Here is a 56,868-nt window from a genome sequence, read left to right as displayed (position 1 = left end):
TGTCGACCGGGGGGTGAACCACGCCCCATCCCTTGGGGGTACGGGGGCGGTGCGGTGTACCGCGGGCGTGGTACGGCGGCTGGAAGTTCGGGGGGTTCTGATGTCGGCCGGGTGCGGGTGCGTGGGGGCTTGCCGCGCAGTTCCCCGCGCCCCTGGAGGGCCGCACAGCGGCCGAGAACAGGGGCCGCCCGTAAGACGGACGGCCCCTGACGGTCGGTGTCAGTGGTTGCGCGGGAACCCGAGGTCCACGCCCGCCGGGGCGTCGGCCGGGTCGGGCCAGCGGGTGGTGACGACCTTGCCGCGGGTGTAGAAGTGCGTGCCGTCGTTGCCGTAGATGTGGTGGTCGCCGAAGAGCGAGTCCTTCCAGCCACCGAAGGAGTGGTAGCCGACAGGGACCGGGATCGGGACGTTCACGCCGACCATGCCCGCCTCGATCTCCATCTGGAAGCGGCGGGCGGCGCCGCCGTCCCGGGTGAAGATCGCGGTGCCGTTGCCGAACGGCGAGCTGTTGATGAGGGCGACGCCCTCGTCGTACGTGTCGACGCGCAGCACGCACAGCACCGGGCCGAAGATCTCGTCCTGGTAGGCCTTCGCCGACGTGGGCACCTTGTCGAGCAGCGAGATGCCGATCCAGTGACCGTCCTCGAAGCCGGCTCCTTCATAGGTGTACGCCGAACCGTCGAGCACCACTTCCGCGCCCTCGGCAGCGGCGCCCGTCACGTACGACGCCACCTTGTCGCGGTGCACGGCAGTGATCAGCGGGCCCATCTCGGAGGTCGGGTCGTTGCCGGGGCCGATCTTGATCTTCTCGGCGCGCTCGCGGATCTTGTCCACCAGCTCGTCGCCGATCGCGCCCACCGCGACCACGGCGGAGATCGCCATGCAGCGCTCGCCCGCGGAGCCGTAGGCCGCGCTCACCGCGGCGTCCGCGGCCGCGTCGAGGTCGGCGTCCGGGAGGACCAGCATGTGGTTCTTGGCCCCGCCCAGGGCCTGGACGCGCTTGTGGTTCGCCGAGGCCGTGGTGTGGATGTGGCGGGCGATCGGGGTCGAGCCGACGAACGAGACGGCCTTGACGTCCGGGTGCTCCAGGAGGCGGTCGACGGCCACCTTGTCGCCGTGGACGACGTTGAAGACGCCGTCCGGGAGACCGGCCTCGGCGAGCAGCTCGGCGATCTTCAGGGACGCCGACGGGTCCTTCTCGGACGGCTTCAGCACGAAGGTGTTGCCGCACGCGATGGCCATCGGGAACATCCACATCGGGACCATGGCCGGGAAGTTGAACGGCGTGATGCCGGCGACGACACCGAGCGGCTGGCGGATCGACGACACGTCCACGCGGCTCGCGACCTGCGTCGACAGCTCGCCCTTCAGCTGCACGTTGATGCCGCACGCCAGGTCCACGATCTCCAGGCCGCGCGCGACCTCGCCCAGCGCGTCGCTGTGCACCTTGCCGTGCTCGGCGGTGATCAGCTCGGCGATGGCGTCGCGGTTGGCGTCGAGCAGGGCGCGGAAGCGGAAGAGGATCTCCGTCCGCTTGGCAAGGGAGGACTGACCCCAAGTGACATAGGCGTCCTTGGCGGCGGCGACCGCCGCGTCCACCTCCTCGACGGAGGCGAACGCGACCTTCGTGGTGACCGCGCCGGTGGCAGGGTCGGTGACCGGCCCGTACGTACCCGACGCGCCTTCGACGGTCTTGCCGCCGATCCAGTGGTTGACGATCTTCGTCATGACCGAGTACTCCTTCACAGATGGCGGCGTCGGGTAGAGACGTGCCGTTCGTACAGCTCACGGGCCTTCACCGCGGACGGTCGGGTCGCGGTCTCGGCCACAGGTACATCCCACCAGGCCTGCGCCGGCGGCGGGCCCGACACTGTGTCTGCCGTTTCCGTCTCGACGTAGACACATGTGGGAGTGTCGGCCGCCCGGGCCTCCGCGAGCGCCGCCCGCAGATCCCGAACGGTCTTCGCGCGCAGCACGCGCATGCCAAGGCTCGCCGCGTTCGCGGCGAGGTCGACGGGGAGCGGCGCCCCCGTGTACGTACCGTCCTCGGACTGGTAGCGGTACGCGGTGCCGAAGCGCTCGCCGCCCACCGACTCGGACAGTCCGCCGATGGACGCGTAGCCGTGGTTCTGGACGAGGAGCATCTTGATCGCGATCCCCTCCTGTACGGCCGTCACGATCTCCGTCGGCATCATCAGATAGGTGCCGTCTCCGACCAGCGCCCACACGGGCCGGTCGGGTGCCGCCATCTTGACGCCGATCGCGGCCGGGATCTCGTAGCCCATGCAGGAGTAGCCGTACTCCAGGTGGTACTGGTCCCGGGAGCGCGCCCGCCACAGCTTGTGCAGGTCGCCGGGGAGCGAGCCGGCCGCGTTGATGATCACGTCCGTGTCGTCGACCAGGGCGTCCAGCGCGCCCAGCACCTGGGACTGCGTGGGCCGTACGTCCGGCTCGTCGGCCTCGTAGCAGGCGTCGACGCGCTGCTCCCAGCGCTCCTTGTCCTCGGTGTACTCGCGGACGTACCCGTCCGGGACCCGGTGCCCGTGCATCTGGAGGGCCTCGGTCAGCTCCGTCAGGCCGCTGCGGGCGTCCGCGACGAGCGGCATCCCGGCGAGTTTGTGGCCGTCGTACGGGGCGATGTTGAGGTTGAGGAAGCGGACGCCGGGCTGTTCGAAGAGCGTGCCCGAGGCGGTGGTGAAGTCGGTGTAGCGGGTGCCGACGCCGATCACCAGGTCGGCCAGGCGGGCGAGTTCGTCCGCGGTGGCCGTGCCGGTGTGGCCGACGCCGCCGACGTCCTGGGCGTGGTCGTAGCGCAGGGAGCCCTTGCCGGCCTGCGTGGAGGCGACCGGGATGCCGGTGACCTCGGCGAACTCGGCGAGGGCCTCCTCGGCGCGGCTGTGGTGGACGCCGCCGCCGGCGATCAGCAGGGGGCGCCTGGCCGCCCGGATCACGTTGACCGCCTCGGCGAGTTCGGTCGGGTCGGCGCCCGGACGTCGTACGACCCAGGTGCGCTCGGCGAAGAACTCGTCCGGCCAGTCGTAGGCCTCGGCCTGGACGTCCTGCGGGAGGGCGAGGGTGACCGCGCCCGTCTCCACCGGGTCGGTGAGCACCCGCATGGCCCCCAGGGCGGCCGGGATCAGGGCTTCCGGGCGGGTGACGCGGTCGAAGTACCTCGACACCGGGCGCAGGCAGTCGTTGACCGACACATCGCCGGCGTACGGGACTTCCAGCTGCTGGAGGACCGGGTCGGCCACCCGGGTGGCGAAGGTGTCACCGGGGAGCAACAGGACCGGGATGTGGTTGATGGTCGCGAGGGCGGCGCCGGTGACCAGGTTCGTCGCGCCCGGACCGATGGAGGTCGTGACCGCGTGCGTGGACAGTCGGTTGGACTGCCTCGCATAGCCAACGGCCGCGTGCACCATGGACTGCTCGTTGCGGCCCTGGTGGTACGGCATCTCGGCGCCGTACTCGATGAGCGCCTGGCCGAGTCCCGCCACGTTCCCGTGGCCGAAGATGCCCCAGGTGGCGCCGATCAGCCGCTGCCGTACGCCGTCGCGCTCCGTGTACTGGGCGGACAGGAAGCGGACGAGCGCCTGCGCGACCGTGAGCCTCGTCGTTGAGGTCATCGGTAACCCCCTGTGCTTTCTACGTGGGCCGGGTGGAAGCAGATCCGCCATTCCCGGGTCTCGCCCGGACCCGCCATGACGTTCAGGTAGTACATGTCGTGGCCGGGCTGGGCGATCGACGGGCCGTGCCATCCGTCGGGGACGAGGACGGCGTCGCCGGAGCGGACCTCCGCGAGGACGTCCGAACCGCCCTCACGGGAAGGGGATACGCGCTGATAGCCGAAACCGTTCGGGCCGTCGATCTCGAAGTAGTAGATCTCCTCCAGCTCCGCCTCCTCGCCCGGCCGGTGCTCGTCGTGCTTGTGCGGCGGGTACGAGGACCAGTTGCCGCCGGGCGTGATCACCTCGACGGCGATCAGCTTGTCGCAGTCGAAGGCGTCGGCCGAGGCGAAGTTGCGGACGTGGCGCAGGCAGTTGCCGCTGCCGCGCTGTTCCTGCGGGACCTCCGGCGCGGGGCCGTAGCGGGCGGGGAGTCGTCGCTCGCACTTCGCTCCTGCCAAAGCAAAGCGGCCGCCCGCGCCGGAGGCGATCTGTGCCCGGGCGTCACGGGGCACGTACGCGAAGTCGCTGACTCCGCTGAACACGCTTTCCCGGCCCAGGAGTTGAAACTCACTGCCCTCTGTTTGTACGGTACATCCGCCTTGCAGCGGGAGGACGATCCACTCGCTGTCCCCGGCCTCGAAGGTGTGCGTGCCGCCGGGCGCCAGCTCGACGATCCGCAGACTGCTGTGGGTCCAGCCGGCCCGCTTGGGGTCGATGTCGACGGCGTACCGGGCGTCCGTGGTGGCGCCCTTCGCGAGGTAGAGGTCGTTGTTCGTCATGCGGCCCTCACAACAGTCCTACGGCGGTGTCCACGGCGGCGGCCACATCGCCGTCCGCCGGGTACAGCAGCGAACGGCCGACCACCAGGCCGCGCACGGTGGGAAGTTGCAGCGCCCCGCGCCACTTCTCGTACGCCCCGTCCTGGTCGTCGCCGACCTCGCCGCCGAGGAGCACGGCGGGCAGTGTGGAGGTCGCCATGACCTCGGCCATGTCGTCGGGGTTCTCGGTGACCGGCACCTTCAGCCAGGTGTAGGCCGAACTGCCGCCGAGGCCCGAGGCGATGGCGATCGACCTGGTGACGGCCTCGGCCGACAGGTCGTTGCTCAGCCTGCCCTCCGGGGAGCGGCGGCTGATGAACGGCTCGACGAAGACGGGAAGTCGGCGTGCGGCCATGTCGTCGATGGCGCGGGCCGTGGACTCCAGGGTGGTGAGGGAGCCCGGGTCGTCGTAGTCGATCCGCAGGAGCAGCTTGCCCGCGTCGAAGCCGAAGCGCTCGATGTCCTCGGGGCGGTGGCCGGTGAAGCGGTCGTCGAGTTCGAAGCTGGCGCCCTGGAGGCCGCCGCGGTTCATCGAGCCCATGACGACCTTGCCGTCGAGGGCGCCGAGCAGCAGCAGGTCGTCCAGGATGTCGGCGGTGGCGAGGACGCCGTCCACGCCGGGGCGGCTCAGCGCCAGGCACAGGCGTTCGAGCAGGTCGACGCGGTTGGCCATGGCGAACTTGCGGTCGCCGACACCGAGCGCGCCGCGGGCCGGGTGGTCGGCGGCGACGATCATCAGGCGGCCGTCGTCGTTGAGCAGCGACCGGCGGGGCCGGCGGGCGGCTGCCTCGGCCACGGCCTCGGGGCGGAGGGTGCGGATGCGGACGAGTTCCGCGATGTCGACGCTCACAGGACGGCTCCCGCCGCGAGGGCCGCTGTCACTTCGTCCGGTGTGGGCATCGCGGACGAGCACTCCAGGCGGGAGGCGACGATGGCACCGGCCGCGTTGGCGTGCCGCATGATCTTCTCCAGGTCCCAGCCCTCCAGCAGGCCGTGGCAGAGGGAGCCGCCGAAGGCGTCACCGGCGCCGAGGCCGTTGAGGACGTTCACCGGGAGGGGCGGGACCTGAGCGGACTCGCCCTTGCTGTTGACGGCGAGGACGCCCTTGGGGCCCTGCTTGACGACGGCGAGTTCGACACCGGCGTCAAGGAGCGCGCGGGCCGCCGCATGGGGTTCGCGCACTCCGGTCGCCACCTCCACCTCGTCGAGGTTGCCGACGGCGACGGTCGTGTGGCGGAGGGCCTCTTCGTAGAAGGGGCGGGCCGCTGCCGGGTCGGACCAGAACATGGGGCGCCAGTCGAGGTCGAAGACCGTGGTGCCGGCCTTGGCGCGGTGGGCGAGGGCCGCCAGCGTCGCCGTACGGCTGGGCTCCTCGCTCAGGCCGGTGCCGGTGACCCAGAAGATGCGGGCCTCGCGGACGGCGTCGAGGTCCAGCTCGTGGGCGTCGATCTCCAGGTCGGGCGCCTTGGGCCGGCGGTAGAAGTACAGCGGGAAGTCGTCCGGCGGGAAGACCTCGCAGAAGGTGACCGGGGTCTGCAGGCCGGGCACCGGGGTGACCCAGCGGTCGTCGACGCCGAAGCCCCGCAGCTCCTCGTGCAGGTAGGTGCCGAACGGGTCGTCGCCGGTACGTGTGATCACCGCCGTGTCCCGTCCCAGGCGGGCGGCGGCGACCGCGACGTTCGTGGCCGAGCCGCCGAGGAACTTGCCGAAGGACGACACCTGCGGCAGCGGGACGCCCGTCTGCAGCGGATAGAGGTCCACTCCGATCCGCCCCATGGTGATCAGGTCGTACGCCATCGACTTCCCTTCGTGTCGGCTCTCCACGGCTTTCTAGCCCCGTATGGCGAGCCCTGTCAATGTTTTGTCCAGACATTCGGACCAGGGCTTGACACCCCCGCTCGGGATCCGCACTCTGGCGGCCATGACGTCGTTGTCACCTCAGACCTCACTGTCCCGTATCCGGATCGGATCGGCCCCCGACTCCTGGGGCGTCTGGTTCCCGGACGATCCCCGGCAGGTGCCCTGGCAGCGCTTCCTCGACGAGGTCGCGCAGTCCGGCTACGAGTGGATCGAGCTGGGCCCGTACGGATATCTGCCGACCGACCCGGCCGTCCTCACCGAGGAGACCGCCAGGCGTGGCCTGAAGGTGTCGGCCGGCACGGTCTTCACCGGCCTGCACCACGGCGAGGCCGTGTGGGAGAAGACATGGGCCCACGTCGCCGACAACGCAGTCCTCGCGCAGGCGATGGGGGCGTCCCACCTGGTGGTCATCCCGTCCTTCTGGCGGGACGACAAGACCGGTGAGGTGCTGGAGCCGGACACGCTCACGCCCGAGCAGTGGCGCAATCTCACCTCCCTGACCGAGCGCCTCGGCAAGGAGGTGCGGGAGCGGTACGGCCTGCAGATCGTCGTCCACCCGCACGCCGACACCCACATCGACAGCGAGGAGAACGTCGTCCGCTTCCTGGACGGCACCGACTCCTCGCTGGTGTCGCTGTGCCTGGACACCGGGCACTACGCGTACTGCGGCGGCGACAGTGTCAAGCTGATCGAGACCTACGGCGAGCGGATCGGGTACCTGCACCTCAAGCAGGTGGACGCGGAGATCCTGGCGGACGTGCGGGCGAACGAGGTGCCGTTCGGGCCGGCGGTCGCGCGCGGCGTGATGTGCGAGCCGCCTGCCGGGGTGCCCGCGCTGGGGCCCGTCCTGGAGGCCGCCCAGAAGCTGGACGTCGACCTGTTCGCGATCGTCGAGCAGGACATGTACCCGTGCGAGCCGGACACGCCGCTGCCGATCGCACAGCGGACGCGGGCGTTCTTGAGGTCGTGCGGGGCGTAGCCCTCCGGGGGGTGGGGCTCGGGCGCCTACGGGGGTGCCAAGTGCTGTGATTTTGCGGGTTCGGGTTCGGGTGCGGGTTCGGGTTCAGGTTCGGGTTACGGGTGCGGGTTACGGGGGGCTTGTCGAGTAGTTCCCCGCGCCCCGGGCGGCACCTCCGGGCCGTAGCACCACTAGCCCGCTGTCCGTGACTGACGGGCACCTGCAGTTGCCCGCGCGGACTCCGGCGTGGGACCTCCGGCTCCCCCAAGTCAACGCGCCCCGCCCATGAGCCCGCGTATGCCTTTGCGTCACCTCTGTCACAAAGATCCCATTCGTGTCACACATGTCGCGTGTCCGTGGGGCTTGCGTCACACCCGGCACACAGGCCCTGTCCAGCTTTCACCCGAGGTCGTTCACGGAGCACAGGCTTTGTGATCGCCAGCGCAGTGCCCGGCTCCCCCGGACGGCCGCCCCCGGCCGCCCCCGCGGTACGCGCAGGGAGGTGCACCTCATGACCGACCGAAGGCTCTGGTCCTACAAGGAGATCGCGGCGCACATCAAGGTGCAGCCGGACACCGTGCGGTCGTACCGCAAGCACGGGTTGCTGCCGGCGCCCGACCACGTCGAGGGCGGCAAGCCCTTCTGGTACGCGGACACGGTCCGGGCATGGGTGGCCTCCCGCCCGGGGAACCGGGGCAGAAGAGACCTCTGACCACCGCGGGCACCCCGAGGCCGTCAGCTCCACGGCTCGATGACGGTCACCCCCGATCCCGGCGCCGTGCCCATCGCGGCCAGTGCCGCCGGCACCGCGTCCAGCGTGATCGTGGACGTGACCAGCAGGTCGGGCCTCAGCACTCCCGCCCGGACCAGTTCCAGCATGGGCGGGTAGGTGTGCGCGGCCATGCCGTGACTGCCGAGGAGTTCCAGTTCCAGGCCGATCGCGCGAGCCATCGGCACCGGTGTCGTGCCGGTCGCTGAGGGCAGCAGGCCGACCTGGACGTGACGGCCTCGGCGGCGCAGGCCGTTCACGGAGGCCGCGCAGGTGGCGGGCGAGCCTAGGGCGTCGAGGGAGAGGTGGGCGCCGCCGCCGGTGAGTTCGCGGACCACCGCCGCCGTGTCCTCGGTGCGGGACGCGTCCACGCACTCCGCCGCGCCGAACTTCCGTGCCAGGTCCAGGGCTTGGGGCGACACGTCGACCGCCACGACCCGCGCCCCCGACGCCGCCGCGATCATCACAGCGGACAGGCCGACGCCTCCGCAGCCGTGCACGGCGACCCACTCCCCCGCCGCCACCCGGCCCTGCTGCACCACCGCCCGGAACGCCGTGGCGAACCGGCAGCCGAGAGAGGCGGCCGTCGCGAAGGACATCTCCTGCGGTACGGCGACGAGGTTCACGTCGGCGTGGTCCAGCGCCACGTACTGGGCGAAGGAGCCCCAGTGTGTGAAGCCCGGCTGCGTCTGCCGCTCGCACACCTGCTGGTCGCCCGCCGCGCAGGACGGGCAGGTGCCGCAGGCGCATACGAAGGGGACGGTCACGCGATCACCGGGGCGCCAGGCGGTGACCCGGGTGCCCACCGCCTCGACGACACCGGCGAGTTCATGCCCCGGCACGTGCGGCAGTGTGATGTCCGGGTCGTGGCCCTGCCAGCCGTGCCAGTCGCTGCGGCACAGGCCCGTGGCCTCGACCCGCACCACGACCCCGTGCTCCGCGGGCTCCGGGTCGGCCACCTCCCGCACCTGAGCCGGCTCCCCGTACTCCTCGAACACCACAGCCCGCATCGCGTCCGCCTCGCCTTTCCGCCGATCACCTCTGACGGCGGAACGCTAGCCGTGCGCCGCCACCCTGTCCCGGTCCTGCTCCACGGCCGGCTCGGATCCGCCGCCGCCCTCGCTCAGCCCGAACCGCTCGTGGAATCGCCTGAGCGGCCCCGGGGCCCACCAGGTCGCCCTGCCTGTGAGGCGCATGACCGCCGGGACCAGAAGGCTGCGGACGATCATCGCGTCCATCAGGACCGCCAGGGCGATACCCAGGCCGAGCATCTTGGTGTTGGTCACCCTGGAGGTACCGATCGCGACCATCACCACGGCGAGGATGACCGCGGCCGCCGTGATCAGCCCGCCCGTGCGCTGCAGCCCGTGCCGGACCGCCTGGTCGTGGTCGCCCGTCTCGTCGTACTCCTCCTTGATGCGGGAGAGCAGGAAGACTCCGTAGTCCATCGACAGCCCGAAGGCCACGCAGAACATCAGCACCGGAAGGGTCGTCTCTATGGAGCCGGGGCTGGTGAAGCCGAGCAGGCCGGACAGATGGCCGTCCTGGAAGACCCAGACCACCGCGCCGAACATCGCCGTCAGACTGAGCGCGTTGAGCACGACCGCCTGGATCGGTATCAGCACGCTGCCTGTCAGCAAGAACACCAGGAGCAGGGTGACGATCACGATGAAGACGCCCGCCAGGGGCAGCTGCTCGGCTATCGCGCCCTTGGAGTCGACCAGGACGGCGGCCGTGCCGGTCACCTTGGTGTCGAAGGGGGCGTCCATGGCACGCAGTTCACCCACCAGACGCTGAGCCGGGTCGTCGACCGCCTCGCCCTTCGGCAGCACCGTGAAGTACGCCGAGTCACCCTTGACCAGCGGGCCGTCGACCCGCTGCACCTCGGACAGGTCCGCGATCCGCTCCTTGTACGCGGCGTACTGGGCCTGGGTCGCCGACCCCTCGGCGAGCACTTCGAGGCCGCCGCCGGGGCTGCCTGGGAAGCCGTCCCTGATGTGTTGCTGCACGACGTGGGACTCGGCGGTGGAGGGCAGCTGGCGGTCGTCGGCAGTGCCGAACTTCACGCCCAGGAAGGGCAGTCCGAGGAGGACGAGCACGGCCGTGGTGGCCAGGGCGAAGAAGGGGGCACGGCGCATGACGAGGGTCGCGGTGCGCGCCCAGGCGGTGCCTTGCGAGGGCTTCGGGCTGCGCCGGAACAGGCGCCGCAGGTCCAGCGAGTTGACCCGATGGCCCAGCAGCACCAACGCCGCCGGGAGCAGGATCAGCGCGGCCGCCGCGGCCAGCAGGACGACCGCTATGCCGGCGTATGCGAAGGAGCGCAGGAAGTACTGCGGGAAGAGCAGCATCGCCGCCAGGGAGACCGCGACCGTGAGCGCGGAGAAGAGCACGGTGCGGCCGGCCGTGCGCAGGGTCGTGCCCACCGCCGTCGACGGCTCGGCGCCGGTGGACAGTTCCTCGCGGAAGCGGCGGACGATGAAGAGGGCGTAGTCGATGGCGAGGCCGAGGCCCAGGGCCGTGGTGAGGTTCAGTGCGAAGACGGAGACCTCGGTGACCTCGGTGAGGCCGCGCAGCACCGCGTTCGTGCCGAGGATCGCGACGATGCCGATGCCGAGCGGCAGCAGGGCGGCGACCGCACTGCCGAAGACCATCACCAGCAGCACCAGCGTCACCGGCAGGGCGATCATCTCCGCGCGGGTCAGGTCTTCCTGGATGATCGTCTGCATCTCGTGCCGCACGGCGACCGGGCCGCCGACCGTCACGTCCACCGGGCCGTGCGCGCCTCGGTACGAGGGGGCGATGCGGTCCAGGGTCTCACCCATCTCCTTCTCGTCGCCCGTGATCCGGGCGGCGATCAGCGCCTCGTGGCCGTCCTTCGCGCGCAGGGTGGCGGCCCCGGTCCGCCAGTAGGAACTGACGCCCACGACGCCTCGCTCTCCGGCCAGTTGCCCGGCGAGGCGCTCGGCCTCCGCGGCGACGGCCCGGTCGTCGACCGAGGATTCACCCGAGTCCACCAGAAGCAGGAGGTTGGGCTGGGAGTCCAGGAACTCGCGCTCCAGCGCCTTGGTCGCATACGTCGACTCGGCGTGTGGATCCTCCCAGCCGCCGGCACCCAGACGGTCGGCGACCCCGCTGCCGGCCAGGACGGCGAGCACGGTGAGCACCAGGGCCGCGAGCAGCGACAACCGAGGGCGGGCGGTCACGAATCGGGTCCAGCCGCCGACGCGGGGCGGGCCGTTGACTTCGGTCATCGTGCGGTGTCCCCTTCACCGTGGAACGCATAAAATGGCAAACACGAGAGATCGCTCGCGTTCCACCAGAATGCGAGCGACCGCTCGCGTTTGTCAACCGTGTGCGGAGAGTTGGGGAAAACGCGTGCCCGACAGCCAGGAGCAGCAGGAGAAGGAGCAGCCGCCGCGCCGCCGCCAGGCCCGCGGCGAGCGCCGCATCGCCCAACTCCTCGAGGCCGCCGCCAACGTCTTCTGCACCACCGGCTACACGGCCGCCAGCACCAACGCCATCGCCCGCGAGGCAGGCGTCTCGCCGGGCACGCTCTACCAGTTCTTCCCGAACAAGGAAGCGATCGCGATCGAGCTGGGCGACCGGCTCATGCACGAGATGCGGGAGACCTACGGCGAGGCGCTCGCGCCGGTCGACCCCGTGACCCCGCTGGAGGAGGCCGTCGGTGCCGCCGTCGAGCGGTTCATCGACTTCAACTGCGAGCACCCGGTGTTCTTCGCGCTGATGCACGGCCCCGACATCCCCGGCCGGATCACCGAGGCGCACGACGCGCTGCACGCCACCCTGCTCTCCCGCATCGAGGGCCTGCTCTCCGCCTTCCTGCCCGACGTCTCCCCGGCCGACCTCACCCGTGTCGCACACATGTGCCTGGGTCTGTACAAGGCCGGCCTGGAACTGGTCCTCGCCCACGAGGGCGCCGAGCGCGAGGCCTACGTCCGGGAACTGAAGAACGTCCTGGTCCGCTATCTCGACCCGCTCGTCGGGGAAAGACCCGGCCGGCCCGACATCGCCATGACCACGAACCCCTGACCGGCCTCCCCACGACTCCGCTTCCCTGACGGGACCTGCCGGAGACAGAAATCCCGCGCGGGGCACTCACCCCCTTTCGGCCACCCTCCGGGACGCACCGGCACGCCATGACCTCTCTTGGATAAATACCCCCTAGGGGTATAGTGTGGGTGTGGAGAGTAGAGTTCCACCCGTCCCGACGAGGAGAACGAGATGACCGCTCAGACCGACACCCCGGGTTCCGTCACCGCCGTCTACAAGGTGAGCGGCATGAGCTGCGGGCACTGCGAGGGCTCCGTCTCCGGCGAGATCTCCGAGATCCCCGGCGTCAGCTCGGTGAAGGCCGTCGCCTCGACCGGCGAGGTCACCGTCGTGTCCGCGGCCCCGCTCGACGAGGAGGCCGTACGCGCCGCCGTCGACGAGGCCGGCTTCGAGCTCGTCGGCACGGCCTGAGCACTGATCTCCCGCCCCGGACCGTACCGACCGGCCGATACCGGTTCCGTACGGTCCGGTCCGCTCCCTGGAGTACGGACATGTCCAGCACCACCGCCCGGACCCCGATAGCGCACGCCTCGGAAGTCGAGCTGCTCATCGGCGGGATGACCTGCGCCTCCTGCGCGGCCCGCGTCGAGAAGAAGCTCAACCGCATGGACGGCGTGACCGCCACGGTGAACTACGCGACGGAGAAGGCGAAGGTCACCTACCCCGCGGGGATCGAGGTCGCCGACCTGATCGCGACCGTGGTGAAGACCGGGTACACGGCCGAGGAGCCGGAGCCGCCTCGCGAGGAGGCGCCCACCGAGGAGGACCCGGAGGCGGCCTCTCTCCGGCAGCGCCTCATCGGCTCCGTCGCCCTCGCCGTCCCCGTCGTCCTGCTGTCCATGGTCCCGGCCCTGCAGTTCGACAACTGGCAGTGGCTGGCGCTCCCCCTCGCCGCACCGGTCGTGGTCTGGGGCGGATGGCCCTTCCACCGGGCCGCCTGGACGAACGTGAGGCACGGCGCGGCCACCATGGACACCCTGGTCTCGCTCGGCACACTGGCCGCGTTCGGCTGGTCCCTGTGGGCGCTGTTCTTCGGCGACGCGGGCATGCCGGGCATGCGCGACCGCTTCGAGCTCACCGTCTCCCGCATGGACGGCACCTCGACGATCTATCTCGAAGTCGCCGCCGGAGTCACCGCCTTCATCCTGCTCGGCCGCTATCTGGAGGCCCGCGCCAAGCGCCGGGCCGGGGCGGCACTGAGGGCGCTGATGGAGCTGGGCGTCAAGGACGTGGCCGTGGTGCGGGACAGCCGGGAGGTGCGGATACCGGCGGCGCGGCTGGTGGTCGGCGACCGGTTCGTCGTACGGCCCGGAGAGAAGATCGCCACCGACGGCACCGTCGTCGAGGGCGTCTCCGCCGTGGACGCCTCCATGCTCACCGGCGAGTCCGTCCCGGTGGACGTCACGGTCGGCGACACGGTCACCGGTGCCACCGTCAACGCCGGCGGACGCCTGGTCGTCGAGGCCACCCGGGTCGGCGCCGACACCCAGCTCGCGCGGATGGCGAAGCTGGTGGAGGACGCGCAGAACGGCAAGGCCGAGGTGCAGCGGCTCGCCGACCGCGTCTCCGGGATCTTCGTGCCGGTGGTCATCGCCCTCGCGGTCGCCACGTTCGCGGGCTGGCTCGGCGCGACCGGGGAGACCGTCGCCGCGTTCACCGCGGCCGTCGCCGTACTGATCATCGCCTGCCCGTGCGCGCTGGGCCTGGCCACACCGACCGCCCTGATGGTCGGCACCGGACGCGGCGCCCAGCTGGGCATCCTCATCAAGGGCCCCGAGGTCCTGGAGTCCACGCGCCGCGTCGACACCGTCGTCCTGGACAAGACCGGCACGGTCACCACCGGCCGCATGACCCTCCAGAAGGTGTACGTCGCCCAGGACGCCGACGAGAAGCAGATACTGCGGCTCGCGGGCGCCCTGGAGCACGCCTCCGAGCACCCCGTCGCCCGGGCGGTCGCCGCGGGCGCCGAGGAGCGGGTCGGCCCGCTGCCGGAGGTCGAGCGGTTCGAGAACGTGCCCGGGCGGGGTGTACGCGGGCGCGTGGAGGGCCATGAGGTCGCCGTGGGGCGGCTCTTCGACGACCTGCCGCAGGAGTTGGCCCGCGCCAAGGACGAGGCGGAGCGGGACGGCCGTACGGCTGTCGTGGTCGGCTGGGACGGAGCCGCACGCGGCGTGCTGGCCGTCGCGGACGCGGTCAAGGAGACCAGCGCCGAGGCCGTGCGCGAACTGCGGGCCCTGGGACTCACACCGGTGCTGCTCACCGGGGACAACCGGGCGGTCGCGGAGGCGGTCGCGCGGGCCGTCGGGATCGACTCCGAGCATGTCGTCGCCGAGGTGCTGCCCGAGGACAAGGTCGACGTCGTACGGCGGCTGCAGACCGAGGGGCGGACCGTCGCCATGGTCGGCGACGGCGTCAACGACGCGGCCGCGCTGGCCACCGCCGATCTCGGGCTGGCGATGGGCACCGGGACCGACGCGGCGATCGAGGCGGGCGACCTGACACTGGTGCGCGGGGACCTGCGGGTGGCCGCGGACGCGATCCGGCTGTCACGCAGGACCCTGTCCACGATCAAGGGCAACCTCGTGTGGGCCTTCGGCTACAACGTGGCCGCGCTGCCGCTGGCCGCCGCGGGGCTGCTGAACCCGATGATCGCGGGGGCGGCGATGGCCTTCTCGTCGGTGTTCGTGGTGACCAACAGCCTCCGGCTGCGGACATTCCGATGACGGACCCCTCTGGAGTCCGGCGCCCGCCTCACATAAGCTCTTCACAAGGCTCGCGCATCATCCTTACGCTTGGGTCCCGTTCGCCGTATCCGGGCTCTTGCGTACCTAACGGACATATGCAAGAGACGCAGATCACAGTGATGTGAACGTAACCATCGAAGGGGTTCGAAGGTCTAAGTTGACGATGTCAGCAAGCGTCTTGGGGGGCGCGAACTGGCATCTGAGGATGTCTTGGGGGACTTCCTCAGAGATGCGTTGCCGGGGCACGCACACCGGGGAGCTTTGAGCGGCCCTCCCGTCCGTGCGCTGTCCCGGCAGATCGCACACAGCAGTAGTACGACGAGTTCTGCTCGTTTTGCTCAACAGCGAATTCAGGCGCTGGTTTCTCACAGACGCCCGGCCGGATCCCGTGGGGGGAATCCGCACCGGGACATGGGAAGGCGCCCTGTACGCCGGCCCGTGGGGGGACCGGCGGCAGGGCGCCTTCCGTCTTTTCAGCCGTGTCGCTGTGACGTCGTGACGTCGTTTCGCCGTGACGCCGTGACGTCGTGACGTCGTTTCGCCGTGACGCCGTCAACAAGACGAAGGCCCCGCACCCGGACGACGGGTACGAGGCCTCGGGGGAACGACTCAGCGCTCCTCGACCGGGATGAAGTCTCGCTCGACGACACCCGTGTAGATCTGGCGCGGGCGGCCGATGCGGGAGCCCGGCTCCTTGATCATCTCGTGCCACTGGGCGATCCAGCCCGGGAGGCGGCCGAGGGCGAACAGGACCGTGAACATCTCGGTCGGGAAGCCCATGGCGCGGTAGATCAGGCCGGTGTAGAAGTCGACGTTCGGGTAGAGGTTGCGCGAGACGAAGTAGTCGTCGGAGAGCGCGTGCTCTTCCAGCTTGAGCGCGATGTCCAGCAGCTCGTCGGACTTGCCGAGGGCGGACAGCACGTCGTGCGCGGCGGCCTTGATGATCTTCGCGCGCGGGTCGAAGGACTTGTACACCCGGTGGCCGAAGCCCATCAGGCGGACGCCCTCCTCCTTGTTCTTCACCTTGCGGATGAAGGAGTCGACATCGCCGCCGCCTGCCTGGATGCCTTCCAGCATCTCCAGGACGGACTGGTTGGCGCCGCCGTGCAGCGGGCCCCACAGGGCGTTGATGCCGGCCGAGATCGACGCGAACATGTTCGCCTGCGAGGAGCCGACCAGGCGGACCGTGGACGTCGAACAGTTCTGCTCGTGGTCCGCGTGCAGGATCAGCAGCTTGTCGAGCGCGGAGACGACGACCGGGTCAAGGTCGTACTCCTGCGCCGGGACCGAGAAGGTCATGCGCAGGAAGTTCTCGACGTAGCCGAGGTCGTTGCGCGGGTAGACGAAGGGGTGGCCGATCGACTTCTTGTACGCGTACGCCGCGATCGTCGGAAGCTTGGCGAGCAGCCGGATCGTGGAGAGGTTGCGCTGCTTCTCGTCGAACGGGTTGTGGCTGTCCTGATAGAACGTCGACAGCGCGGAGACGACCGACGACAGCATGGCCATCGGGTGGGCGTCGCGCGGGAAGCCGCGGTAGAAGTTCTTGACGTCCTCGTGCAGCAGGGTGTGCTGCGTGATGTCGTTCCTGAAGACGGTGAGCTCGTCGACGGTGGGCAGCTCGCCGTTGATCAGCAGGTAGGCGACCTCCAGGAAGGTGGAGCGCTCGGCCAGCTGCTCGATCGGGTAGCCGCGGTACCGGAGGATGCCCTGCTCACCGTCGAGGTAGGTGACGGCGGATTTATAGGCGGCGGTGTTCCCGTAGCCGCTGTCCAGAGTCACCAGACCGGTCTGGGCGCGGAGCTTCCCGATGTCGAAGCCCTTGTCGCCGACGGTGCTGTCGATCACCGGGTAGGTGTACTCGCCGTCGCCGTACCGCAGTACTACAGAGTTGTCGCTCACGTCATCCCTCACCGACGTTGTGCCTCTTCTTCGAGGTTGCCCTGACTGTCTCTACCATCCCCCATTTGGCGCAGGAGAGTGCACTCGGGGTCGACCATTGGGCTTATCGGCGGCACTGAGTGCCGCCAACTCGCTCATCCTGCCCCTCTTCAACCCGCTTCCGGAAGAGCTCTGTGACCCACATGACTCATTTGATCGATCATTTTTTGCGGTCACAGTCCCGAGAGCCGGAAGCCGAGTGCCGTGCAGCGGCGTCCCGCGGACACCGTGCGCACCGCCTGACCGATGGCTTTGCGTGAACCGACGAGGACGACCAGCTTCTTCGCGCGGGTGACCGCCGTGTACAGCAGGTTCCGCTGGAGCATCATCCAGGCGCTGGTGGTGACCGGGACCACCACGGCCGGATACTCACTCCCCTGCGACCGGTGGATGGTCACCGCGTACGCGTGGGCCAGTTCGTCCAGTTCGTCGAATTCGTACGGCACCTCCTCGTCCTCGTCCGTCAGCACCGTGAGGCGCTGGTCGACCGGGTCGAGCGAGGTGACCACGCCCACGGTGCCGTTGAAGACACCGTTGGTGCCCTTCTCGTAATTGTTGCGAATCTGGGTGACCTTGTCGCCGACCCGGAAGACCCTGCCGCCGAACCTCTTCTCGGGCAGCTCGGGGCGCCCGGGGGTGATGGCCTGCTGGAGCAGGCCGTTGAGGTTGCCCGCGCCGGCGGGTCCCCGGTGCATGGGCGCGAGCACCTGGACGTCCCGGCGCGGGTCGAGCCCGAACTTGGCCGGAATCCGCCGCGCCGCCACGTCCACGGTGAGCCGGCCGACCTCCTCCGTGTCGTCCTCGACGAAGAGGAAGAAGTCCTTCATGCCGTCGGTGACGGGGTGCTGCCCGGAGTTGATCCGGTGCGCGTTCGTCACCACTCCGGACTGCTGGGCCTGCCGGAACACGCGCGTGAGGCGCACGGCCGGGATCGGGCCGCCCTCGGCAAGCAGGTCGCGGAGGACCTCGCCGGCGCCGACGCTGGGGAGCTGGTCGACGTCTCCGACGAACAGGAGGTGTCCCCCCGGGGGCACCGCCTTCACCAGCTTGTTCGCGAGCAGCAGGTCCAGCATCGACGCCTCGTCGACCACCACCAGATCGGCGTCCAGCGGGCGGTCCTTGTCGTAGGCCGCGTCGCCGCCTGGCTTCAGCTCCAGCAGGCGGTGGACGGTGGAGGCGTCGGCGCCGGTGAGCTCGGCCAGGCGCTTGGCGGCGCGGCCGGTGGGGGCGGCGAGGACGACCTTGGCCTTCTTGGCGCGGGCCAGCTCCACGATCGAGCGGACCGTGAAGGACTTGCCGCAGCCGGGGCCGCCGGTGAGGACGGCGACCTTCTTGGTGAGCGCGAGCCGGACGGCGGCCTCCTGTTCGGGGGCGAGATCGGTGCCGGTGCGCGAGGCGAGCCAGCCCAGCGCCTTGTCCCAGGCCACGTCCTGGAAGCCGGGCATCCGGTCCTGGTCGGTGCGCAGGAGACGCAACAGCTGGGCGGCGAGGGAGAGTTCGGCCCGGTGGAAGGGGACGAGGTAGACGGCGGTGACGGGGGCGCCGTCCGGGCCGGGCACCTTCTCCCGTACGACACCGGGGTCCTCGCCCTCCTCCGGGGGCGCCGCGAGCTCGGCGAGGCACTCGATGACCAGGCCGGTGTCGACCTGGAGGAGCTTGACCGCGTCGGCGATCAGCTGTTCCTCGGGGAGATAGCAGTGGCCCTGGTCGGTGGACTGCGAAAGGGCGTACTGCAGGCCCGCCTTGACGCGCTCCGGGCTGTCGTGCGGGATGCCGACGGACTGGGCGATCCGGTCGGCGGTGAGGAAGCCGATGCCCCAGACGTCGGTGGCCAGCCGGTAGGGCTGGTTCTTCACGACGGAGATGGAGGCGTCGCCGTACTTCTTGTAGATGCGGACCGCGATCGACGTGGACACCTCGACGGTCTGGAGGAAGAGCATGACCTCCTTGATCGCCTTCTGCTCCTCCCAGGCGTCTGCGATCTTCTTGGTGCGCTTGGGGCCCAGGCCCGGGACCTCGATGAGCCGCTTCGGCTCCTCCTCGATGATCTGCAGGGTGTCCGTGCCGAAGTGCTGGGTGATCCGGTCGGCGAAGACCGGTCCGATGCCTTTGACCAGCCCTGAGCCGAGGTAGCGGCGGATGCCCTGGACCGTGGCCGGGAGCACGGTCGTGTAGTTCTCGACCGTGAACTGCTTGCCGTACTGCGGGTGGGAGCCCCAACGCCCTTCCATCCGCAGGGACTCGCCGACCTGGGCGCCGAGCAGTGCGCCGACGACCGTCAGGAGGTCGCCGCCGCCTCGGCCGGTGTCGACACGGGCGACCGTGTAGCCGTTCTCCTCGTTGGCGTACGTGATCCGCTCCAGTACGCCTTCGAGCACGGCCAGTCGCCGCTCCCCGCTCCCCGTTTCCTGAGCCATGATCCGACGGTACCGCCCGGAACCGACAGCGAACTCGCAGTCCTCCAGGGCCACCGGGACGCGGCCGGGGCCCCTGGTACGCCCGACCGGACCGCACCGGAGCGCCCCATGACATCACGATCCGGTCTCGGGGTCTTGCGCCGTTGCGTGTAATCGATTCCAATCCTCTCTGCGCAGTGGATGTAATCGATTCCATGAGTTCCACGAGTTCCACAAGCACGAGTTCCACAAGGAGGTGGAGCGGCGATGGCGAGCATCAAGGACGTCGCTGCCGAGGCGGGCGTTTCCGTCGCCACGGTCTCGCGTGTCCTGAACGACCATCCGTCGGTCAGCGCGGACGCACGCGCACGCGTGCTGGCCGCCGTCGAGGTGCTGGGCTACCGGCCGAACGCCGTCGCCCGGTCGCTGCGCACCGACCAGACCCACACCCTCGGCCTGGTCATCAGCGACGTGATGAACCCGTACTTCACCGAGCTGGCCCGCTCCGTCGAGGAGGAGGCCCGCGCGCTGGGCTACAGCGTCATCATCGGGAACGCCGACGAGCGGCCGGACCTCCAGGACCACCATGTACGGAACCTGCTGGACCGCCGTATCGACGGCCTCCTCGTCTCCCCGACCGACGGCGGCTCCCCGCTGATGCTGGACGCCGCGCGCGCGGGGACGCCGATGGTCTTCGTGGACCGGTGGATCCCGGGCGTGGACGTGCCGGTCGTCCGGGCTGACGGGCTGGAGGCCGTGCGGGACCTCGTCGCCCATCTGCACGGCCTCGGTCACCGACGGCTCGCGATCATCGCGGGGCCGGCGGCGACCACGACCGGTCAGGAGCGTGTGGCGGCCTTCAGGGAGGCGCTGCACGCGTACGGTCTCGATCTTCCGGACGTCTACACGGGCCAGGGCGACTTCCAGGCCGACAGCGGGCGGCGGGTCACCGAGGGCTTCCTCGACCTGCCCGAGCCGCCCGAGGTCGTCTTCGCCACGGACAACCTGATGGCCCTGGGTGCGCTGGACGCGATCCGCGCGCGCGGGCTGCGGGTTCCCGAGGACATCGCGCTGGCCGCGTTCGACGACATCCGCTGGTTCGTGCACACCGATCCGCCGATCACCGCGATCGCCCAGCCCACGGGCGAGTTGGGGCGGGCCGCCGTGCGCGCGCTCGTCGACCGCATCGAGGGGCGGCCTCCCGAGTCCGTCACCCTCCCCGCCCGTCTCGTCGTACGCCGCTCGTGCGGCGAACCGGCCTCCTCAGAGCCGTCGGCTCCCCCAGAGCCGCCCCCCGCACAGTCCCCCGCTGTGCGGTCCCCCGTAAGAAGGAGCCAGTCGTGAGCAACCCGGACGAGTTGCTGCGCATCGAGGGCATACGGAAGACCTTCCCCGGCGTGGTCGCGCTCGACGGCGTCGACTTCGACCTGCGCCGGGGCGAGGTGCACGTGCTCCTCGGTGAGAACGGCGCGGGCAAGAGCACCCTCATCAAGATGCTCTCCGGCGCCTACACGCCCGATGGCGGGCGGATCCTGGCCGGCGGCGAGGAGGTGCGCATCCACGGTGCGCAGGACTCCGAGCGCCTCGGGATCGCCACCATCTACCAGGAGTTCAACCTCGTTCCCGACCTGACGGTCGCCGAGAACATCTTCCTGGGGCGGCAGCCGCGCCGCCTGGGGATGATCGACCGGAAGAGGATGGAGGCGGACGCCGCCGTTCTGCTGGAGCGGGTCGGCGTGAACGTGTCCCCACGCGCGCGGGTGCGTGAACTCGGTATCGCGCGCCTCCAGATGGTCGAGATCGCGAAGGCGCTCAGCCTGAACGCGCGCGTGCTGATCATGGACGAGCCGACCGCCGTACTCACCTCCGAGGAGGTCGAGAAGCTCTTCTCCATCGTGCGCAAACTGCGCGAGGACGGCGTCGGGATCGTCTTCATCACGCACCACCTGGAGGAGATCGCCGCCCTGGGAGACCGGGTGACGGTCATCCGCGACGGCAGGAGCGTGGGGCAGGTCCCCGCCGACACGCCCGAGGACGAACTCGTACGCCTGATGGTGGGGCGGTCGATCGAGCAGCAGTACCCGCGCGAACGGGCCGACACCGGGAGCGCGTTGCTCACCGTCGAGGGGCTGACCCGGGACGGTGTCTTCCACGACGTCACCTTCGAGGTGCACGCCGGGGAGGTCGTCGGTGTCGCGGGGCTGGTCGGCGCGGGTCGTACGGAGGTCGTGCGGGCCGTGTTCGGGGCGGACCCGTACGACAAGGGCGCCGTGAAGGTCTCCGGTGCCCCGGTCCCCAAGGACGACGTCAACGCGGCGATGACCGCCGGTATCGGCCTGATCCCCGAGGACCGCAAGGGCCAGGGGCTGGTGCTGGACGCGTCCGTCGAGGAGAACCTCGGGCTGGTGACCATGCGGTCGGCGACCCGTGCCGGGCTCGTCGACCTCAAGGGGCAGCGCGAGTCGGCCGCGCGGATCGCCGAGCAGCTCGGCGTGCGGATGGCCGGGCTCGGCCAGCACGTCAGGACGCTGTCCGGCGGCAACCAGCAGAAGGTCGTCATCGGCAAATGGCTCCTTGCGGACACCAAGGTGCTGATCCTCGACGAGCCGACGCGCGGTATCGACGTCGGCGCCAAGGTGGAGATCTACCAGCTGATCAACGAACTGACGGCCGCCGGTGCCGCCGTCCTGATGATCTCCAGCGATCTGCCCGAAGTCCTGGGCATGAGCGACCGCGTCCTGGTGATGGCCCAGGGCCGGATCGCGGGCGAACTCTCCGCGGACGAGGCCACCCAGGACGCCGTGATGGCACTCGCCGTAAGCACACCTACCAATGAACCGGAGGCCGGCCGTGGCCGCTGACACGCTCAAGAGCGGGGCGGGCGCCGGTGGCGCCGCGGCGGTCCGCCGTCTGCTCCTCGACAACGGCGCGCTCAGCGCGCTGATCGTCCTCGTCGTCGCCATGTCGGCGCTGTCGGGCGACTTCCTGACCACCGACAACCTCCTGAACGTGGGCGTCCAGGCGGCCGTGACCGCCATCCTCGCCTTCGGCGTCACCTTCGTGATCGTCTCGGCGGGCATCGACCTGTCGGTCGGCTCGGTGGCGGCGCTGTCGGCCACCGTCCTTGCCTGGAGCGCGACTTCACACGGTGTTCCGGTCGTCGTGGCGGTCGTCCTCGCGATCGCCACCGGTATCGCGGCCGGCCTGGTCAACGGCTTCCTCGTCGCTTACGGCAAGCTGCCGCCGTTCATCGCGACGCTGGCCATGCTGTCGGTGGCCCGCGGTCTGTCGCTGGTGATCTCCGAGGGCTCGCCGATAGCCTTCCCCGACTCGGTCTCCCACCTCGGTGACACCCTCGGCGGCTGGTTGCCGGTGCCGGTCCTCGTGATGATCGTGATGGGGCTGATCGCCGCCTTCGTGCTCGGCCGGACGTACATCGGCCGCTCCATGTACGCGATCGGCGGCAACGAGGAGGCCGCACGGCTGTCCGGCCTGCGGGTGAAGAAGCAGAAGCTCGCCATCTACGCCCTGTCCGGCGTCTTCGCCGCCGCCGCGGGCATCGTGCTCGCCTCCCGGTTGTCCTCCGCGCAGCCGCAGGCCGCCGACGGCTACGAGCTGGACGCGATCGCCGCGGTCGTCATCGGCGGCGCCTCGCTCGCGGGCGGTACCGGCAAGGCGTCCGGCACGCTGATCGGCGCGCTGATCCTGGCGGTGCTGAGGAACGGTCTCAACCTCCTTTCGGTGTCCGCCTTCTGGCAGCAGGTCGTCATCGGTGTCGTCATCGCGCTGGCGGTGCTGCTCGACACCCTGCGCCGCAAGGCCGGGGCGACCCCGGTGGCGGGCGCGTCCGGCGGGGGCAGGGGCAAGCAGGCGACGACGTACGCGCTGGCCGCGGTGGTCACCGTGGCGATCGTCGGCGCGACCTCGTTCCTGCACGGCGGCTCCTCCTCGTCCTCGACGCCGAAGGTCGGTCTGTCCCTGTCCACCCTCAACAACCCCTTCTTCGTGCAGATCCGGGCGGGCGCCCAGGCCGAGGCGAAGAAGCAGGGCGTGGACCTCACCGTCACGGACGCGCAGAACGACGCCTCCCAGCAGGCCAACCAGCTGCAGAACTTCACCAGTTCGAGCTTCGACGCGATCATCGTCAACCCCGTGGACTCGGACGCGGCGGGCCCCTCGGTACGGGCCGCCGACAAGGCGAAGATCCCCGTGATCGCCGTCGACCGGGGCGTCAACAAGGCCACGACGGACGCGCTGGTCGCCTCCGACAACGTCGCGGGCGGCGAACTCGCCGCGAAGACGGTCGCCGAGAAGCTGGGCGGCAAGGGCAAGATCGTGATCCTGCAGGGCCAGGCCGGCACCTCCGCCGCCCGGGAGCGCGCCGAGGGCTTCGCGAACGGTCTCAAGGCCTACCCGGGCATCCAGGTCGTGGCCCAGCAGCCGGCCGACTTCGACCGCACCAAGGGCCTCGACGTGATGTCGAACCTGCTCCAGGCACACCCGGACGTCCAGGGCGTCATCGCCGCCAACGACGAGATGGCCCTCGGCGCGATCAAGGCGCTGGGCTCCAAGGCCGGCAAGTCCGTCCAGGTCGTCGGCTTCGACGGCACGCCGGACGGCCTGAAGGCGGTCGAGGCGGGCACGCTGTACGCGTCCGTGGCGCAGCAGCCGACCCAGCTGGGCAGGATTGCCGTGGACAACGCGCTGAAGGCACTCGAGGGCAAGAAGGTCGAGGAGACGGTGAAGGTGCCGGTGAAGGTGGTCACGCAGGAGAACGTGGCCGGGTTCAGCGGCTGACATCGGCGAGCGGGCGGGCGGTCACGAGGCCGCCCGCCCCGAGTCACTCACTAGGGGAGTCCATTCATGTACGACTACGACCTACTGGTCGTAGGGTCGGCCAACGCCGACCTGGTGATCGGCGTCGAACGACGGCCCGGGCCCGGAGAGACGGTCCTCGGCACCGACCTGACCGTCCACCCGGGCGGCAAGGGCGCGAACCAGGCGGTCGCCGCCGCCCGCCTCGGCGCCCGTACGGCCCTGCTGGCCCGGGTCGGCGACGACGCGCACGGCCGGCTGCTGCTCGACTCCCAGCGGGCGGCCGGTGTCGACACGGTGGGCGTCGTGGTGGGTGGTGCGCCGACCGGCGTCGCGCTGATCACCGTGGACCCGTCGGGCGACAACAGCATCGTGGTCTCACCGGGCGCGAACGGCCGGCTGACCCCGGGGGACGTGCGAGCGGCGGCCGGCCTCTTCCAGGCCTCCCGTGTGGTGTCCACGCAGCTGGAGATCCCGCTGGAGACGGTCGTGGAGGTCGTTCGCCATCTCGCGCCGGACAGCCGCTTCGTCCTGAACCCGTCACCGCCGCGTCCGCTCCCCCCGGAGCTGCTGGCGGCCTGCGACCCGCTGATCGTCAACGAGCACGAGGCGAAGGTGATCCTCGGGGACGCCCGTGCCGGCGAGCGGCCCGAGGACTGGGCGCGGGTCCTGCTCGCGAAGGGGCCGCGGTCGGTGGTGGTGACGCTGGGCGCGGAGGGTGCGCTGGTGGCGTCCGCGGAGGGCGTGGCCCGTGTCCCGTCCGTGAAGGTGGCCGCCGTGGACACGACCGGAGCGGGCGATGCCTTTACCGCGGCGCTGGCGTATCGGCTGGGCGCCGGTGCGTCGCTTGCGGAGGCGGCCGCTTACGCGTCCCGGGTCGGGGCGTCTGCGGTGACGAAGCGAGGCGCGCAGGAGTCGTTCCCGACGGCGGCGGAGGTCGAGGCCCTGTGAAGAAGGCCGGCATCCTCAACCGCCATCTCTCCGGCGCGCTGGCCGAGCTGGGCCACGGGGACGGCGTGCTGGTGTGCGACGCCGGCATGCCCATACCCGGCGGGCCGCGGGTCGTCGACCTCGCCTTCCGCGCCGGGGTGCCGTCCTTCGCCGAGGTGCTGGAGGGGCTGCTGGCCGAGCTGGTGGTCGAGGGCGCGACCGCGGCGACCGAGGTACGGGAGGCCAATCCGGCGGCTTCGGTGCTGCTGGACGGGCACTTTCCCGACCTCGCCCTGGTCCCGCACGAGAAGCTCAAGGAGCTGTCTGGGGGCGCGCGTCTGGTCGTACGGACCGGGGAGGCGCGGCCGTATGCGAACGTGCTGCTGCGGTGCGGGGTGTTCTTCTAGGGCGCGGGAAAGACTAGGGCGCGGGAAAGATGAGCGGGACGCCGTACTCCTTCTCGGCGCGGTGGAGTGCCGGGACCAGGGTCTTGCGCAACTCCCGGATCTCGTCGGCGTGCTCGGTCAGGAAGCGGGCGCGCAGGCGCAGCCGGGCCGGTTCGCGGACGGCTTCGACGGGGCGCATGCAGAGGGCGTACGTGCGGCCCAACTCGCGTGCCGTGCCGGGGAGATCGGCGGGGGCGGCGGTCTGTTGGCGGACGTCGGCCACGGACATGAAGCTCTGCTCGTCGCGAGCCGGGATGCCCTGCCCGGCCAGACAGTCCGGCAGGCCGCGCCGGGCCCGCAGCACGGCGGGATCGCTGCGCAGGGAGACGACTTCACCGATCCACTGCTGCTGGAGCGGGACATAGATGTCGCGCAGTGCGTCGGCGGCCGTCGTACCTGCAGCGCGGCAGCGGCTCACCGCCGCCGCGCTGCCGGCACGGGCCGTGCCGGAGGGGGTCGCGTCGGTGGGGACCTCGGCGCTGGCGCTCAGTCCGTGCCGGGCGATGAAGTCCAGGTCGGGGAGTTCGAAGAACCGGATGAACGCGAGCGGCACCTCCTCGGGGAGCCCGATTCCGCTCTCGTGTGCACAGGCGAGGGTCGCGGCTCGCGCCACCTGCCGGCCGAACACGTCCAGGCCCTGCGTCCACCGCGTCTCGGCACCCGTGGCCGGCAGGACCATGCGCACGGGGTCGTCCGGCAGGGCACGGCCGAGGCGGGCGGGGGCCACGAGCGCGGCCGAGGTCTCGGGCGACCGGCCGTGGTCGGCGGAGCACGCGGTGGCGAGCAGGGCGGCGGTCGCGACCGCCATGCGCACCAGGAACGGGGCCCGGATCATCCGGATCACTCCTCTCCTCCCGGTCGCCGGGGGGTGCCGTCCGGGTCCGGACGGCACCCTCGCGGGCCGGGATCGGGTCAGTGGGTGATGCGGACGGTGTCGCCGCCGTTCGCGGCGCTCGCCACCGTGAACAGGGTGTTGTCGGAGACGTCGGTGCACAGCCAGAACTTGCTGTCGTTGACGCTGTGGCTGCCGTCGTAGGCCCAGACGTAGCCCGCGTCACAGGTGATCCAGCGGCTGCTGGAGCTGTGGTAGAGACGGCCGGCGTAGCCGTCGTAGCCGTACTGCGTCTTGTCGTCGGTGTAGGTGAGGTTGAGGTCGCCGCAGGTGCTGGTGGACGACTTCCTGACCTGGGTGCCCACACCCTCGTTCGATCCGGTCGTCAGCGTGCTCGTCACGCATGCGTCCGGCGCCGCGGACGCGGTGGGCGCGAGCACCAGACAGGTCGCTGCGGTGACGAGTGCGAACGCGCCGGAGGCGATGGCTCTCTTCATGGTTTCCCCCTTCTACGGTCGTCACGGGCGGGGCGGTCCGCCCGCCCGGGTGTGCTTTCGCCGGACACGCTCGCAGAGCCGGACGGACCCGGACCACGACCTTCGACGGTGCTCGAAAGGCCCGGGCCGGGAGCCGGAGGCCGTTGCTCCGGTGGTGCTCGTGAGACCGGCGGGGCTCAGGGGACGAGTCTGGGCCTCATGGGGACGGCTGCGACGCCGTGGCGCGTGACTGGATCTCGACGCGGGCCGCCGGTTCGGCGCGCGCGGCCGGTGACTTCTGCCCGAGCATCGCCGCGCCGAGGGGGGTGAGAGTGTGCAGCACGGTGTTGTGCCGACGGCTGCTGATGATCAGGCCCGCGTCGCGCAGCACGGTGGTGTGATGGGTGACGGTGGCGGGCGAGACGCCCAGGCAGCGGGCCAGTTCCGAGGTGGTCGCCCCGAGAACGAGCGCCCGTAGCGCGGCGGCGCGGGTGCGGCCCAGCAGGGCGGCGAGGGAGACGTCGGGGGGACACGCGGGGTCGGGGAGCCGGGTGCCGTGCACGGGATAGATCAGCACCGGTTGCAGGGCGTCGTCCGCCAGGGAGACCGGCGACTGCCAGCAGAAGTAGGAAGGGACCAGACGCAGCCCGCGGCCGCCGAGGTGCAGGTCGCGGTCCACGACGTAGTCGACGTGGAGGACCGGCGGCTGCCAGCGGATGGCGGACGACAGTCCGGCGAGCAGTCCGTCGATGCCGGTGTCGAGGTTCTCGCGGGCGAGCAGGGCGCGTTCGCCGGCGACGGAGGAACAGATGCGGTCGTGGTGAGGTGCGACGACGGCGTCGTGGTAGGCGCGCAGGACTTTGACGAGTTCCTCGCGGGTCGTACGTTCCACCAGCCGGGGAGCCCAGGACGGAGCGCCGCTGAGCCGGCCCAGCATCCGCACCTCGTGGGCGACCCGCTTCGGCGGGGTGTCGACGATCGCCGCGAAGCCCCGTTCCAGCCCGTCGGCGGCTTCGAGGGGCGTCAGGAAGTCGGGCAGGTAACGCGCCCGGGGCAGCACCGGGACGAGCAGCCGGCGCACCGCGTCCCCGAGCGCCGTGCCCGCGAGGGTGGCCCGGGTCTCTCGATACCAGTCGGCGTAGGCCCAGCGCCCTCGCGAGGTCTGCAGCCGGTGCAGGCTGCAGGTGATCTCCCAGAGCGGGTCGGGCGCGCTCGCGACCCGGACGCGGGCGAGGTCCTCGGGTGTGAAGTGGACACGCAGCACGAAACCCAACCCCGCCCCTGAAGCGACCGTGGTCCTGCTCAGGGAGCAGCGTGGGCCACGGCCGCCACACGGGCAATGCGCCGATTCAGCCACTCCACCGCGTCACAGCCGACGCACCGGTACCGGCCGGGAACGGCAACCACGGCAACCACGGCAACCACGAGACGGGGCCGGGCAAATTCGAGGGGGCCCAGTCCTTCGACCGGGCCCCCTCGGGTTTTCCCCTCCACATCAGAACCCCCGCAATCCCCCCGGATCCCCCTCCTAGAAGTCCTGATGCCATGTACGACACACCGGGTGCGAGAAGGGTTGTACGGCATTCCCGGATATTTTTCGGCGCGGCGCTCAGACCCGCACTGCGTCGCCCTCCCGCACCCACCCGCCCCGCACCACCTGCGCGTACACCCCGGCACACGGCTCCGGCTCGCGGCCCGGCAGGGCGTGGACGCGGTTGTGCCGGGCGGGGATGCGCAGGGCGTCGGGGTCGCGGGGCAGGTCGCCGTGGGCGAGGGTGGGGACCGCGCAGCGGGGAGTCGACGCGAGGACGCGGAGCGTGAGCCGGTCGCCGATCCGCAGCTCCCCGCCGGCCCAGTCGTGTTCCACGAAGCCCTCGTCGTCGCCGGTGTCGACGACCAGGTTGGGCCGGTAGCGGCACACCTCGACGGTCCCGCGCGGGCTCAGCGCGGCGATCCTCGCCAGAGTCGAGGTGGTGATCAGGTGGATCGGCGCGTAGTCGAAGAAGGTGCCGGGCGGGGACGCCGACCCGAACCGGACGACTTCGGCGTCCACCTGGGCGTCCACGCCCGCACGCAGGACTTCTTCCGGCCGGGACCGGTCGAGCGTAGCGTCCGACGGGGGTACGTCGGTCAGCGTGACCGCGCGGCCCACGATCTCCGAGAGGGCGCCGGGGCCGAGCACTTCGGTGCCGTTCGGTGCGGTGATTCGCACCCCGCCCTCGGTGAGCGTCGCGGTGCAGGTCGGCAGCGCCCGCCACAGTCGCGGGTTCTTGGCGCTCGCGATCTTTCCCGTCTCCCGGTCCAGCAGGGCCAGTCGACGGTCGCCCGCCAGGCCGCGCTCGGTCACCTCGGCCGCGGGAAGCCGCTCGCCCAGCATCGACTTCACCGGGTAGCGCCACAGTGCGGCCACCGATGCGCGCATCAGCTCGCCGCCTCGCCGGCCGAGGGCGGCGCGATCTTCCTGGCCCGTTTCACCGCGTCTCGCAGGCTGCGCTGTGTCCAGGGACGCCGAGGCGCCAGTTGAGCGACCACGCTCCCCAGCCAGACCCTGTCGCCGAGCAGGTGCAGCTCATCCGCGACACCCGTCTGGCGCAGCAGCTCCTCGAACAGCACGAGCTGGGCGCCGGGGTACCAGCGGGGATGGCGGTCGAAGCGAGCCACCCAGTCCTCGTACGGGTGGCGCAGCGTCATGTGCAGGTAGCCGCCGAACCGCCCCTTCCAGGGACCCGGCAGCCCACCGAGCATCCCCCACATGCTGTAAGAGCCTCTCGACGGGTACTTGCCGCCGAGGGTGAAGCCAATGCCGAGCATGATCCGGGGCCAGGGAATCACCTGCCCCTCGGAATCCCGCGCGTGCTGGTACAGCCCGTCCGCGCGGAACTCCACCCAATACCCGTCCGGCCGCCGGACGTCCCCCACCACCCAGCGGCCGTCGAACAGGTTGAGCGGCCCCAGCGAAGCGCTCGTGTCGGTCACACGCTCATTGGATCACGTGTTCCACGAACCGCGAAGCTGTCTCCGCCAGCACCTCCCGGCCGTCCCGCGCCCACAACTCGTCGTTGAACAGCTCGACTTCGATCGGCCCGGTGTATCCGGCCGCCTCCACGTAGCCCTTCCACTCCCGCATGTCGATCGAGCCGTCGCCGATCTGCCCGCGGCCGTTCAGGACGCCCTCCGGCAGCGGGGTGGTCCAGTCGGCGAGCTGGAAGGTGTGGATACGGCCGCCCGCGCCCGCCCGGGCGATCTGCGCCGGCGCCGTGTCGTCCCACCAGATGTGGTACGTGTCCACCGTGACACCGACCTGGTGGGCCGGGAAGCGTTCGGCGAGGTCGAGGGCCTGGGTGAGCGTCGAGACCACGCAGCGGTCGGCGGCGTACATGGGGTGCAGCGGCTCGATGGCCAGCTTCACACCGTGCTGCTCCGCGTACGGGCCCAGCTCGGCCAGCGCGTCGGCGATCCGTTCCCGGGCTCCGTGCAGGTCCTTGGAGCCGGCCGGCAGGCCACCGGAGACCAGGACCAGCACGTCGGTGCCGAGGGTGGCGGCCTCGTCGACCGCCCGGCGGTTGTCGGCCAGGGCCGCCGCGCGCTCGTCCGGGTCGATCGCGGTGAAGAAGCCGCCGCGGCAGAGGGTGGTGACGGCCAGACCCGCGTCGCGGATCAGTTTCGCCGTCGCCTCCACGCCGTACGACTGGACGGGCTCGCGCCAGAGGCCCACGCCCGGGACGCCCAACTCGAGGCAGCTGTCGACCAGTTCTGGCATCGACAGCTGCTTGACCGTCATCTGGTTGATGGAGAAGCGTTCGAGTCCGGTGCTCACTGGGTCACTCCGTACAGGCTGAGCAGGTTCTTCATCCGTTCCTCGGCCCGCTTCGGGTCCGGGAACAGGCCCAGGCCGTCGGCGAGTTCGTAGGCGCGGGCGAAGTGCGGGAGGGAGCGGGCCGACTGCAGGCCGCCGACCATCGTGAAGTGGCTCTGATGCCCCGCGAGCCACGCCAGGAACACCACGCCCGTCTTGTAGAAGCGGGTCGGCGTCTGGAAGAGGTGGCGGGACAACTCGACGGTGGGGTCGAGGAGTTCGCGGAAGCCGGGCACGTTCCCCGTGTCCAACGCCCGTACCGCCTCGGCCGCCAGGGGCCCCAGCGGGTCGAAGATGCCGAGCAGCGCGTGGCTGAAGCCCTGCTCGTCGCCCGCGATCAGCTCGGGGTAGTTGAAGTCGTCGCCCGTGTAGCAGCGCACGCCCTTCGGGAGCCTGCGGCGCAGGTCGATCTCGCGCTGGGCGTCCAGGAGGGAGACCTTGATGCCGTCCACCTTGTCCGGGTGGGCGGCGATGACCTCCAGGAACGTGTCCGTCGCCGCGTCGAGGTCGGTCGAGCCCCAGTAGCCCTCCAGCGCCGGGTCGAACATCGGGCCGAGCCAGTGCAGGATGACCGGCTCGGCGGCCTGGCGGAGGAGATGGCCGTAGACGTCGAGGTAGTCCTCGGGGCCGGAAGCCGCAGCCGCCAGTGCCCGTGAGGCCATCAGGATGGCCTGCGCGCCGGACTCCTCCACGACCGCGAGCTGCTCCTCGTACGCGGCCCGGACTTCTTTCAGGGAACCGGCCGCGATCTGGTCGGTGCCGACACCGCACGCGACGAGGCCGCCGACCGACTTGGCCTCGGCGGCGCTGCGGCGGATCAGCTCGGCCGCGCCCGCCCAGTCCAGGCCCATGCCGCGCTGGGCGGTGTCCATGGCCTCGGCGACGCCCAGCCCGTGGGACCACAGGTGGCGGCGGAAGGCGAGGGTGGCGTCCCAGTCGACGGCGGCCGGCGAATCGGGCGACACGTCGGCGTACGGGTCGGCGACGACGTGGGCCGCCGAGAAGACCGTACGGGAGGTGAAGGCGGCGCCGGAGGTGACGGCGAGGGGTTCGGGGCGGGGCTCGTACGTCCGCAACCCGCCCTTGGAGTCGGGGAGTCGGATGGTCACAGCGAGATCTCCGGTACGTCGAGACGGAGGCCCTCGGCCGACGACTTCAGGCCCAGCTCGGCGAGCTGGACGCCGCGGGCGCCGGCGAGGAGGTCCCAGTGGTAGGGGGCGTCGGCGTAGACGTGCTTGAGGAAGAGCTCCCACTGGGCCTTGAAGCCGTTGTCGAACTCGGAGTTGTCGGGCACTTCCTGCCACTGGTCGCGGAAGACCTCGGTGGCGGGGATGTCCGGGTTCCAGACGGGCTTGGGGGTGGCGCTGCGGTGCTGGACGCGGCAGTTGCGCAGACCGGCGACCGCCGAGCCCTCGGTACCGTCCACCTGGAACTCGACGAGTTCGTCGCGGTTGACGCGGACCGCCCACGAGGAGTTGATCTGGGCGATCGCGCCGCCGTCGAGCTCGAAGATGCCGTAGGCGGCGTCGTCGGCGGTGGCGTCGTAGGGCTTGTCGTTCTCGTCCCAGCGCTGCGGGATGTGCGTGGCGGTGAGGGCCTGGACGGACTTCACGCGGCCGAACAGCTCGTGCAGGACGTACTCCCAGTGCGGGAACATGTCGACGACGATGCCGCCGCCGTCCTCGGCACGGTAGTTCCAGGACGGGCGCTGGGCGGTCTGCCAGTCGCCCTCGAAGACCCAGTAGCCGAACTCGCCGCGGATGGAGAGGATCCGGCCGAAGAAGCCGCCGTCGATGAGGCGCTTGAGCTTGAGCAGGCCCGGGAGGAAGAGCTTGTCCTGGACGACGCCGTGCTTGATGCCCTTCTCGTTGGCCAGGCGGGCGAGTTCCAGGGCGCCTTCGAGGCCGGTGGCCGTCGGCTTCTCCGTGTAGATGTGCTTGCCCGCGGCGATCGCCTTCTTGATCGCCTCCTCGCGGGCGGAGGTGACCTGGGCGTCGAAGTAGATGTCGACGGTCGGGTCGGCGAGGACCTCGTCGACGTCCGTGGAGATGTGCTCCAGGCCGTGCTGCTCTGCCAGCGCCCGGAGGGCGTGCTCGCGGCGGCCGACCAGGATCGGCTCCGGCCACAGCACGGTGCCGTCGCCGAGGTCGAGGCCGCCCTGCTCGCGGAGCGCCAGGATGGAGCGGACCAGGTGCTGGCGGTAGCCCATGCGCCCGGTCACGCCGTTCATGGCGATACGCACCGTCTTGCGTGTCACGTCATTCCCTTCGTAGGCGTCGTACGCGGCGTCGTGCGCGTTTCGTACGCGGTTGTGCGCGCCGCGTACGCCTCTACTGATGAGCGTTACAGCAAGCGCTTTCTATCTGATGAGAAGCTAGCCTCTGAGCAGCGGTCCAGACAAGACCGTGACGCGGTTGAGTTGTTCGAGGGGGCGAACACCAGGGGGCTGGGGCTTTAGGGTCTGGTCGACACCTTTGACTTACCCATGGCCTGCCCCTGGCTTACCCATGGCCGGCCGGTGGCCGACCTGTGGCCGGGTCACGGCTGTGGGAACCGGTGAGGGCCGTTGGCCCGTGTACGACGAGGGACCGGCTCAGGTCGGTGAGGGCCGTTGGCCCGTGTACGACGAGGGACCGGCTCAGGTCGGTGTGTGTACGACGAGGTACGACGAGATGCGCGACCGGAGGACGACGACATGACGGTGACCCTGGCGGACGTGGCGGCCCGCGCCCAGGTCTCCCCCGCGACGGTGTCGCGCGTGCTCAACGGGAACTACCCCGTCGCCGCCTCCACCCGTGAGCGGGTGCTGCGGGCGGTGGACGAGCTGGACTACGTACTGAACGGCCCGGCGAGCTCCCTGGCGGCGGCGACGTCCGACCTGGTCGGGATCCTGGTGAACGACATCGCCGACCCGTTCTTCGGGATCATGGCGGGCGCGATCCAGTCCGAGATCGGTGGGCCGGGCGGGCGCGCGGGGGGCGAGCGACTGGCGGTCGTGTGCAACACCGGGGGCTCCCCGGAGCGCGAGCTGACCTACCTCACGCTGCTGCAGCGGCAGCGGGCGGCGGCGGTCGTGCTGACCGGCGGTGCCATGGAGAACGTGCCGCACGCGGCGGCCATGACGGCGAAGCTGCGGAAGCTGGCGGAGGCGGGGACGCGGGTGGTGCTGTGCGGGAGACCGCCGGCGCCGGACACCCAGGCGATCGCGCTGACCTTCGACAACCGTGGGGGCGGGCGGGAGCTGACCGAGCACCTCATCGGGCTCGGGCATCGGCGGCTGGGGTACATCGCGGGTCCGGAGGAACGTACGACGACCCGCCACCGGCTGGAAGGACACCGGGAGGCGCTCGCGGCCCACGGCATCGACGAGGACCCTCGGTGGACCGTCCACGGGCGGTACGACCGGCGCTCGGGCTACGAGGCCACGCTGGAGCTGCTGCGGCGGGATCCGTCGTTGACGGCGGTGGTGGCGGCGAACGACTCCGTCGCGCTGGGCGCGTGCGCGGCGCTGCGGGACTCCGGGCTGCGGATTCCGGACGACGTGTCGGTGGCCGGGTTCGACGATCTTCCCTTCAGCATCGATGCGGTGCCGTCTCTTACGACGGTTCGGCTGCCGCTCGCGGAGGCGGGGGCTCGGGCGGGGCGGATCGCGATGGGGCGGGAGGAGCCGCCGCCGGGTGGGATCGCCACGGTTCGGGGGGAGTTGATGGTGCGGGGGTCCTCCGGGGTTCCGCGGGGGTGAGCTCGCCGGTGCCTGTGCGGTGACCCGGCGTTGGTGTGGTCGTCTGCCGGGGGCTCCGCCCCCGGACCCCCAGGCCTTTGCCCACCCTGCCACCCGTCTCGGTCGGTCGAGAGGTGGACCTTGCCCTGAGGGCTGCCGCCCCCAGACCCCCGCTCGGCCCCGAACGGGCCTCGTCCTCAAACGCCGGACGGGCTGAGAGATGCGGACCGGCGCCGCAAGGGAGCGCCCCCAGCGGGTGGGCGGGGGATCGGGACGGTCGAGCTCATCCTCGAACGCCGGACGGGCTGAGAGACCCGGACCGGCGCTGGCCCCAGCGGGCGGGCGGGTGAAGTGGGTGGGCCAGGTGTGCTCGTCGACGTGCCCTCACCTCTCCCGCCAGCCCCATCCACCCGTCGCCGTACCTGCCGCCCCGTTGGGTGGAAGCCTGCGGTCGGCCGACGGGCAGTGGTGTCGAGGACAGCGTCGCGGAAACGGCTCGGCTTTACCGATGAGTTCCTCGCCGCGCCCCGGTCTGTACAGCCGTAATCGCCGAACACGTCGGTTCGGCGTCCGCGAGGAACCGGAGTGGGTCCCATGAGCATCGTCATCACCGCTTTCATCAGCCTGGACGGCGTCGTGCAGGCGCCGGGCGGGCCGGAGGAGGACACCGAGGGCGGGTTCGCGCACGGTGGCTGGACGCACCAGTTCTTCGACCCGGAGGTCGCCGGTGGGGCCTTCGACGCGGCGATGCGGGAGGCCGACGCGCTGCTGTTCGGGCGGCGTACGTGGCAGATGATGGCGAGGGCGTGGCCGGAGCGGGCCGGGGATCCGTTCGCGGACCGGATGAACTCCATTGCGAAGTACGTCGTGTCCCGGACGCTCACGGATGACCAGTTGACCTGGGACAACACGACCCGTATCCCCGGCGACGAGGCTCTCGCCCACATCCGCAAGCTGCGCGAGAGCGACGGCGGCAATCTCCTGATCATGGGCAGCCCCTCGCTCTCCCGCACGCTTTTGAGCGAGGGCCTGGTCGACGAGCTGCGGCTCATCGTCATGCCGGTGATGCTCGGCGGCGGCAAGTCGATCTTCCCGGAGGACGGGACGAAGGCCGCCTTCGAGCTGGTGTCGACGGCGGCCGCGCCGACCGGCACGCAGGCGTGCGTGTATCGGGCCGCCAAGGACGCGTAGCAAGCCGAGGGCCCGGGCGCCGCACGGCCATGGACGGACGGCGCCCCGGCGGCCTACGCTCGACCCAGCGTTATCTCTGACTGAGTCAACCATCGGGCCGTCGGGCCCCATCGGACCATCGGGGGTGGGTCGACATGACCGTCCAGGACATCCGCGCCTTCAACCGCTTCTACACGAACGTCATCGGCGCGCTGGACTACAGCCGCCACCTGTACGCCCCCTACACCCTCACCGAGTCCCGCGTGCTGTACGAACTCGCGCACTCCCCGCGTACGGACGCGGCCGACCTGCGTGTCGAACTCTCCCTGGACGCCGGGTACTTGAGCCGGATCCTGAACAAGTTCGAGCAGGACGGGCTGATCGAGCGGGCCACCTCCCACCTCGACCCCCGGCGGCGCCACGTCTCGCTCACCGCGCACGGACGCGAGACCGCCGGCCTGCTCGCCGAGCGCGCGAACGAGAGCGTCGGCGCCCTGCTCGCCACCGTCCCGTCCGCCGACCGCCCCCGCCTCTCCGCGGCGATGCGGACCGTGCGGGAGCTCCTGTCCGACGGTCGCCCGCCCCGCCGTGAGGACGTCGTCCTGCGCGAGCCGGGCCCCGGCGACCTCGGCTGGATCGTGCAGCGCAACGCCGCGCTGTACACGGCCGAGTACGGTTTCAACGCCGACTACGAGGGCCTGGTCGCGAGGATCGTCGCCGACTTCGCGGAGGACCACGATCCGCACCTGGAGCGGGTGTGGATCGCCGAGTTGGACGGGCGGCCGGTGGGGTGCGTGATGTGCGTACGGGACGAGGCGCCCGCCACCGCCCGGCTGCGGCTGCTGCTGGTCGAGCCGGACGCGCGGGGGCTCGGCATCGGCGACCGGCTGGTCGGGGCGGTCGTCGACTTCGCGCGCGGCGTCGGCTACCGCGACCTGGTCCTGTGGACCAACGACGTCCTCTCCGCCGCCCGCCGCATCTACCGACGCCACGGATTCGTCCTCGTCGCCGAGAAACCCCACCGCTCGTTCGGAAAGGACCTGAACGGCCAGGACTGGCGCCTGGACCTCAACGGCACCGACGAGTGACAGTAGGGACCATGAAACTGGCGTTCTCCACCCTCGGTGTCCCCGGCCTGCCCCTCCCCGAAGTACTGCGGCTCGCGACCACGTACGGCTACCACGGAGTCGAACTGCGCGCCGATCCGGAGGAGCCGGTCCACCCCGGCCTCGACCTCGCCCAACGCACCGACGTGGCCGCCGAGTTCAAAGCGGCGGGCGTGGAGGTCCTGGGGATCGCGGGGTACGCGCGGGTCGCCGCGCCGGGCGACGACGGCCCCGTGATCGAGGAGATCCGCCGCCTGCTCGACCTCGCCCGCGACCTCGGTGCCCCCTTCATCCGGGTGTTCCCCGGCGGCGCCGCCGGGCAGAGCCGGGAGGAGGCCGACGCCACGGCCGCCGGACGCCTCGGCACGGCCGCGGAGTACGCCGCCGACCTCGGCGTCCGCATCCTCCTCGAAACCCACGACTCGCACCGCACCGGCGCCGACGCGATCCGCGTCCTCGGCCTGGTCGGCCACCGCCAGGTCGGCGCCCTCTGGGACGTCATGCACACCTGGCTGGGCGGCGAACAGCCCGCGGAGACGTTCGCGGCCCTCTCCCCGTACCTCGGTTACGTCCAGGTCAAGGACATCGCCTCCCCCGACGACACGACCCCTCTGCGCCTCGGCGCCGGCGTCCTCCCCCTCACCGAGTGTGTCGACGTCCTCTGCCGCAACGGCTGGGACGGCTGGCTGTGCTGGGAGTACGAGAAGCGGTGGTACGAGGCGGCCGCCCCGCTCCCCGACCTGCTGCGCGCGGGCCACGACCACCTGGCCCGGCTGCTCAACGAGTCGGCGTAGCGCATCCCCGCGGCTCAGCCGTCGGCGTCCCGAGCCGTGATCTTCGCGGCGGGGTCGAGACACCAGTCCAGTACGGCGGGCCAGGGCCCGTACCCGGCGTCCAGGTCGAGGTGGGCGGCGCCGGGGAGAAGGTCGGTGGGGATGCCCAGCGGGTCACCGAACAGAAGCCCGGCCCCCTCCGGGCAGTACGGGTCGTCGTCGCCGGCGACGAGGACGGTGGGCCCGGGCAGGGTGAACCGCAGCGGCGGCGGGGCGAACTCGGCGACCTCCGGATGCCGTACTGACCAGGGTCACCGCGTCGAGAGTCCCGCTGCTGGTGGATCGCTCGGCGTCACGGGGAGTTCCTCGGGGTCACGGCCGACTCCCCCGTCAGTCCCACCAGTTGAACAGCAGGTCGCTCAGCGCGTCCGGCTGCCAGTAGCGCGCCTGCTCCAGCTCGGCCGCCGCCAGTTCGCCCACGTCCACCCTGCTCATCGGCGTACTCAGCTCGCCGGCCCGCAGGGCCCGCAGGCCGACCGCACCGAAGCCGTCGGCCCAGCTCGGCGGGTCCACGAACCTCGACAGGGGACGTCCCGGCTCCGGCGGGGTGTCCGTGAAGGCGACCAGGGGCAGGTGGGCGTGGCACAGGACGGTGCGGGACTCTCCGCGGCCGGTGATCGTGACGGCCTCGAAGGTCGACGGTCCGGGGATCCTCAGGATGTCGACCCGCCCCCCGACTGCCCTGGCGGCCTCGAAGCACGCGGCGCGGAACAGCTTCATGTCCGTCGCCGGAAGCGGTTCATCGCGCCGGTCCCGGAACCCGGTCGCGCCCCGCGCGAGTCGTATCGGCGCTCGCCCGGACCCGGTCAGGTCCCCGCTAGCCACGCGCCACGAACCGCGCCACCCGCTCCTCCAGCCTCCCCCGGCACTCCAGCCACTCCGCCGCCGTGATCGAGAAGATCGCGGAGTCGCGCAACAGTCCGTCCTCACCCGGCGCCCAGGAGCGCGACCAGCTTCTCAGCACGCCCTCGAATCGGGCGCCCACGCTCTGGATCGCCGCGCGGGAGCGGTCGTTGCGGGCGTCCGTCTTCAGGTCGACCCGGGACACGCCCCACTTCTCGAAGGCGTGCCGGAACAGCAGGAGCTTGGCCTCGGCGTTGATGCCCGTGCCCTGGGCCGAGGCGGCGAGCCAGGTGAAGCCGACCTCGACCGCGTCGAGCCGGTCGTCCGTCAGCCAGCAGCGCGGCTCCCAGTAGGCCGTGGCGCCGACCGCCCGTCCGGTGAGCAGGGAGATCTGCGCGTAGGGCGCGAGTCGTCCCGTTGCCGCGCGGGCGAGCTGCGCGGTCACGTAGTCCTCGACCTCGCCGGCCCGGGGCACCCACGTGAACTCGTAGGTCCCGCGGTTCTCCTCCGCCGCCACCGCCAGCTCGGCGGCGTGCCGGTGCTCCAGCGGCTCCAGGCGGACCAGCGCCCCCTCCAGGACCGGCCCCTCCAGCTTGTGGTCCATCCCCGCCCCGTCCCTCACAGCCGTGCGCGCAGCGCCCCGAACTCCTCATGGAAACCGGGGAAAGTCTTGCGTACGCATCCGGGGTCGTCGAACGAGATTTCCGGCGTGCGGAGTCCCGTCACCGCGAAGGACATCACGATGCGGTGGTCGCCGTACGACGTGATCTCCGATCCCACCAGGCCATCGGCGCCGGCCGGCCGGATCTCGATCCAGTCCGGGCCGGTCTCCACCGTCGCCCCCAGCCGTCGCAGGTTCTCCGCGCAGGCCTCCAGGCGGTCGCACTCCTTCACGCGGGTGTTCGCCACGTCCTCGATCCGTACGGGGCCGGAGGCGAAGGGGGCGATCGCGGCCAGGGTCGGCATGGTGTCCGAGATGTCCCGCATGTTGACCGTGAGGCCGTGCAGCCGGCCGGTTCCCCTGACCGTCGTGCCGTCCGCGCCGACGGACACCTCGGCGCCCATCCGCCGCAGTACGTCGACGAAGCCCAGGTCGCCCTGGAGCGCCCCCGTTCCGAGGCCGGGAACCGTGACCTCGCCGCCGGTCACGGCCGCCGCCGCGAAGAAGTAACTGGCCGTGGACGCGTCCGGTTCGATCGCGTACGTCGTCGCCCGGTAGCCGCCCGGCGGGACGACGAAGACGTTCCCGTCCCGCCGCACCTCGACCCCGAACTCCCGCATCATCGCGATGGTGATCTCCACGTACGGCACCGAGACGAGGTCCGTCACCGCGATCCGCAGGCCCGTCCGGGTCAGCGGGCCCAGCAGCAGCAACGCCGTCAGGTACTGCGAGGACTGGCCCGCGTCGAGCGTGACCTCCCCGCCCTCGACGCCCGCCGCCACCACCGTCAGCGGGTGGTGGCCCTCGGCCTCCCCGTGCCGCAGGTCCACACCCAGGTCGCGCAGGGCCCGGGTCAGGGGGAGCAGCGGGCGCCGGCGCATCTGGGGAGACGCGTCGAAGCGGTACGTGCCGTGGCCGGCCGCCGCCAGGGCCGGCAGGAAGCGGGCCGTGGTGGCGCCGTCGCGGCAGTACACGTCCGCCTCCGTCACCGCGGGGCCCTGCGGGCGGCCGTCCACCTGCCAGGCCTCCGGCGAGCGCCCCACCCGATAGCCGAGCCGTACCAGGCCCTCGGCGAAGCCCTCCGTGTCGTCCGAACGGAGCGGGCGTACGAGGGTGGTGACACCGTCGGCCGCGGCCGCCAGGAAGAGGGCGCGGGCGGTGATGGACTTCGAGCCTGGAATGTCGACTACGGGCATGGCCTCATGATCGCCCGACGGCCGCGCCCAGCGCCTGGACGTCCACGGGATGGACCGCTTCCCGCCGCGCCCCGCCCACCCCACCCACCCCTGGCTCACCAACTTCGGGAAATCCGCCCGAGCCGGGAACCCCGCCGTGTCCCGGCCCGTCCAACCCCCAAGCTGCCGGAGAGTCACCGTGGTCCGGTGTCGGCCTCGCTGCTGGCTGCGAACGCTGACCTACCCTCTCCGCCGAACTGCGGCCGGCAGCAAGCCGCCATCGGCGCGCCCCCCTCCAACAGCGCCGATGGCGGCCCCTCCCCGACAGCGCCACCTGCCCGGTCCGGACCCCTTTCCGCGCTACTGTGCACACCCTTGACTGGCAGAAACTTCCCGGATATTGGTGACACCTCGGAAGTTTCCTTCACGAGGGAAGGAGCGCACGTGCGCGACTCCAGTACCGGAAGCACGGGAAACACCGCACACCCCTCCAGACGTACCGTCCTCGCCGCCACCGTCGGCGCCACCGCCGCACTGACAATCGGCGGGACGTCGTACGCCGCCCCCGACGACCGGCACCTTCGCACCCTCATCTCCCGCATGACCCTGGAGGAGAAGGTCGGCCAGCTCTTCGTGACGCGGGTCTACGGCCACTCCGCCACCGCCCCCGACCAGGCCGACATCGACGCCAACCTCAAGGAGCTCGGCGTGCGCACGGCCGCCGAGCTGATCGCCGAGTACCGGGTCGGCGGGATCATCTACTTCACCTGGGCGCACAACACCCGCGATCCGCATCAGATCGCGGACCTGTCGAACGGGATCCAGCAGGCGTCCCTGGAGCAGCCGCGCGGGCTGCCCGTGCTGATCTCCACCGACCAGGAGCACGGCATCGTCTGCCGGGTCGGCAAGCCCGCCGCCCTGTTCCCGGGCGCGATGGCCGTCGGCGCCGGTGCGTCGAGATCCGACGCCCGAGCCCTCGGCCGGGTCGCGGGCCGGGAGCTGCGCGCGATGGGCATCCGGCAGAACTACTCCCCCGTCGCCGACGTGAACGTCAACCCGGCGAACCCGGTGATCGGCGTCCGGTCCTTCGGGGCCGAACCGGACGCGGTGGCCGGTCTGGTCGCCGCCGAGGTCGCCGGGTACCAGGGTTCCGAAGTCGCCGCGACCGCCAAGCACTTCCCGGGGCACGGGGACACCGCCGTCGACAGCCACTACGGCTTCCCGGTCATCACCCACACACGCTCACAGTGGGAGCAGCTCGACGCGCCCCCCTTCCGGGCCGCCGTCCGCGCCGGCATCGACTCGATCATGACCGCGCACATCATGGTGCCGGCGCTCGACGACTCCGGCGACCCGGCCACCCTCTCCCGCCCGATCCTCACCGGCATCCTGCGCGAGGAGCTGGGCTACGACGGGGTCGTGGTGACCGACTCGCTCGGCATGGAGGGCGTACGGACCAAGTACGGCGACGACCGCGTCCCCGTGCTCGCGCTCAAGGCCGGTGTGGACCAGCTCCTCAACCCGCCCTCCCTGGCCGTCGCGTGGAACGCCGTCCTGAAGGCCGTACAGGACGGGGAGCTCACCGAGGCACGGCTCGACGAGTCGATCCTGCGGGTGTTGCGGCTGAAGGCGAAGCTGCGGTTGTTCCGGGAGCCCTACGTCACTCAGGCCCAGGTCACCGGCACCGTCGGGATCGCGGCGCATCTGGCGGCGGCCGACCGGATCGCCGAGCGGACGACGACGTTGCTGGTGAACGAGGGGCGGTTGTTGCCGCTGTCCCGGCGTACACATCGCAAGGTGCTCGTCGTCGGCGCCGACCCCGCCTCGCCGTCCGGGACGACCGGGCCGCCCACCGGGGTACTCGCGGGCGCGCTCACCGAACTCGGCTTCACGGCCACCGCCCTGTCGACGGGCACCTCCCCGTCCGGCACCACCATCGCCAAGGCCGTCGCGGCGGCGCAGGACGCGGACGCCGTGGTGGTGGGGACGTACAACGTCACCGCGACCAGTGCCCAGAAGACGCTCGTCGAACAGTTGGTGGCGACCGGCAGGCCCGTGGTGGCGGTCGCGATCCGCAATCCGTACGACGTGGCCCAACTGCCCTCCGTGCCCGCCTGCTTGGCGGCATACTCCTGGACCGACGTCGAACTGCGGGCCGCCGCCCGGGTGATCGCGGGGCGGGTGGCGCCGCGCGGGAGGCTGCCGGTGCCGGTGCCGCGGGCGGACGACCCGGCGCAGGTGCTGTATCCGGTCGGGCACGGGCTGTCGTACCGGAGATAGACCAGGGATGGCGCTCCGGGCGTAGCACCCGTACGTCACGCAACCGGCGCACGCCCCCCAAAAGGCTCAAAGCACCCTGCATGTCTGGCGTGCGCCCGCCGTGGCGGGTCACGCTGGGCGAGGGGACCCGGGGGGATGGCGATGCGCGAGAGATGTTCCGTGGGGGCGGTGTGCGCACTGCTGGCGCTGCTGGCTGCCCTGTTGACGGGATGTTCGGGGCCGGCGTCCGGTGCGGGCGGCGGCGGCGAGGAGGACGGGCGACTGGGCACTGCGGTGTCGCCCTCACCGTCGCGGACCTCCGGGTACGGCGCGGTGTTCCTCGCGGTCGACGAGTGCAGCTCCTTCGGCACGACCAGCTTCACCGAGGTGGCGTGCACCGGCGAGCGGGCGGCGGCCCGGGTGGTGGCGCGGCACGACGGCACGGTCGCCGACGGGCCGCAGTGCCCGGGGACCACGGACTTCGTGCTGCACATCAGCGAACAGAGCCAGGTGTCCGACGAGGACGGAGACGGGGCGATCCCGCAGGGTTACGCCTGCATGCGCAACCTGGGCCCGCCGCATCCCGGCGACCCGGGCGGCGGGGGCGGGCCGCGCACCATCGTCGGCGACTGCGTCTACGGGCTGGGCGACGGCCAGGTCCGCGAGACGGCCTGCGACGGCCAGGGCGGCAAGAAGCCGGAGTACAAGGTGACCAAGGCGGTCGGCGAGCGCACCCAGTGCCCGCTGTCGACGGCCCTGTACGTCCAGTTGGGCGGCGAGCATCCGGTGGGCTGCGCCCGGGCGTTGTGACGCGTGAGAGTCCCAACGACCGGGCGCAACACGGGAGTTATGGCCGCAGTGCGGGCTCGCGCTCCACGTCCCGCTTGTCCAGCTTGGCATCGAACTTCGCCAGCGGCTTCGCCGCCGACGGGTCCGCCTGGACGGTGGAGGACGCGACGCCGGCCCACTCCAGGATCCGGGCCGTGGCGAGGGCCTTCTGGTCGGGGACCAGACCGGCCACGTTCGCACCGTGGTTCAGTCCGGGCGCCGTGAACACGTACGAGTCCTTCGCCCCCTTGCCGAGGCGGAACCGCTCCGCGCCCCACGGGTCGTTCTGGCCGTAGACGAAGAGCATGTGGCGGGCGTTGTGCTTCACCCAGGTGTCCACGTCGCGCATCGCGTACGGCTGGAACTTCATCGTGATGTCGCGCGGGACGAAGTTCCGGGGCGGCTGGTAGCCGTAGCGGATGTACTTCTTCTCGATGTGCGGGAACCCGATGGTGGGCGCGCCGAGCTGGGTGCCCGCCTGGTAGTAGTACGGCGTGTACGGCGACAGGCCCTGGTCGGTGTAGAAGGAGAACCCTGAGATCGTGTCGATCGAGGTCCAGATGTCGTCGTCGGTCGCGGTCTTGGCGTCCGCCGGGATGGAGTCGCAGTCGGAGAGCAGGCTGTACTGCCAGAAGCCCCAGACGTAGTCGAGGACGACCGCCTCGTAGGCCCGGTCCAGGCTGCCGATCGTGTCGAAGGTGAAGCCCTCGGCGGCGGCGTACTCCGCGTACTTCTTCTCCAACGGCTCCCGGCGCACCAGCGCCTCGCGCTGCACCGCGTTCAGCCGGTCGCGGCACTCCTTGGTGCCGACGCCGGCGAAGAAGCGGTCGTAGGCCGAGTCCTCGTTGTTCACGACGTCGTTGGGGGCGACGTAGGCGACGACGCCGTCCATGTCCTTCGGGTAGAAGCGCTCGTAGTAGGTGGCGGTCATGCCGCCCTTGGAGCCGCCCGTGGAGACCCAGTTCTCGGGGTAGATCTTCTTCAGCGCCTTGAAGATGCGGTGCTGGTCACTGGCCGCCTGCCAGATGTCCAGCTTGGTCCAGTCGGCCGGGTCGGGCCGGGACGGCGTGAAGAAGCGGTACTCCATGGAGACCTGGTTGCCGTCCACGATCTGGGTCGGCTCGCGGCGGCCCGGGTTCGTGGAGACGTTGTAGCCGCCGGTGTAGAAGACCGTCGGGCGGGAGACGTCCTTGTGCAGCACGGTGATCCGCTGCTGGAACGTGCCCTTGGACGGGTGCCGGTGGTCGATCGGCTGGGTGTAGTTGAGGACGAAGAAGCGGTAGCCGGTGTAGGGCTTCTCCTCGATCAGGCTCATCCCCGGTATGGAGAGGAGTTGTTCCTTGATGTCCGTGGTCGCGGTGGTGCCGGTGGTGCCTGTGGTGCCTGTGGCCTCCGGCTCGGCGGCGGTGGCCGCGCTCGCCGTGCTCAACGTGCCTATGAGCACCGTGAGCGCCAGCAGCCATCTGAGCGCCTTGCGCATGCACCCTCCCCAGTAATGACAGATGTGCGCCGGAAGCTAGCGGAGCAAGTCGCCTCAGCACCAGGGGAGATGGGGTCTTGATGGGGAAAACCCTGTAGGAAGGCTGTGATTCAGCAGAGAATCCAGCCGGATTCGTACGATCCGTGGCCCACCGCGCCTTTGACCCGCACGCAGTGGCGACCGGCGTGCACCGTTCTCGGCCCGGCCCAGCGCGTGAACTGCCCCTCGTCCACGACCGGTTGGAGAGCGTACACCTGCACGCTGACCATCATGTACCGCCTCGTGCCGGGCTTCTTGGGCAGCGTGACCGCGCAGACGTACCCGCGCCGCTTGTACACCTCCACGGAGCCGGTGGAGAACGAGAACGACCTGACCTTGCGCCCCGCGCAGGACGCGCCGGCGGCCTGCGCGTCCCCCGGCGCGGCGAGGGCGAGCAGCCCGGACGCGGTCAGCACGGCCATACCGAGCGCCAGTCGCCGACGCATCGCAGCACCCCTGTCCACAGACGTCCCTCCCGTATCGCACGATGAGCGTACTGGTGTACGGACGCGGGACGTATGTCGGATGGTTGCACGACCGTCACCGAGCCACGCGACCCGGTCGGTTTCAGGCCGCCGCGGGCTCGTCCTCCCCCACGAACGTCCGCCACAGCTCGGCGTACCGCCCGCCCCGTGCGAGCAGCTCGTCGTGCGTGCCGTCCTCGGCCACCTGGCCGCGGTCCATGACCACGACCCGGTCGGCGCGGGCGGCCGTGGTCAGGCGGTGTGCGACCACGAGTGTCGTACGGCGGCCCGCGATGCGGTCGGTGGCCCGGTTGACCTGGGCTTCCGTGGCCAGGTCCAGGGCCGCGGTCGCCTCGTCGAGGAGGAGGACGTCCGGGTCGACCAGTTCGGCGCGGGCCAGCGCGATCAGCTGGCGCTGGCCCGCCGAGAGGTTGCGTCCGCGTTCGGCGACCTCGTGGAGGTAGCCGCCCGTGAGCTGGGCGATCATCTCGTGCGCGCCGACCGCGCGGGCCGCCGCCTCCACCTCGGCGTCGGTGGCGTCGGGACGGCCGTAGGCGATGGCGTCGCGGACGGTGCCCTGGAAGAGATACGCCTCCTGCGGGACGACCCCGAGGCGGTGCCGGTACGAGGTGAGGTCCAGGGTCCGCAGGTCCGTGCCGTCGACCGTCACCCGGCCGCCCGTCGGGTCGTAGAAGCGGGCGACCAGCTTGACCAGGGTCGACTTGCCCGCGCCCGTCTCACCGACGAAGGCGACCGTCTGGCCGGCGGGGATGTGCAGGTCGATGTTGCTCAGGGCCTCTTCGGGTTCGTCGGTGGGGCCGTACCTGAAGTGCACGTCCTCGAAGGCGATCTCGCCCCGCAGGGAGAGGACTTCGAGCGGTTCGTCGGCGTTCCTGGTCGACGTCGGCTCCTGGAGCAGCTCCTGGATGCGGCCCAACGACACCGTCGCCTGCTGGTAGCCGTCGAAGACCTGGGAGAGCTGCTGGACGGGGGCGAAGAACAGGTCGATGTAGAGCAGGTACGCGACCAGTGCGCCCGTCGTGAGGGTCGCCGCGTCGACCCGTCCCGCACCCGCGATCAGTACGGCCGCGGCGGCCACCGACGACAGCAGCTGCACGAACGGGAAGTAGATCGAGATCAGCCACTGACCCCGGATACGGGCGCGTCGGTAGCTGTCGCTGCGCTCCGCGAACCGCGCCCCGCCGTCCCGCTCACGCCGGAAGGCCTGCACGATCCTCAGCCCGGACACCGACTCCTGGAGGTCGGCGTTGACCAACGACACCCGCTCCCGGGCCAGTTCGTACGCCTTCACGCTCGCCCGGCGGAAGAAGAACGTGGCGACGATCAGCGGGGGCAGGGTCGCGAACACGACGAGTGCGAGCTGTACGTCGATCACCAGCAGGGCGACCATGATGCCGAAGAAGGTGACGACCGAGACGAACGCGGTGACCAGGCCGGTCTGCAGGAAGGTCGAGAGGGCGTCGACGTCCGTCGTCATCCTCGTCATGATCCGGCCCGTCAACTCCCGCTCGTAGTAGTCGAGTCCGAGCCGCTGGAGCTGGGAGAAGATCTTCAGGCGGAGGGAGTACAGGACCCGTTCGCCGGTACGCCCCGTCATCCGGATCTCGCCGACCTGCGCGACCCACTGCACGAACACGGCGAGCAGGGCGAGGAGGGAGGCGGCCCAGACCGCGCCCAACGCCATCTGCGTGACGCCGTCGTCGATGCCGTGCCGGATCATCACGGGGAGCAACAGACCCATGCCGGCGTCCACGGCGACCAGGCCGAGGCTGATCAGCAGCGGCCGGCCGAAGCCCCGCAGCAGCCTGCGCAGGCCGTACGACTCCTCGGAGGCGACCGCCCGTGCCTCGTCGATGCCCGGGGTGTCGGTCGCCGGGGGCAGCGCCTCGACCTGCGCCATCAGCTCCGGGGTGGCCGGGGTGCCGTCCATCGCGATGTCCCGACGCTCGCGTTCCCCCGCCCAGAGCCTGGGCGTGATACCGCTCTCGGCGTCGAACTCGGCGTCCAGCTCGTCCCGTACGGAGGTGTCCTGGGCCGGTGCGGCGGGGCGGGCGTGGCCGGGTGAGACGCCGCCGAGTTCGTCCGGGTCGGTGAGGAGGCGGCGGTAGAGGGCGGAGCGCTGCTGGAGCTCCTCGTGGGTGCCGAGGTCGGCGAGCCGGCCGTCGTCGAGGACGGCGATGCGGTCGGCGAGGTTGAGGGTGGAGCGGCGGTGGGCGATCAGCAGCGTGGTCCGGCCCTGCATGACCTGCTGGAGGGCCTGGTGGATCTCGTGCTCGACGCGGGCGTCCACGGCGGAGGTGGCGTCGTCCAGGACCAGCAGGCGAGGGTCGGTGAGGATCGCGCGGGCGAGCGCGACGCGCTGGCGCTGGCCGCCGGAGAGGGTGAGGCCGTGTTCGCCGACCGTGGTGTCGTAGCCGTCGGGGAGGTCCCTGATGAAACGGTCCGCCTGGGCGGCGCGGGCGGCGGCCTCGATCTCCTCCTGGGTCGCCTCGGGACGGCCGTAGGCGATGTTGCTGCGGACCGTGTCCGAGAAGAGGAAGGAGTCCTCGGGGACCAGGCCGATCGCGGCTCGCAGCGAGTCGAGGGTGAGCTCGCGGACGTCGTGGCCGCCGATGAGGACGGCGCCGCGCGTCACGTCGTAGAAGCGGGGCAGCAGCAGCGACACGGTCGACTTGCCGGAGCCGGAGGAGCCGACGACGGCAAGGGTCTCGCCGGGGCGGATCTCGAAGGAGAGTCCTTGCAGCACCGGGCTGGTTGTGCCGGGGGCGCCGTCGTAGCCGAAGGACACGTCGTCGAACTCGACGGTCGCCGGGGCGTCGGCGGGAAGCTCCTTCGTCCCGTCCTGCATCGAGGGCTCGGTGTCGATCAGCTCCAGGACGCGTTCGGTGCCCGCCCGGGCCTGCTGGCCGACCGTGAGGACCATGGCGAGCATGCGGACCGGGCCGACGAGCTGGGCGAGGTAGGTGGAGAAGGCGACGAACGTGCCGAGCGTGATGTGGCCGCGGACCGCGAGCCAGCCGCCGACCGCGAGCATCGCGACCTGGCCGAGCGCGGGGACGGCCTGGAGGGCCGGGGTGTACCTGGAGTTGAAGCGGATGGTGCGCAGCCGACCGGCGAAGAGGCGGCGGCCGACCTCCCGGAGCTTTCCGGTCTCCTGGTCCTCCTGCCCGAAGCCCTTCACCACGCGTACGCCGCTGACGGCCCCGTCGACCACGCCGGCGACGGCGGCGGCCTGGGCCTGGGCGTACCAGGTGGCGGGGTGGAGCTTCATACGGCTGCGCTTGGCGATCCACCACAGGGCCGGGGCGACCGCCAGGGCGACCAGCGTGAGCGGCAGCGACAGCCACGCCATGATCACCAGGGAGATCAGGAAGAGCAGGAAGTTCCCGATCGTCATCGGGAGCATGAAGAGCAGGCCCTGAATCAGCTGGAGGTCGCTGGTGGCCCGGCCGACGACCTGGCCGGTGGACAGCTCGTCCTGCCGGCGGCCGTCGAGGCGGGTGATCGTCCCGAACATCTCGGTCCGCAGGTCGTGCTGGACGTCGAGGGCGAGACGGCCGCCGTAGTAGCGGCGGATGTAGGTGAGGACGTAGACGGCGACGGCCGCGGCGATCAGGACGCCCGCCCAGGGCGCCATGCCCCGGCTGTGGTCGCCGACCACGTCGTCGATGATCACCTTGGTGACCAGCGGGACCAACGCCAGGACGGCCATGCCGCCGAGGGAGGAGCCGAGGGCGAGGAGAACGTCCGTGCGGTGGCGCCATGCGTAACCGGCCAGTCTGCGCGCCCAGCCCTGTGTCTCCCCCTGTTGCGCTGCCACGCCGGTGCCTCCCAGTCGTCCTGATCTTCCGGAAGGCACCAACGCGAAACGAAGCGGATTTCATCCCTCCGCAACAAAACGGGAGGGAGAGGTCAGGTGCGTACCCGCAGGTAGTAGAAGCGTGTCGTCTGTACGGCGTTCTGGTTGTCGTCGCTGACCAGGAGCACCTTCAGGCGGCCCTTGGCGCTGCCCGTGATCGTCATCCCCTCGATGTTGTCGAGGAGCGGGTTCGGCTGGGGCTGCTTCGCCGTGGCGCCCAGGGTCGGGCAGGTGGCGATGTCCGTGAGCAGGGTCTTCCTGATCAGCCGCACGCCGTCCTGGCCCGTCAGGTTCTCGATGCCGCCGGTGTCCGTCGCGCGGCGCGGGTCGGCCAGGTAGAGGCGGACGGTGTTGCCGACGCCGGAGGTGAAGCCGCGCTCCAGGACGAGGAGGCGGCCGTCGGGGGTGGCCTGGACCTCGGGGACGCCCAGGCCGGCGTCGACGGGGTAGGCGTACTGGGCGCCGAGCTCGAAGTGCCCGCCCTTCGTCCGCTCCCAGGTCTGGAAGCGGACGATCGTCGAGCTGTCGCCGGACAGGGCGTACTCCATCGACGCCAGCAGGGTGCGGCCGCCGGGGAGCATCGTCAGCCCCTCGAAGGTGCCGTTGGAGACGGCCCGGCCGGCGGGGGCGACCTGGAGGGAGGTCGGGACGGGGAGGCGGTCGAGGATCTTGCCGTCGCGGGAGTAGCGGCGTATCGACGGCTCGGTCTCGGAGGTGATCAGCCGGGTGCCGTCCCGGTCGATCACCAGGCCCTCCGAGTCGAGTGCGGTGCCGTTCTCGTCGGCGAGCGGGACGACCGATCCGGGCGCGAGCGTCCTCGCGTCCAGGTCGAAGAGCGAGGACCGGTCGGAGAGGGCGGCCAGCGAGCCGTCCTTGTCCACGGCGAGCGCGGAGAAGTTGCCCACGAAGGTGCCGTCGTACGTCGTCTTGTCGAGCACGTCGGAGAAGCGGTCGATGGAGACGGACGGGGAACAGGCGTGGTTCTCCGCGGCGTTGGCGGGCGAGGCGGCGGTCAGACAGGTGGCCGCCGCCAGGGCCGCGGAGGTGGTGGCGAGTACGGTTCGCAGGCGCATGGAGGTCACGGTAGGACGGGCCGGTGACGGACGGGAGACCGGCTCGTGAAACGTCGTGGCCTCAGCTCGCGGCCAGATCCCTGTGGACGACCTTGGCGACGCCCTGGATGGTCGTGATCCCGTAGTTCATGGTGCTGTTGCCGTGCGTCAGCACCGTGATCATGTAGTCGTGGCCGTTGCCCTTGAACGCGCCGACGCTGTGCACCCGCCAGCCGTTGGTGGCCCGCTCCAGCCAGCCGTTCTTGACGGCGACGGAGACCCCGGACGGCACTCCGTACGGCGTTCCCCAGCGCTGCGAGGAGATGACCTGGCCCATCAGCTTCAGGATGTAGGCGCGGGAGTTGTCGCTCAGGACCGTGTTCTTCGCGGTGACCAGCTTGAGGAGCTTCTGTTCGTCGGTGACGGTGATCTGGGTGAGGCCCCAGTAGCCGTTCGCGCCGGGTTTCGTCTGGGTCATGCCGGCCGCGGTGAGGAAGCCCTTGATCTTCGTCAGGCCCAGCTGCTTCCAGAGCGTGCTGGTCGCGGCGTTGTCCGACTTGGTGATCATGGCCTTGGCGAGGGTGGCCTCGCGGTCGGTGAGGTAGCGGTTGTGCTTCTTCGCGTCCCACAGCAGCGTGGCGAGGACGGTGACCTTGACGACGCTGGCCGAGTCGAAGGCCGTCGAGGGGCGCAGCGTGCAGGTGGTCTTGGTGGTGCGGTCGTAGACGCCGACGGCGACCGTGCCCTTGCGGGTCGCGAGGGCGGCGGTGATGTCCTTCTTCAGCTTGTCGGCGAGGCCCGCCTTCGCGGACGTACAGCTGACGGTCGGCGTGGCCGCGGCGGCGGGCGCGGCGGCGGCCACGACGGGAATGAGCACACCGGCGCCCACGCCTGCCGCGAGCACTCTCGCGCGTCTCGATATCCCTTGAGTCATGCCCCTGTTGACTCACGAGTTCGAGCGAAAGGTTGTACGCATCCGGGAACGGTTGGGCAAAGCCTGTACGCGGCGTCACTGGAGCAGTGGGATCCACCGGGCGGGCGCCGACCCGCCCCACGCCGGCCAGGGCAGGGCCCCGAGGGCGCACCGGGAGACACTGAGTACGCCCCCCGGGCTGGGGAGGTGTGCGGGTCAGGATCCCAGTGCGGGGCTCTCGGCGGCGCTACGGAGGCTGCTGTCGTCCGCGTCGCCGTACGCGTCGCCGTACGCGGGTACGTGGAGTCGGGCGCCCCGGCTCTCGGCGATGCGGTGGACGTCGCGCAGCGCCTCGGCCATGCGGGCTGCCAGGAAGTGGAGTTGCGCGGAGGTGGCTTTGCGGTCGGCGAGCATGTCGGCGGCGTGATCGAGGAGTTCGCCCGCCATGCCGAGTTGCACACTCTCGATGGTGTCGGCGACGCGGGAGAGGTACCCGGTCCCGTTCCCGTCCTCGACGAGATAACAGGGTTTTCCGTCCGAACCGGCCCACGGGAGCAGGCGCGCCTCTTGCGCCCGGCCGCCGCTCACGCCGTCACCTCGACTCCATGGATGATCCGCGGCCCGATGTCGATGCCGTGCACGGCCAGCCAAAGGGCACGTCGCCGGGCCCGCTGCCGCCGCGCTTCCTCGTGCTCTTCGTGGGCGACGAGATAGGGGCGGACCATCGCGTTGTCCTCGCCATGGAGGGGGTAGGAGCCGACGCGACAGACGATCTGTCCCGGGGCGGGCGACGGGCCGGGCTGTTGGTGCGCCGAAGCGGTTGCCGTACCGCGATGGCGGCCCGTGCCGGGGAGCAGGAACCGCAGCAGCGGCTCGAAGAGGCGGGCGATACGGTGACGCATGTCGTCAACTCCGTTGCGTTCGTTGATGGCCACGCCCCCGGACCGGTCGCACGGTCGCGGGGTATCGCTTTCTGTAGCGACCCACACACAGAGTGAGACAAGGCGAGCTAGGCTCGCCAGAGGGCGGAGTGTGACCAGGCTTTTGTCGCAGGGGAGTTGGCCATGAGCAACACGTACGGTGACTGGCTGAAGCAACAGCGCGAGACAGCGGGGCTGACGCAGCAGCAGCTGGCCGACGTGGCGATCATGACTCGCTCGCACATCGCACACATCGAGGCGGGCCGACGTGTGCCTTCGAAGGAGGACGCGCGGCGGCTGGACAGGGCTCTGAACACGGGGGATGTGCTGAGCAGCTTCCTACCGCGAGACGAGTCAGTGGTCGCCGACCACTTCGAGGTGGCACGGCAACTCGAACAACAAGCCACGATGATCCGCGAGTTCGCGTTCTCGCTGGTGCCTGGAATCTTCCAGACGGAAAGGTACATGCGTGCGGTGCTTCGAACCGCCTTCCCTCCGTGGAGTGAAGACGAGAGTGACAAGATCGTCGTCACACGGCTTGAGCGCGCGAAGATCCTCACCAATCAGGTGTCGCCCGTAGTGTGGGCACTTTTCGACGAGGCAGTGCTTCGTCGCCCGGTCGGTGGCCCAGGTGTCATGACGGAACAGATCATGCACATCGTCCGCCTGGTCGAGGACAACCGTGTACGTGTGCATGTATTGCCGTTCGGCTTGGGCGCTCACCCACTCCTACAGAGCATGCTGACGTTGATGTGGTTCGAGGATCAGCCGCCGGTGGCCTACACCGAGGGCATGCGCGTGGGCAAGATCCACGACGCCCCGGCCATGGTCGAACAACTCCAGGGCGCCTACGATCTCGCCCTGGGCGACGCACTGCCGCTCAAGGAATCACTCGCCCTGCTGAAAGCGACAGCGAAGGAATGAACACCATGGCTGAGCACACCATCCCAGACGCCAGCTCTCTGATCGGCTGGCGTAAGTCGTCCTACAGTGCGAACGACGCTGGCAGCTGCATAGAGGTGCTGGACAACTACCCCTCAGGCATCCCCGTCCGCGACTCCAAGATCCCGCACGGCCCTGCGCTTGTCCTCTCGGCAGCCGTCTGGTCATCGTTCGTCACAGCCGTCAAGGATTAGGAGTTCCCCGCCCTCTTCGTCAAACAGCCCAGCGCGTTGGACTGTTTTACCCGCGGCGCTGCTGTGGCGGAGGTGCCACACCCGCTGCGACCACCAAGATCCACGGTACGCCTTCAGCCCCCCAACGATCGCACATCGGCGTTCAGTCCGGATGACGCCTGCGGGGAGCACAGGAGTACCACTCGGAATGAAACCCCCGCCTGGCCGGGCAGTTCAGGCTTCGCCGCCCAATACTTGGCAGCGTCTAGAAGCGCACGATAGAAGATTTGATACTCATCTCCGCTTCCGGAAAGCACGAACTCGGCATCATCAATAATCAGCAGAAAATGACTCGCCGTCAGCCAACTCAAGTCTTGCAGACAGTCACGCAAGGCATCCCAGTTCCAGCCGAAATAGTCCGGCAAGCGCAGATGTTCATAGAGCTGCGTAAAAACCCCATCGGCATCGATCATCTCTCGCCCCGCCATCCTGGCAGAGTAAATGAGTCCAGCCGGAGGAAGCGCGCGAGCAACAAATACCTCCGCCGAATTAGGGACCACCTGCAAGGACGACCCGGAATCGTTCCAGAGAAATCTTTCAGTCAACGACCCACCTTCATTGCGGCGGTTGCCGAAATCGTGTAGTCGAATGCAGTGGGGCCGCATGCCACATCCGCGGGCAGTTTTGCTCCTTCAGGTTCTCAGGATTCCCCAGCAGCGAGATAGACGCGGGTGCTTGCCAAAGACATCGAGGCAGCGCGGAAGCTGATGCCTGACTCCTTACTCCCCAAAACCACCGCAATCTTCTGGCCCGGCGCAGCCGTGATATCGATCTCACTGGCTTCGATGCGTCCCCACCCGGTGGCGCGGAATTCTGTCACATCAGAGAAAATCAGATAGAATTCCAAACTGTTGTATGGCCTCTCGAGCCATTCCGGGTGAGGATTGGAAGGAAGGCTCCTGGTGTCGAACCCTAGGGTTACCGAATCATCTCGTTCGTCAATGTGAACATAGAATAGGTCGCATTGGGTGACAGTGGGCGGAATGCCCTCGTAGATTTCCCCAAGAAAGCCGGGCGAACCAAGGATTTTTCGCCAGCTAGATGCGCCCATAGTAAGTCTTTTCATCGGTCCCCGGAAGAGAACTGTACCGTCGAGCGTCAATGCGACTCACAAACGAACGCGAGCCTCCGTCCGACCCGTCATGGTGCGACTTGAAGGCGCTCACCCGGCCAACAAGAACAGAGTCACTGCAGCTGAAATCCACGTCTATTCCGTCACCTTTCAAGCTGACATCAATACGCCTCCCTCCCTCCCTCGACGCCACCTGGATGCGAGCAATAACGGGCGGCTCCCATTTTCGGACCGAAATATTCTCTACGGCCAAGAATTGAAGATGACATTGCATCGTGTCCGCTCCTCCCTTCGACCAGTCCTGCGGCACTGAATCAGGGAAATGCGGGAGATCGGTGCGCATAATAACAGTCGGGCCGCGCCAATTTAAATTAATCGACCGGACTCGGAAGTCGTCTCCCAGCCAGGGGAGATCTCCATAGATCGACCGCAACACTTCTGGATTGGCAAGAAACTCGTCAACGGTCATAATAATAATGCTCCTCGCATCCGGGAATCTGGCCATTGCGAGTGTCCTCGTAAGGCCGCACATGGACGTGTGCCGGCTGGTAGCCAGGCTCACCGGGCTTCTGGTGCCCGAACCAGTGATCCTGGAACACTATAAGATCCTGCCCGTTGGGATGCTCGTACACCTCTTCCCTGTAAAAAATGGGTTCGTGGTTCTCAGTCATGAGCTGCTTGGACCCCTGCCATTGCGGCGTGGTGGCCGGGACGTGTGTGTTGACCTCCAGCGGTTCGGCTCCCTCTGGAATTCCCGCTTCGCGCAATGCCAGCGCCTTGGTTTCATCGAGGCCCCGGCCGACCTTTTCAGGGTATCCAGGGGAAAGTCCGAGCGAGTCGACCCAGGTGTGGGGGTTGCGGACGTAGCCCGCCGGGTTTGGAGCGGGCGCGAGTCCAAGGGGGTCGGGGGTGAGGTAGCGGGCGGTTTCGGGGTCGTAGTGGCGGAAGTAGTTGTAGTGGAGGCCGGTTTCGGGGTCGTAGTACTGGCCGGGGAAGCGCAGGGGCGTGTAGGCCGTGCTGTTGGCGGCCCAGGCTGTGGTGCCCCACAGGGTGCTGCGGGTGTGCCAGGCGATCTCGCCCTGCTCGTCGATGAGTTCGCTGGGGGTGCCGACCAGGTCGGTCACAATGGCGAAGAAGCGGGAGTCGATTTCGGCTTGTGGGGCGTCGGCCGCTGTGATGCGTTCGGTCTGGGCGATGGGGCGCAGGCCCTGGTGTTCCCAGGTGAGGGTGACCGGGTTCGGTAGCTGCGGGGACGTCGTGGTCTGTTCGCACAGGGTTGTGCCGTCCCAGGTGAAGTCGATGCGTTCGGCGACGGTTTCGCCGTCGGCGGCCAGCCTCAGTTTTGCTGTGCGCCGGCTCAGAGGGTCGTAGGTGTAGCGCCAGCGCGTGCCGTCCGGAGTTGTCACGGACTTCAGTCGGTCCTCGGCGTCCCACTCGTACCGCCACGTCTCCGGTTTGCGAGAGAGGCGGGTCTTCTGGCGCAGGGTGATGCGGCCGAGGGCGTCGTGCTCGTAGCGGACGTTGCCCGCGCGGATGATGCGAGTTCCGGAGTATTCGCGCGCGCCTCTCGCCTCCCCGCCGGGGTGAGCCTCCGGCCAGGCGGCCGAGGTCTGGTTGCCCGCCGAGTCGTAGGCGTACGTCTCCGTCCAGTTCGCCGCGTGCACCGCCGTCACCCGGCCTGTCGCGTCGAGGTCGAAGCGGCGTGTACCGGAGAGCTGGTCGTCGATGCCGGTCAGGTTGCCGTCGGCTCGGTAGGTGTACGTGCGGTGCTGGACGGTGCGGCTGCCCGCGCCCGTGACCGACTGGGTTGTCAGACGGCCGAGCTCGTCGAATTCGTGCTCCAGGGTGACCGTCTCACCGATGTGGCGTGCCAGTTCGCGGCCCGCCACGTCGTAGGTGAAGTCGATGGGTCGGCCGGAAGCCACCATGCCGGTGCGGCGGCCAGCCTCGTCGTACGACCAGGTCGTCGTGGCGCCGGTCGGTGTCGTACGGCCCGTTCGGCGGCCCAACTCGTCGTATGTGTACGTCAGTTCGCGACCGTCGACCGTCTCCGAACGCACCCGCCCGTAGCGATCCCGCAGCAGGCTCAGCGTGGTGCCGTCCGGGCCCGTGGACTGGGCGAGTTGGTCGGTCATGTCGTACGCGTACGTCGTGACCTGGCCGGCCGCGTCCTTCCGCACTACCCGGCCCAACTCGTCGCGCTCGAAGGTCACGACCTCGCCGAGCACGTTCGCGCGGGAGGCCAGGCGATCCGCCGCGTCGTACGTGTATGTGAGTGCGCGGTCGTCGAAGTCCGTCTCCGTGACCAGGCGTCCAGCCTCGTCGTAGTCGTACGTCCATGTCAGGCCCTGCGGGTTGGTGACCTTGGTCAGCCGCAGTTCCAGGTCGTGGTCGAACTCGTAGCGCACGCCGTCCGGACCCGTGCGGGCCGTCAGCAGGTCGAAGTGCGTGTACTCGAAGGTCGAGACGCCGCCCATCGCGTCCGTGTGACTGGTGCAGTTGCCCTCGCCGTCGTACGTCCAGGTCTCGGTCGTGCCGTCCGGTGCCGTACGGCGGGACAGTTGGCCCTCGACCGTCCACTCCAGGCGGGTCACCGCACCCGTCGGGTCCGTGATCGCGACGGGGCGGCCGAAGGTGTCACGTTCGTAGCGCGTGACCGCGCCCAGTGGGTCCGTGATCTGGAGGGGGAGGCCTGCGCGG

49 protein-coding genes and 1 pseudogene are annotated in these 56,868 nt (G+C 70.2%); 18 read left to right on the top strand and 32 right to left on the bottom strand.

Features of this window, described 5'->3' with window-relative positions; genetic code table 11:
- Positions 1–219 precede the first annotated feature (219 nt).
- The 5 genes from mmsA to iolC are packed head-to-tail and all read right to left on the bottom strand — an operon-like array spanning position 220 to position 6,283.
- The gene (gene mmsA, locus ADK57_RS16845) at positions 220–1,728 is read right to left on the bottom strand and encodes a CoA-acylating methylmalonate-semialdehyde dehydrogenase (protein ID WP_053750280.1); all 1,509 of its coding nucleotides are present in this window, start codon (positions 1,726–1,728) and stop codon (positions 220–222) included.
- Between the two features lie 14 nt (positions 1,729–1,742).
- Positions 1,743–3,626, bottom strand: coding sequence for a 3D-(3,5/4)-trihydroxycyclohexane-1,2-dione acylhydrolase (decyclizing) (gene iolD / locus ADK57_RS16840; protein WP_053750279.1), 1,884 nt, complete (start codon positions 3,624–3,626; stop codon positions 1,743–1,745).
- On the bottom strand, positions 3,623–4,447 hold the full coding sequence (iolB, locus tag ADK57_RS16835) for a 5-deoxy-glucuronate isomerase (protein WP_053750278.1): 825 nt from the start codon (positions 4,445–4,447) through the stop codon (positions 3,623–3,625). Before iolB ends, iolD begins: the two co-directional genes overlap by 4 nt.
- 7 nt (positions 4,448–4,454) lie before the next feature.
- Positions 4,455–5,336, bottom strand: a complete 882-nt coding sequence (locus ADK57_RS16830) for a Cgl0159 family (beta/alpha)8-fold protein (protein WP_053750277.1) — start codon at positions 5,334–5,336, stop codon at positions 4,455–4,457.
- On the bottom strand, positions 5,333–6,283 hold the full coding sequence (iolC, locus tag ADK57_RS16825) for a 5-dehydro-2-deoxygluconokinase (protein WP_053750276.1): 951 nt from the start codon (positions 6,281–6,283) through the stop codon (positions 5,333–5,335). The genes ADK57_RS16830 and iolC overlap by 4 nt, the downstream gene beginning before the upstream one ends.
- A gap of 124 nt (positions 6,284–6,407) precedes the next feature.
- On the opposite strand from iolC, the gene ADK57_RS16820 reads away from it, so the two are divergent.
- Together ADK57_RS16820 and ADK57_RS16815 are read left to right on the top strand one after the other, a co-directional pair.
- Entirely contained in the window at positions 6,408–7,325 is a 918-nt protein-coding gene (locus ADK57_RS16820; protein ID WP_053750275.1) for a sugar phosphate isomerase/epimerase family protein, read from the top strand.
- Positions 7,326–7,815: 490 nt separating this feature from the next.
- Positions 7,816–8,016 (top strand): helix-turn-helix transcriptional regulator, encoded by a 201-nt coding sequence (locus ADK57_RS16815; protein WP_053750274.1) that lies wholly within the window; start codon positions 7,816–7,818, stop codon positions 8,014–8,016.
- A gap of 23 nt (positions 8,017–8,039) precedes the next feature.
- Here ADK57_RS16815 and ADK57_RS16810 read toward each other — a convergent pair whose 3' ends face one another.
- Together ADK57_RS16810 and ADK57_RS16805 are read right to left on the bottom strand one after the other, a co-directional pair.
- On the bottom strand, positions 8,040–9,083 hold the full coding sequence (locus ADK57_RS16810; RefSeq protein WP_053750273.1) for a zinc-dependent alcohol dehydrogenase family protein: 1,044 nt from the start codon (positions 9,081–9,083) through the stop codon (positions 8,040–8,042).
- Between the two features lie 45 nt (positions 9,084–9,128).
- Positions 9,129–11,324 carry an MMPL family transporter gene (locus ADK57_RS16805; protein ID WP_053750272.1) on the bottom strand — a complete coding sequence of 732 codons (2,196 nt, stop codon included), beginning with the start codon at positions 11,322–11,324 and terminating at the stop codon, positions 9,129–9,131.
- Positions 11,325–11,448: 124 nt separating this feature from the next.
- On the opposite strand from ADK57_RS16805, the gene ADK57_RS16800 reads away from it, so the two are divergent.
- The 3 genes from ADK57_RS16800 to ADK57_RS16790 all read left to right on the top strand — a co-directional run bounded on the left by ADK57_RS16800 (position 11,449) and on the right by ADK57_RS16790 (position 14,867).
- Positions 11,449–12,123: a TetR/AcrR family transcriptional regulator gene (locus tag ADK57_RS16800; protein WP_053750271.1), complete on the top strand. Its 675-nt coding sequence runs from the start codon at positions 11,449–11,451 to the stop codon at positions 12,121–12,123.
- 192 nt (positions 12,124–12,315) lie between these two features.
- Positions 12,316–12,555 carry a heavy-metal-associated domain-containing protein gene (locus ADK57_RS16795; RefSeq protein WP_053750270.1) on the top strand — a complete coding sequence of 80 codons (240 nt, stop codon included), beginning with the start codon at positions 12,316–12,318 and terminating at the stop codon, positions 12,553–12,555.
- A gap of 80 nt (positions 12,556–12,635) precedes the next feature.
- Positions 12,636–14,867, top strand: coding sequence for a heavy metal translocating P-type ATPase (locus ADK57_RS16790; protein WP_053750269.1), 2,232 nt, complete (start codon positions 12,636–12,638; stop codon positions 14,865–14,867).
- 630 nt (positions 14,868–15,497) lie between these two features.
- Here ADK57_RS16790 and ADK57_RS16785 read toward each other — a convergent pair.
- Complete coding sequence (locus ADK57_RS16785) at positions 15,498–16,787, bottom strand: citrate synthase (protein ID WP_053750268.1); 1,290 nt, start codon at positions 16,785–16,787, stop codon at positions 15,498–15,500.
- Positions 16,788–16,999: 212 nt separating this feature from the next.
- Positions 17,000–19,243, bottom strand: coding sequence for an ATP-dependent RecD-like DNA helicase (locus ADK57_RS16780; RefSeq protein WP_053750386.1), 2,244 nt, complete (start codon positions 19,241–19,243; stop codon positions 17,000–17,002).
- A gap of 246 nt (positions 19,244–19,489) precedes the next feature.
- Between ADK57_RS16780 and ADK57_RS16775 the strand changes: the two genes are divergently transcribed.
- The 5 genes from ADK57_RS16775 to rbsD all read left to right on the top strand — a co-directional run bounded on the left by ADK57_RS16775 (position 19,490) and on the right by rbsD (position 25,374).
- The gene (locus tag ADK57_RS16775) at positions 19,490–20,566 is read left to right on the top strand and encodes a LacI family DNA-binding transcriptional regulator (protein ID WP_053750267.1); all 1,077 of its coding nucleotides are present in this window, start codon (positions 19,490–19,492) and stop codon (positions 20,564–20,566) included.
- Positions 20,563–22,083 (top strand): sugar ABC transporter ATP-binding protein, encoded by a 1,521-nt coding sequence (locus ADK57_RS16770; RefSeq protein WP_053750266.1) that lies wholly within the window; start codon positions 20,563–20,565, stop codon positions 22,081–22,083. Before ADK57_RS16775 ends, ADK57_RS16770 begins: the two co-directional genes overlap by 4 nt.
- On the top strand, positions 22,073–24,019 hold the full coding sequence (locus ADK57_RS16765; RefSeq protein ID WP_053750385.1) for a substrate-binding domain-containing protein: 1,947 nt from the start codon (positions 22,073–22,075) through the stop codon (positions 24,017–24,019). Before ADK57_RS16770 ends, ADK57_RS16765 begins: the two co-directional genes overlap by 11 nt.
- A 66-nt stretch (positions 24,020–24,085) precedes the next feature.
- The gene (locus ADK57_RS16760) at positions 24,086–24,988 is read left to right on the top strand and encodes a ribokinase (RefSeq protein WP_053750265.1); all 903 of its coding nucleotides are present in this window, start codon (positions 24,086–24,088) and stop codon (positions 24,986–24,988) included.
- Positions 24,985–25,374: a D-ribose pyranase gene (gene rbsD / locus ADK57_RS16755; protein WP_053750264.1), complete on the top strand. Its 390-nt coding sequence runs from the start codon at positions 24,985–24,987 to the stop codon at positions 25,372–25,374. Before ADK57_RS16760 ends, rbsD begins: the two co-directional genes overlap by 4 nt.
- A gap of 13 nt (positions 25,375–25,387) precedes the next feature.
- Here rbsD and ADK57_RS49945 read toward each other — a convergent pair whose 3' ends face one another.
- The 8 genes from ADK57_RS49945 to ADK57_RS16715 all read right to left on the bottom strand — a co-directional run bounded on the left by ADK57_RS49945 (position 25,388) and on the right by ADK57_RS16715 (position 32,834).
- Positions 25,388–26,248, bottom strand: a complete 861-nt coding sequence (locus ADK57_RS49945) for a hypothetical protein (RefSeq protein WP_053750384.1) — start codon at positions 26,246–26,248, stop codon at positions 25,388–25,390.
- 77 nt (positions 26,249–26,325) lie between these two features.
- Positions 26,326–26,742, bottom strand: a complete 417-nt coding sequence (locus ADK57_RS16745) for a hypothetical protein (protein ID WP_053750263.1) — start codon at positions 26,740–26,742, stop codon at positions 26,326–26,328.
- 196 nt (positions 26,743–26,938) lie between these two features.
- Positions 26,939–27,985 (bottom strand): ArsR/SmtB family transcription factor, encoded by a 1,047-nt coding sequence (locus ADK57_RS16740; protein WP_053750383.1) that lies wholly within the window; start codon positions 27,983–27,985, stop codon positions 26,939–26,941.
- A 345-nt stretch (positions 27,986–28,330) separates the two neighbouring features.
- On the bottom strand, positions 28,331–29,143 hold the full coding sequence (locus tag ADK57_RS16735; RefSeq protein WP_053750262.1) for an MOSC domain-containing protein: 813 nt from the start codon (positions 29,141–29,143) through the stop codon (positions 28,331–28,333).
- Entirely contained in the window at positions 29,143–29,697 is a 555-nt protein-coding gene (locus ADK57_RS16730; RefSeq protein ID WP_234390225.1) for a hypothetical protein, read from the bottom strand. Before ADK57_RS16730 ends, ADK57_RS16735 begins: the two co-directional genes overlap by 1 nt.
- Before the next feature lie 4 nt (positions 29,698–29,701).
- Entirely contained in the window at positions 29,702–30,502 is an 801-nt protein-coding gene (locus tag ADK57_RS16725) for a sugar phosphate isomerase/epimerase family protein (RefSeq protein ID WP_053750381.1), read from the bottom strand.
- Positions 30,503–30,534: 32 nt separating this feature from the next.
- Positions 30,535–31,686 (bottom strand): dihydrodipicolinate synthase family protein, encoded by a 1,152-nt coding sequence (locus ADK57_RS16720; RefSeq protein WP_053750261.1) that lies wholly within the window; start codon positions 31,684–31,686, stop codon positions 30,535–30,537.
- A complete protein-coding gene (locus ADK57_RS16715) occupies positions 31,683–32,834 on the bottom strand; it encodes a Gfo/Idh/MocA family protein (protein ID WP_053750260.1) in 1,152 nt (383 codons plus the stop codon). The genes ADK57_RS16720 and ADK57_RS16715 overlap by 4 nt, the downstream gene beginning before the upstream one ends.
- 438 nt (positions 32,835–33,272) lie before the next feature.
- Between ADK57_RS16715 and ADK57_RS16710 the strand changes: the two genes are divergently transcribed.
- The 4 genes from ADK57_RS16710 (at position 33,273) to ADK57_RS16695 (ending at position 37,368) form a co-directional block, all read left to right on the top strand.
- The gene (locus ADK57_RS16710; RefSeq protein ID WP_053750259.1) at positions 33,273–34,319 is read left to right on the top strand and encodes a LacI family DNA-binding transcriptional regulator; all 1,047 of its coding nucleotides are present in this window, start codon (positions 33,273–33,275) and stop codon (positions 34,317–34,319) included.
- 573 nt (positions 34,320–34,892) lie between these two features.
- Entirely contained in the window at positions 34,893–35,489 is a 597-nt protein-coding gene (locus tag ADK57_RS16705) for a dihydrofolate reductase family protein (RefSeq protein ID WP_053750258.1), read from the top strand.
- A 134-nt stretch (positions 35,490–35,623) separates the two neighbouring features.
- Positions 35,624–36,556, top strand: coding sequence for a bifunctional helix-turn-helix transcriptional regulator/GNAT family N-acetyltransferase (locus ADK57_RS16700; RefSeq protein WP_053750257.1), 933 nt, complete (start codon positions 35,624–35,626; stop codon positions 36,554–36,556).
- Positions 36,557–36,567: 11 nt separating this feature from the next.
- Positions 36,568–37,368 (top strand): sugar phosphate isomerase/epimerase family protein, encoded by an 801-nt coding sequence (locus ADK57_RS16695; RefSeq protein ID WP_053750256.1) that lies wholly within the window; start codon positions 36,568–36,570, stop codon positions 37,366–37,368.
- 14 nt (positions 37,369–37,382) lie between these two features.
- Here ADK57_RS16695 and ADK57_RS47425 read toward each other — a convergent pair.
- From ADK57_RS47425 to aroA, 4 genes and pseudogenes are all read right to left on the bottom strand, one after another.
- A pseudogene (locus ADK57_RS47425) lies at positions 37,383–37,646 on the bottom strand (alpha/beta hydrolase); the annotation flags it as partial.
- A gap of 91 nt (positions 37,647–37,737) precedes the next feature.
- Positions 37,738–38,127, bottom strand: coding sequence for a hypothetical protein (locus tag ADK57_RS16690; protein WP_053750255.1), 390 nt, complete (start codon positions 38,125–38,127; stop codon positions 37,738–37,740).
- 97 nt (positions 38,128–38,224) lie between these two features.
- Complete coding sequence (locus tag ADK57_RS16685) at positions 38,225–38,854, bottom strand: GNAT family N-acetyltransferase (protein ID WP_053750254.1); 630 nt, start codon at positions 38,852–38,854, stop codon at positions 38,225–38,227.
- A gap of 14 nt (positions 38,855–38,868) precedes the next feature.
- On the bottom strand, positions 38,869–40,107 hold the full coding sequence (gene aroA / locus ADK57_RS16680; protein WP_053750253.1) for a 3-phosphoshikimate 1-carboxyvinyltransferase: 1,239 nt from the start codon (positions 40,105–40,107) through the stop codon (positions 38,869–38,871).
- Positions 40,108–40,530: 423 nt separating this feature from the next.
- Here aroA and ADK57_RS16675 point away from each other — a divergent pair, with 423 nt between their 5' ends.
- Both ADK57_RS16675 and ADK57_RS16670 read left to right on the top strand, forming a co-directional pair.
- On the top strand, positions 40,531–42,366 hold the full coding sequence (locus ADK57_RS16675; protein WP_053750252.1) for a glycoside hydrolase family 3 protein: 1,836 nt from the start codon (positions 40,531–40,533) through the stop codon (positions 42,364–42,366).
- 141 nt (positions 42,367–42,507) lie between these two features.
- Positions 42,508–43,155 (top strand): hypothetical protein, encoded by a 648-nt coding sequence (locus ADK57_RS16670; protein WP_053750380.1) that lies wholly within the window; start codon positions 42,508–42,510, stop codon positions 43,153–43,155.
- A 37-nt stretch (positions 43,156–43,192) separates the two neighbouring features.
- Here ADK57_RS16670 and ADK57_RS16665 read toward each other — a convergent pair whose 3' ends face one another.
- The 7 genes from ADK57_RS16665 to ADK57_RS16635 form a co-directional block, all read right to left on the bottom strand.
- Positions 43,193–44,653: a S28 family serine protease gene (locus tag ADK57_RS16665; RefSeq protein WP_053750251.1), complete on the bottom strand. Its 1,461-nt coding sequence runs from the start codon at positions 44,651–44,653 to the stop codon at positions 43,193–43,195.
- 110 nt (positions 44,654–44,763) lie between these two features.
- On the bottom strand, positions 44,764–45,138 hold the full coding sequence (locus tag ADK57_RS16660) for a hypothetical protein (protein WP_053750250.1): 375 nt from the start codon (positions 45,136–45,138) through the stop codon (positions 44,764–44,766).
- A 121-nt stretch (positions 45,139–45,259) separates the two neighbouring features.
- Positions 45,260–48,997: an ABC transporter ATP-binding protein gene (locus ADK57_RS16655; RefSeq protein ID WP_053750249.1), complete on the bottom strand. Its 3,738-nt coding sequence runs from the start codon at positions 48,995–48,997 to the stop codon at positions 45,260–45,262.
- A gap of 92 nt (positions 48,998–49,089) precedes the next feature.
- The gene (locus ADK57_RS16650) at positions 49,090–50,109 is read right to left on the bottom strand and encodes an esterase-like activity of phytase family protein (RefSeq protein ID WP_053750379.1); all 1,020 of its coding nucleotides are present in this window, start codon (positions 50,107–50,109) and stop codon (positions 49,090–49,092) included.
- A 61-nt stretch (positions 50,110–50,170) separates the two neighbouring features.
- Positions 50,171–51,022: a serine hydrolase gene (locus ADK57_RS16645; protein WP_053750248.1), complete on the bottom strand. Its 852-nt coding sequence runs from the start codon at positions 51,020–51,022 to the stop codon at positions 50,171–50,173.
- Between the two features lie 195 nt (positions 51,023–51,217).
- Entirely contained in the window at positions 51,218–51,589 is a 372-nt protein-coding gene (locus ADK57_RS16640; RefSeq protein WP_053750247.1) for a hypothetical protein, read from the bottom strand.
- The gene (locus tag ADK57_RS16635) at positions 51,586–51,903 is read right to left on the bottom strand and encodes a hypothetical protein (protein ID WP_078973169.1); all 318 of its coding nucleotides are present in this window, start codon (positions 51,901–51,903) and stop codon (positions 51,586–51,588) included. Before ADK57_RS16635 ends, ADK57_RS16640 begins: the two co-directional genes overlap by 4 nt.
- Positions 51,904–52,065: 162 nt before the next feature.
- On the opposite strand from ADK57_RS16635, the gene ADK57_RS16630 reads away from it, so the two are divergent.
- Positions 52,066–52,845, top strand: coding sequence for a helix-turn-helix domain-containing protein (locus ADK57_RS16630; RefSeq protein WP_053750245.1), 780 nt, complete (start codon positions 52,066–52,068; stop codon positions 52,843–52,845).
- Positions 52,846–52,850: 5 nt separating this feature from the next.
- Positions 52,851–53,057 (top strand): DUF397 domain-containing protein, encoded by a 207-nt coding sequence (locus ADK57_RS16625; RefSeq protein ID WP_053750378.1) that lies wholly within the window; start codon positions 52,851–52,853, stop codon positions 53,055–53,057.
- Between the two features lie 113 nt (positions 53,058–53,170).
- Here the strand turns inward: ADK57_RS16625 and ADK57_RS47420 are convergent, their stop codons facing one another.
- From ADK57_RS47420 to ADK57_RS16620, 4 genes are all read right to left on the bottom strand, one after another.
- Complete coding sequence (locus ADK57_RS47420; protein ID WP_078973168.1) at positions 53,171–53,524, bottom strand: barstar family protein; 354 nt, start codon at positions 53,522–53,524, stop codon at positions 53,171–53,173.
- A 212-nt stretch (positions 53,525–53,736) separates the two neighbouring features.
- Positions 53,737–54,147, bottom strand: coding sequence for an Imm50 family immunity protein (locus ADK57_RS47415; RefSeq protein ID WP_078973167.1), 411 nt, complete (start codon positions 54,145–54,147; stop codon positions 53,737–53,739).
- Entirely contained in the window at positions 54,134–54,637 is a 504-nt protein-coding gene (locus tag ADK57_RS52430) for an Imm50 family immunity protein (RefSeq protein ID WP_159050081.1), read from the bottom strand. Before ADK57_RS52430 ends, ADK57_RS47415 begins: the two co-directional genes overlap by 14 nt.
- The coding region (locus tag ADK57_RS16620; RefSeq protein ID WP_199830601.1) for an RHS repeat-associated core domain-containing protein at positions 54,627–56,868 on the bottom strand (2,242 nt) is incomplete at its 5' end. The genes ADK57_RS52430 and ADK57_RS16620, both read right to left, overlap by 11 nt.

This window comes from Streptomyces sp. MMG1533, assembly GCF_001279775.1.
Classification (GTDB): Bacteria; Actinomycetota; Actinomycetes; order Streptomycetales; family Streptomycetaceae; genus Streptomyces.
Note: the sequence above shows the minus strand (reverse complement) of the source record. Positions and strands in the feature narration are given on the sequence as shown.

What these genes read in the sequence shown, in the direction of transcription:
- ADK57_RS16775 (WP_053750267.1), top strand. Translation starts at nt 19,490, where the DNA reads ATGGCGAGCATCAAGGACGTCGCTGCCGAGGCGGGCGTTTCCGTCGCC.
- ADK57_RS16635 (WP_078973169.1), bottom strand. Translation starts at nt 51,903, where the DNA reads ATGCGTCACCGTATCGCCCGCCTCTTCGAGCCGCTGCTGCGGTTCCTG.
- ADK57_RS16695 (WP_053750256.1), top strand. Translation starts at nt 36,568, where the DNA reads ATGAAACTGGCGTTCTCCACCCTCGGTGTCCCCGGCCTGCCCCTCCCC.
- ADK57_RS49945 (WP_053750384.1), bottom strand. Translation starts at nt 26,248, where the DNA reads ATGATCCGGGCCCCGTTCCTGGTGCGCATGGCGGTCGCGACCGCCGCC.
- ADK57_RS16725 (WP_053750381.1), bottom strand. Translation starts at nt 30,502, where the DNA reads ATGACGGTCAAGCAGCTGTCGATGCCAGAACTGGTCGACAGCTGCCTC.
- ADK57_RS16645 (WP_053750248.1), bottom strand. Translation starts at nt 51,022, where the DNA reads ATGACTCAAGGGATATCGAGACGCGCGAGAGTGCTCGCGGCAGGCGTG.
- ADK57_RS16745 (WP_053750263.1), bottom strand. Translation starts at nt 26,742, where the DNA reads ATGAAGAGAGCCATCGCCTCCGGCGCGTTCGCACTCGTCACCGCAGCG.
- ADK57_RS16760 (WP_053750265.1), top strand. Translation starts at nt 24,086, where the DNA reads ATGTACGACTACGACCTACTGGTCGTAGGGTCGGCCAACGCCGACCTG.
- ADK57_RS16790 (WP_053750269.1), top strand. Translation starts at nt 12,636, where the DNA reads ATGTCCAGCACCACCGCCCGGACCCCGATAGCGCACGCCTCGGAAGTC.
- ADK57_RS16700 (WP_053750257.1), top strand. Translation starts at nt 35,624, where the DNA reads ATGACCGTCCAGGACATCCGCGCCTTCAACCGCTTCTACACGAACGTC.
- ADK57_RS16820 (WP_053750275.1), top strand. Translation starts at nt 6,408, where the DNA reads ATGACGTCGTTGTCACCTCAGACCTCACTGTCCCGTATCCGGATCGGA.
- ADK57_RS16705 (WP_053750258.1), top strand. Translation starts at nt 34,893, where the DNA reads ATGAGCATCGTCATCACCGCTTTCATCAGCCTGGACGGCGTCGTGCAG.
- ADK57_RS16780 (WP_053750386.1), bottom strand. Translation starts at nt 19,243, where the DNA reads ATGGCTCAGGAAACGGGGAGCGGGGAGCGGCGACTGGCCGTGCTCGAA.
- ADK57_RS16690 (WP_053750255.1), bottom strand. Translation starts at nt 38,127, where the DNA reads ATGAAGCTGTTCCGCGCCGCGTGCTTCGAGGCCGCCAGGGCAGTCGGG.
- ADK57_RS16670 (WP_053750380.1), top strand. Translation starts at nt 42,508, where the DNA reads ATGCGCGAGAGATGTTCCGTGGGGGCGGTGTGCGCACTGCTGGCGCTG.
- iolC (WP_053750276.1), bottom strand. Translation starts at nt 6,283, where the DNA reads ATGGCGTACGACCTGATCACCATGGGGCGGATCGGAGTGGACCTCTAT.
- ADK57_RS47415 (WP_078973167.1), bottom strand. Translation starts at nt 54,147, where the DNA reads ATGGGCGCATCTAGCTGGCGAAAAATCCTTGGTTCGCCCGGCTTTCTT.
- mmsA (WP_053750280.1), bottom strand. Translation starts at nt 1,728, where the DNA reads ATGACGAAGATCGTCAACCACTGGATCGGCGGCAAGACCGTCGAAGGC.
- aroA (WP_053750253.1), bottom strand. Translation starts at nt 40,107, where the DNA reads ATGCCCGTAGTCGACATTCCAGGCTCGAAGTCCATCACCGCCCGCGCC.
- ADK57_RS16735 (WP_053750262.1), bottom strand. Translation starts at nt 29,143, where the DNA reads ATGCGCGCATCGGTGGCCGCACTGTGGCGCTACCCGGTGAAGTCGATG.
- ADK57_RS16805 (WP_053750272.1), bottom strand. Translation starts at nt 11,324, where the DNA reads ATGACCGAAGTCAACGGCCCGCCCCGCGTCGGCGGCTGGACCCGATTC.
- ADK57_RS16710 (WP_053750259.1), top strand. Translation starts at nt 33,273, where the DNA reads ATGACGGTGACCCTGGCGGACGTGGCGGCCCGCGCCCAGGTCTCCCCC.
- iolD (WP_053750279.1), bottom strand. Translation starts at nt 3,626, where the DNA reads ATGACCTCAACGACGAGGCTCACGGTCGCGCAGGCGCTCGTCCGCTTC.
- ADK57_RS16650 (WP_053750379.1), bottom strand. Translation starts at nt 50,109, where the DNA reads ATGCGCCTGCGAACCGTACTCGCCACCACCTCCGCGGCCCTGGCGGCG.
- ADK57_RS16630 (WP_053750245.1), top strand. Translation starts at nt 52,066, where the DNA reads ATGAGCAACACGTACGGTGACTGGCTGAAGCAACAGCGCGAGACAGCG.
- ADK57_RS16685 (WP_053750254.1), bottom strand. Translation starts at nt 38,854, where the DNA reads ATGGACCACAAGCTGGAGGGGCCGGTCCTGGAGGGGGCGCTGGTCCGC.
- iolB (WP_053750278.1), bottom strand. Translation starts at nt 4,447, where the DNA reads ATGACGAACAACGACCTCTACCTCGCGAAGGGCGCCACCACGGACGCC.
- ADK57_RS16625 (WP_053750378.1), top strand. Translation starts at nt 52,851, where the DNA reads ATGGCTGAGCACACCATCCCAGACGCCAGCTCTCTGATCGGCTGGCGT.
- ADK57_RS16660 (WP_053750250.1), bottom strand. Translation starts at nt 45,138, where the DNA reads ATGCGTCGGCGACTGGCGCTCGGTATGGCCGTGCTGACCGCGTCCGGG.
- ADK57_RS16795 (WP_053750270.1), top strand. Translation starts at nt 12,316, where the DNA reads ATGACCGCTCAGACCGACACCCCGGGTTCCGTCACCGCCGTCTACAAG.
- ADK57_RS16665 (WP_053750251.1), bottom strand. Translation starts at nt 44,653, where the DNA reads ATGCGCAAGGCGCTCAGATGGCTGCTGGCGCTCACGGTGCTCATAGGC.
- ADK57_RS47420 (WP_078973168.1), bottom strand. Translation starts at nt 53,524, where the DNA reads ATGGCGGGGCGAGAGATGATCGATGCCGATGGGGTTTTTACGCAGCTC.
- ADK57_RS52430 (WP_159050081.1), bottom strand. Translation starts at nt 54,637, where the DNA reads ATGACCGTTGACGAGTTTCTTGCCAATCCAGAAGTGTTGCGGTCGATC.
- ADK57_RS16810 (WP_053750273.1), bottom strand. Translation starts at nt 9,083, where the DNA reads ATGCGGGCTGTGGTGTTCGAGGAGTACGGGGAGCCGGCTCAGGTGCGG.
- ADK57_RS16815 (WP_053750274.1), top strand. Translation starts at nt 7,816, where the DNA reads ATGACCGACCGAAGGCTCTGGTCCTACAAGGAGATCGCGGCGCACATC.